Below are 57365 nucleotides of genomic sequence, written 5' to 3' on the forward strand. Positions count from 1 at the left end.
AGATGCCCGCGAACCTCGCCAGTTCCACAGGAGGAACGTCGTCTGAGACAGCTTGACTGTTCAGATAACGCGCCGAGATGAACGCGGCCTTCTGCTGCGCCTCGCTCGGCATCGTGCCGACGGTGCGCCATGCCGATTATCTCGGCTCCTGGCTCGAGGTGCTACGCGAAGACAACCACGCCATCGTGCGGGCCGCCAGCCAGGCGAGCAAGGCTGCCGACTGGCTGCTTGCCCTCGTTCCGGAAACCGACGCCATGGTCGAGGCCGGCCAGCCCGAGATCGACAGGAGGGCCGCATGATCCTCCTCACCGAGGACCTGCGCGAGCGCCTGCTCGCCAATGGCCGTTAGCGCAACGCCGATCACATACCGGTCGTGAAGTTCTTCAGTCCGCTCGGCGAAGGAGTATGGCTCGCGACCGAGTTGGATGCCGATGGCGACGCCATGTTCGGTCTCGCCGATCTCGGCTATCCCGGGTTGGGCAGTTTCTCACTCCTCGAGATGACGTCGGTCCGTCTGCCCTTCGGCATGGGCCTTGAGCGCGACATTCTCTTTGCCACCGACCTGCCGATTTCGGCCTGGGCGGAAGTTGCCCGCCGGGCCGGAAGCATTCGCGACGCGGAAAGCGTCCTCTACCACGTCGCCCAATCTGGCCGGAACGACGCGTGAGATCTCAGCTTGAAATCCGTAAAGCCGCAGACGCGCAAAGTCGTGTCTGCGGCCCTGTGCCCGCCGGATCTTCGATCTGCGGCGCAGTCCTCAGAGTGAGAGGGCTGCGCCTTCCTTTGTGACGGGTTTGGAGGTCGAGAGAGTCTCGGCCGCCCGTCGCGGAGATAGTCCACATGGTTACGCCCAAGCAGAAGATCACCCTCAACGCCTCGCGCGACATCCCCTTCAACAAGCTGATGCTGAGCCAGTCCAATGTCCGGCGTATCAAGCGCGGGGAAACGATCGAGGACCTCGCCGCCTCGATCGCACGGCGCGGCCTGCTCCAGAGCCTCAACGTCCGGCCAGTGTTGGATGGCGAGGGCAACGAGACCGGCATGTTCGAGGTGCCGGCTGGCGGGCGCCGCTATCGCGCGCTGGAACTGCTGGTCAAGCAGAAGCGCATGATCAAGACCGAGCCCGTTCCCTGCGTCGTCAGCGACGCCCACAGCGCGATCCCGATCGAGGAGGATTCGCTTGCCGAGAATTTTCAGCGCGAAGATTTACATCCGCTCGACATGTTTCGCGCCTTCCAGACCCTGCACGACCAAGGCGCCAGCCATGAGGAGATCGCGGCACGCTTCTTCGTGTCGCCTACCTTCGTGCAGCAGCGTCTGCGCCTCGCCAAGGTCTCGCCCAGACTGCACGATATCTACGAGCAGGAGGGCATGAAACTCGAGCAACTGATGGCCTTCACGGTGTCGGACGATCACGCCCGTCAGGAACAGGTCTGGGAGGCGCTCGAAAACTCCTGGTCGAAGGAGCCGCAGCAGATCCGGCGCCTGCTGACGGAGACCGCTGTGCGGGCAAGCGATCGCCGGGCGCTGTTCGTCGGTGTCGACGCGTATGTCGCTGCTGGCGGCGTGGTTCTGCGCGACCTGTTCGAGGCCGACAATGGTGGCTGGCTGCAGGACGCCGCGCTGCTCGACCGCCTGGTCAGGGACAAGCTGAAGTCGATCGCCGACGAGATCGCGGCGGAGGGCTGGAAGTGGATCGTGGTCGATATCGATCTGCCTTATGGCCACAATCACGGCCTGCTGGCACTCGCCGGCTCCGCAGCCGATCTGACCGACGAGGAGCGGGCGGAACGCGAAGCGCTGCGCGCTGAGTACGATCGGCTGGAAGCCGAGTGTGCCGAAGCCGACGAACTCCCCGACGAGGTCGATCAGCGCCTCGGCGAGATCGAGTCCGCGCTGGAGGCGTTCGAGAGCCGGCCGATGAACTACGATCGGGCCGAGATCGCCCGCGCCGGTGTGTTCATCAGCATCGATCGTGATGGCGATCTTGTCGTCGATCGGGGCCATGTGCGCCCCGAGGACGAAGCGACGCAGGCAGTCAACGGCAACTCCGCCGAGCCCGGCGATGCGACGTAGAACGGGGATAGTATGGACGATCCTTCGGTTCGCCGCGCCACCATCACCATCGGCGCGCTGGCAGCCGAGCCGGAGGAGGAGGATGGCGACGCCATCAAGCCGCTGCCCGAGCGCCTGGTGATCGAACTCACCGCGCATCGCACGCTGGCGCTGCGCAATGCCGTGGCCGAGAACCAGCATGTGGCCATCACGGCGCTGCTGCATCGGCTCGTCCTCGACACCTTCGGTCATCGTTCCGCGACCGGCTGCGTCGAGGCCTTCATCCGGCATGTCCACCTGCCGGCGCAGGACGCCGACCTCAAAGACAGCCCCGCGGCCAAGGCGGTCAACGAGCGCCATGAATCGTGGAAGGGCGACATCCCGCTCGGTGACGACCAGACTCTGTGGGCCTGGCTCGACAGCCTCGATGAAGCCAGTCGGCAGACGCTGCTGGCGCATTGCGTCAGCTATGGGATCAACGCCCTGTTCGAACGGCCCAACCCCTACGGCAGTGGCGTTTCCCAGCACGGGTTGGATCAGCGCTTGCGTGAAGCCGATCGGTTGTCCCGTGCCACCGGGCTTGACATGGTGGATGCGGGCTGGCGGCCGACGGTCGATAATTATCTCGGCCGGGTCACCAAGTCCCGCATCCTCGAAGCCGTGCGCGAAGGTGCCGGAGAGCAGGCGGCTCAGCTCATCGACCATCTCAAGAAGGGCGACATGGCCAAAGAGGCCGAGCGCCTCCTTGCCGATAGTGGCTGGCTGCCTGAACCGCTCCGTCTGATCGATCAGGACGCACCGGCCGCGCAGACGGACGAGGGCGAGGAAGCTGATCTGCCCGAATTCCTCGCCGGCGATGATGAACACGACTCTGCGGCAGCCGATGAGGTCACCGCTCACGCGGTCGCTGCCGAATAGCACCCATCGACGGGGCGGCTCCAGTCGCCCTGTTCCCCTTGACCTCACTCTCATGGCCCGACGCCCTGTCGGGCCTTTTCGTTTCAGGAGACATCCATGTCCGCCCACATCGTCTATGACAACGCCCCGCTCGGCTCGCTGATCCGGTACTCGGACGGCACCCCCAAACCGCCCGCGCGCTTTACCCGCAAGCTCGCCGACTGGGGCCATCGCAACGGCTTCGGCCGTCTGGTCCGCAAGGCATCGCCGCGCGATCTTCCGACCTACAGCGCACCGGCTTCGATCACGCTCAACGAAGGGAACTTCTCCTCCGGCGGCGTCATCCTCGTGACGGTCATGCGAACCTACTCGGTCGACAGCGACCTCAGCTTCAAGATCGTCGAGCAGCCCGGCATCGGCATGGTCCGGGTCCTGCAGCAGATCGGCGACGACGACGAGTTGTTGCACCTCGCCGAGAGCCGGGAGGCGGCCGCACTCTGGTTGGCCAAGACCGGATGCCGCAACGCGCGTCTTGAAGACGTCACCGCCGACGAGGTCGGCGCGGATGTCGTCGAGTGGCGGGCGGCAGCGTGAGCCGCGTAGCGGCACACCCCCCGCGCATAGAACATTAACCCTCAAACCACCATGGCCCGGGGCTCGCAGACGAGCGACGGGCCGCTTGCTTTTCAGGAGCAGCACGATGCCGCAATTCACTGTCGAGACAACCTATCACCTGCCGGTCTTCCAGCACTCCATCTATTCGGCCGGCACGCCTGAGGCCGCCTGCCGTCTCGCCATCGAGGACAATGACTGGTCTGGTCAGAGGGACGACTATGAGTCCTCCGGCGAATCCCACGTCACCGGCATCTGGGAGGGTGCCGGCGCCGCTTATCGTGGACAGGCCATTCCGGTTCCTGCACATTTCGGGGAAGCGGTGCAGCGCAAGGCCGCACAATTCGAACTCATGCTGGGCTTACTCAAGATCATCGTCGGCGATGCTAAGGCCCGCCGACCGACGCCGCCGGAATGGCTTGGCAAGGCCGAATGGGCGATCGCGCGCGGCGAAGCGATCCTCGCGGGCGCCCGCGATCCAGTTGAACCCGGGGATGCGCCATGAGCATTCCAGACCATGCCCGCAGCAACTTCCAGACGCTGCTTCGTGCCGCCGGCGACGGCAACCTCGCGCTGATGGAATGCGCCGACGCGGCGACCGGGCAGCGGCGTTATGTAATCTGCGCGGTCGGGCGGCAGGGCGCGGACTACGTGTTCACGCCGTTCGGTCATCTTGCCGACGGCAATCCCTATGATGCCTACCTGCCGCCCGATCCCAACGACGCCAATAGTTTCCTACAGAAGTCGGAGCCTAACGGCGGAACATGATCGAGATCGGTTGATACCGGCGAGCGCTCCACCTCATGGCGGGGCGTTTGTTTCATTTTAGCTTCGGCGGGTTCCTGAGAGGGAGAGGCGGGCCGGGATGGGTTTGAATCCGTGCGGTCCAGAGAGAGCGCCGCGCGGCTCGATCCTGTCCCCGCTCTCCCGAGGTTCACACCATGTACATGATCTCGCCCGCTGCGACGGTTCCCGCTGCCGCGCCGCTCCTGCTCGCCCAAACCCGTGCAGCCGGCGCTATCTTCGCCGCCGCCGGCCTGCTGCTTCCCCATCTCGAACGCGGCGAGTGCATCGACGCGCCAAAGCTGCGCTCGGCGATGGAAGCCGCATTCGGCGCCTCCGACGCCGCCGGCGCCTGGGACTGGAAGCAGGCCTACGATGCCTGCGAGGCCGCGACAGTCCTTTTCCTGCGCAAGTACGGACAGGCGTTGTTCCGCAAAGCCCCGTCTCCGACTCTCCGGCTTTCCGCATTGTCGAAGATCGCCGGGCTCATGCCGACGCATACCCGCCGATCCGAAGAGGCGCAGACCTTCCAGCAGTTCTCGACGCCGATTCCGCTCGGCCTTGTCGCGGCAACGGCCGCCGCCATCACGCCCGCCGACCGCGTGCTGGAGCCTTCCGCCGGCACCGGGCTGCTCGCCATCCTGGCGGAGATAGCCGGCGCCTCGCTCGTCCTCAACGAGCTCGCCGAGACGCGCGCGGCACTTCTCTCCTCCCTCTTTCCGGCCGTTCCTGTCACCCGCTTCGATGCCGCCCAGATCGACGACCATCTCGATGTCAGCGCCGTACCAAGCGTGGTGCTGATGAACCCGCCCTTTTCGGTCATGGCCAATGTTGAGGGCCGCATGGCCGACGCGGCCTGGCGGCACATCGCCTCGGCGCTGGCGCGCCTTACGCCCGGCGGGCGGCTGGTGACGATCACCGGTGCGAACTTCGCACCCGACCATCCGGCCTGGACCGCCGCCTTCACTCGCCTGCAGGAACGTGGCCGCGTCGTCTTCTCCGCCGCCATCGACGGGTCGGCCTACGCCAAGCATGGCACGACCTTTCCGACACGCCTCACCGTCATCGACAAGCTCCCGGCGGACGATCCCACCATCTTCGTGGATGCTCCCGACATTGCTCCGGATGCGGCGACGCTCCTCGCGTGGATTGAGGAGCGCCTTCCCGCGCGGCCGACGGTCGTGATGGCCGCCGTTTCCAGCGCGGCATCGGGGGTCGCCGCGCCCCGCGCCGTGCATGGCTATCTCACACGCTCGGCGAGAACCACGCCACGCATGTCGATCGCCGAACCGGAAGCCATCGACCTCGCCTATGAGGCTGTCGACTGGCAGGCGGCCGAGGGGGACCAGATCAGCGACGCCATCTATGAGGCCTACGGGCTTCAGGCGATCCGCATCCCCGGCTCTCGGGCTCATCCCACCCAGCTCGTCCAATCGGCGGCCATGGCCTCGGTGGCGCCACCCAAGCCGAGCTACCGGCCGCGCCTGCCGAAGAACGTCCTTGACCTGCTCTCGGATGCGCAACTCGAGACCGTCATCTATGCCGGCGAGGCCCACACCGAATATCTCGCCGGCACCTGGACCCTCGACGACACCTTCGACGTGGTTAGCGCCGCGGCCGACGACGCTGCAGGTGCCGTTCGCTTCCGACAAGGCTTCATGATTGGCGACGGCACTGGGGTGGGCAAAGGCCGGGAATCCGCAGCCGTCATTCTCGACAACTGGATGCAGGGCCGGCGCAAGGCGGTCTGGATCAGCAAGTCCGACAAGCTGATCGAGGATGCGCAACGGGACTGGTCGGCGCTCGGCATGGAGCGCCTGTTGATCACCCCGCTCTCCCGCTTCCCGCAGGGCAAGCCGGTCACGCTCGCGGAAGGCATCCTATTCACCACCTACGCCACGCTGCGGTCCGAAGATCGCGGCGAGAGGGTTTCGCGGGTTAAGCAGATCGTCGAATGGTTGGGTGAGGATTTCGATGGAGTGATCATCTTCGACGAGGCCCACGCCATGCAAAACGCCATCGGCGGCAAGGGCGAACGGGGCGATGCCGCGCCCTCGCAGCAGGGCCGCGCCGGCCTCAGGCTCCAGCACGCCCTGCCGCAAGCTCGCATCGTCTATGTGTCAGCCACCGGCGCCACTACGGTCCACAACCTAGCCTATGCCCAACGGCTCGGCCTCTGGGGCGGCGAGCATTTTCCATTCTCGACCCGCGCCGATTTCGTCGAGGCGATCGAAGCCGGCGGCGTGGCGGCGATGGAAGTGCTGGCACGCGACCTCAGGGCACTCGGCCTCTATACGGCCCGCTCGCTCTCTTTCAACGGCGTCGAATACGAACTGCTCGAGCATGAGCTGACGCCCGAACAGGTCCGCATCTATGACGCGTACGCTGGGGCCTTCGGCGTCATCCATAACAATCTCGATGCGGCGATGCAGGCGGCCAAAATCACCGGCAGCACCGGCACGCTCAATGCCCAGGCCAAGTCGGCCGCGCGCAGCGCCTTTGAAAGCGCCAAGCAGCGCTTCTTCGGTCATTTGTTGACCAGCATGAAGACGCCGACCCTGATCCGCTCCATCACCCGCGATCTGGAGGAGGGCCATTCCGCCGTTGTCCAGATCGTCTCGACGGGCGAGGCGCTCATGGAACGGCGGCTGGCCGAGCTGCCGACTGAGGAATGGAACGACGTCCGAGTCGACATCACGCCGCGCGAATACGTCCTCGACTATCTCGCCCATTCCTTCCCGGTGCAGCTCTACGAGCCCTTCACCGACTCCGAAGGCAATCTGTCGTCGCGCCCGGTCTACCGCGATGGCCAGCCCGTCGAGAGCCGCGAGGCGGTCGCCCGGCGCGACGAGCTGATCGCCAAACTCGCCAGCTTGACGCCTGTCCCCGGCGCGCTCGACCAGATCGTCCAGCATTTCGGAGTGGACATCATGGCCGAGGTCACCGGTCGCTCGCGCCGCATTGTCCGCAAGGGCGAGCGCCTTGTCGTTGAAAACCGTGCCGGGTCAGCTAACCTCGCCGAGACGCAGGCCTTCATGGATGACCAGAAACGCGTTCTGGTTTTTTCGGACGCTGGCGGAACGGGGAGGAGCTACCACGCCGAACTGTCGGCTCGGAACACGCGGCTGCGTGTGCATTATCTGCTCGAAGCCGGCTGGAAGGCTGACGCCGCCATTCAGGGCCTGGGCCGCACGCATCGCACCAATCAGGCGCAGCCGCCACTCTTCCGGCCGATTTCGACCAATGTGAAGGCGGAAAAGCGCTTCCTCTCGACGATCGCCCGCCGTCTCGACACGTTGGGCGCGATCACCCGTGGCCAGCGCCAGACCGGCGGCCAGGGCCTGTTCCGGCCAGAGGACAATCTGGAAAGCCACTATGCCCGCGATGCGCTACGGCAACTCTATCTGCTGATCGTACGCGGCAAGGTCGAGGGCTGCTCGCTCGAGCGTTTCGAGGCGGCGACGGGTCTCAAGCTGATGGATGCCAATGGCATCAAGGACGAGTTGCCGCCGATCACCACCTTCCTCAATCGCCTGCTCGCATTGACCATTGCGCTGCAGGGCGTGCTGTTCGGTGCCTTCGAGCAACTGCTGGCGGCGCGCATCGAGGGCGCGATCGCGTCAGGCACCTACGACGCCGGGCTGGAGACGCTGCAGGCCGAAAACTTCGTCGTCACCGATCGGCAGGTGATCTACACCCATCCGCGCACCGGCGCCGAAAGCCGCCTGCTCACGATCACCGAACGCAAGCGCAATCGGCCCGTCACGCTCAATGCGGCGCTCGATCATCTCCGCGATCCGCGTGCCTTACTGCTCATCAACGAGCAATCGGGCCGCGCCGCCGTACAGATCCCGACCCCCAGCGTCATGCTCGACGATGGCGAGGTCGAGCGCCGTGTCCGCCTGATCCGGCCGATGGAAGGCCAGAACATGCCGCTCAAGGCCATGGGCGAAACACGCTGGGTCGAGGCCGACCGCGAGGCGTTCATAACTGCCTGGACGGCCGAAATCGCCGGGGTGCCGGAGTTTTCGGACTCGGTCTTGCACATGGTCACCGGCCTGCTGCTGCCGATCTGGAAGCGCCTGCCCAACGAGTCGACCCGCGTTTATCGACTTCAGACCGACGAGGGCGAGCGCCTCATCGGCCGCCGCGTCTCGCCGGCATGGGCCGCCAACGCCTCTGCGACGAACGCGGTTGCGCTATCGCCGGACCAGGCGTTTGCGGCTCTGATGGACGGCCGGACCATCCTCGATCTTGCCGAGGATCTCCAGCTTCGCCGCAGCCGCGTCATGGGTGCATGGCGCATCGAATTGTCCGGCTTCACCGACACGATGCGTGAGCGCCTCACCGCCTACGGTCTCTTCCACGAGATCATTTCGTGGAAGCTCAGGATGTTCGTGCCGATCGACGCCAACGGGCTCGCCGTGCTGGAGCGCGTGCTCGACCGTTTCCCAATCGATCGGGTCAGTGAGCGGGAGGCTGCATGATTCCGCGTCACGCTGCATCCGATCTCGCACACCGCCTCGGCGAACATGCCGAGGCGGTGTGCCGCCACTACCTCTCCAATGGCCGTCGCCAGGGCAACTATTGGACCGTCGGCGACGTCCGCAATGCGCCGGGCCGCTCGATGTTCGTGCGTCTGCAGCCATCCCCGAAGGGACCGCCGGGCAAATGGACCGACGCCGCTACCGGCGAGCATGGCGACCTGCTCGATGTCATCCGCGAATCCCTCGGACTGGTCAACTTCCGGGACGTCGCCGACGAGGCGCGCGTGTTTCTCGCTATGCCAGATGCCATGCCACCCCGACCGGCCGAGCCGATCACCCAGGTCCCCATCGGATCTCCGGAAGCGGCTCGCCGACTGGTCGCCATGTCGAGGCCCATTATCGGCACCCTCGTGGAAACGTATTTGCGTGGACGTGGCATTACGACTTTGCACGGAACCGCAGCCTTGCAGTTCCATCCACACTGCTACTACCGGCCAGACGATCATGGACCGACCAAGACCTTGCCGGCGATGATCGCCGCTGTCACCGACCTCGATGGACATCTGACCGGCGCGCACCGCACCTGGCTCGCACCGGACGGCTCCGGCAAGGCACTCGTCGGCACACCGCGTCGGGCAATGGGTGACCTTCTCGGTCAAGCCGTGCGCTTCGGCGTACCCGGCAGCGTCATGGCGGCAGGCGAAGGCATCGAGACGACGCTATCGCTCAGATGCGCCTTGCCCGACATGGCGATGGCGGCGGCACTCTCGGCCGCCCATCTTGCCGCCATCCTGTTCCCACCGAACCTGCGGCGGCTCTATGTCATCCGCGACAACGATCCGGCCGGTGACGCTGCCCGAGACAGCCTGCTCGAGCGCGCGACCGACGCCGGAATCGAGGCAATCGTGCTGTCGCCGGAGACGGAGGACTTCAACGAAGACCTCCGCCATTTCGGACTTGCCGCCTTCCAGGCCTCGATTGCGGACCAGCTCATGCGCAAAGATCGCATCCGCTATCTGACACCGGCGGCATGAGCCGTGAGGGGAAGCGCACGACGCACGGTGCCGGTGTGCCGCATGGATGAGTGGCCCGCCGGCAGAGAACCGCGACCCGGCCTTCGAGAGGGCGATCGGCCCACAAGCGAGCCGGCCAGCCAATGGCGGCGGCCGACTATTTTCCGGCGGCGCACGACTACTCGCGAATGGCAGCGATCGGGCGCGACGCCTTTCCATCGCGAGGCAAAATAGCCGGCCGCCGCCATCCTCCGCTGCGCTCCGGCCCTCCGCTTCGCTGCGGGTGTCGGACCGTCCCGCCCGTGGGCTCTCGTCGCCATGAAGGCCGCGAGGGTCGCGGTCAAACCGACGGGAGCATCCCCATGAGCGAGCACGACGACACCGAACCGCATCACGCCGCTTCTCCGACCGATCACATCCTCACCGAACTCCAGCTCTATGGCTGGCGCCCATTTGCGGACGAGCCCGATCCGCGACCGCTCCCCAGTGGCGACCACGTGGCCGGAGCCGTGGCCGACATCTTTGACGCCCTCATCGCCACCCTGGCCGACACGCGCCTCGAGCCCGACCTCGATGACGTGCTCTGGTCCGTCACCAATGTCTTCCACCGGTCTGTACAACGGATCGAGCGGCAACTGGACGACAACGAGCAGGTCCAGCGCCGCCTGCAGCGCGAACAAGACGGCAGCGAGATCAAGGCGGTTGAACTCGAGAACCTCACCGTCCAGGGCCAGACCATGATCGAACGGCGCGACGCCTTCGAGCTCATGCGAGACCAGGCCGCCGACCACTACGATCAGTACACCGGCTCGGCCTGGCGACCGCGCACGGGGTCGATGGTCAACCATCACCATCTCACCGCCGCAATGATCGATAGCCGCGACTTCCTCGCCGCCAGGCGGCGCGCGGAAACCGAGGTCATGTTACCCGCCGGCCCCAAGATCGCCTTCTCCGGCGGCGATACCGCCGATCACGAGCTGATCTGGGCAAAGCTCGACCAAATCCGCGCCAAGCACCCCGACATGGTGCTGATGCACGGCGGATCACCGAAAGGCGCCGAAAAGATCGCCGCCCGCTGGGCCGATCATCGCAAAGTGCCGCAGGTCGCTTTCAAGCCCGACTGGAGCAAACATGCCAAGGCCGCTCCCTTCAAGCGCAACGACCAGATGTTGGCGGTCATGCCGATCGGCGTCATCATCTTTCCGGGCACCGGCATTCAGGAGAACCTCGCGGACAAGGCCCGCAAGCTCGGCATCCCGGTCTATCGGCTCGGAAACGGCGGCGCGTAAGCGCCGTCGGAGCCTACGCCCTCCTATAAATAGCCGGGGAGGCACGGCATTCTTCAAGCCATGTCGCTCGTATCCTTTCCCGAAAGCTTCACGCCGGACATCGCGCTCGCCGACACCTTCTTGCGCAATGCCGCCGTGTGCCTCGATGGCGCTGACTGGGCGGCGGATCGAGGCAGGAACAATGCGGCCCTTCACGCCATCGCCATCGCAATTGAATTGCTCCTGAAGTCGCATCTTCTCAGAGTCGCGACTGATGATCGCTGGAACCGCCGCCATATCGGGCACGATCTCGACAAGGCGGCTCGTTACGCCGAGAGAGCTGGATTAGGCCTGCCACCGCAACTGCGCAGCGTCATCGCCCAGCTTCATCCTCATTTTCAGCGGGGCGGCTTCCAACGGGATACATCGCGATCATGGCCGTCAGGTTTCTCGCTCGACGCCCGCCACATCGCGCGGCAGCTCGCTCAGACGCTCCTGGAACAAGAGCGTCGCGTCAACAACGCCCGCTGCTCCTGACTTGAAGATGACCGCACCCCGCGATCCATTGCGCTGATCCTTGGTCCAGCCGATGGCCTAAAGCCATCAACCCGCAAGGGGTCGGACTACGCGAAGCGTGCCGCCGCTCCGGCTTCGCCTTCGCGGTGATCGCGGCCATCGGCCGAACACGTCGGGCGCCTGTCAGCGGGGGAGGGTCCTCCGCTTCAAACAGGAGCCGGATCGATGTCCTTCGCCAACGCACATGCCTTCGCCTTCAGCCTCGCCGCCACTCTTATGGTCACCATCATCATCTTTCGTGCCGGCGACGGCACTCTCTCGGTCGTGCCGGCGAACGAGTATGACGGCGACGACACCGCCATCATCGGCGAAATCGACCCGTTCGCCCCATGACGGGGCGGACATCGCGCCTGGCGATGCAAAGAACACCGGCGGGTTTCGCCCGCGCTTCTCCTTTGCTATGCTGTGCACTGCGCCAGGTGGTGGTGGAAGGCGCAATCGCCAGAGCTATTCTCTCGGAGACACCACCATGATCATCCTCGGCATTCTCCTTTGCATCGCGGCCATCGGCATCTTGTGCTGGTTGCTCTTCACGCTTGCTATCGTCGCACTCCCGTTGTTCGTCGGCGTCAGCGCAAGTACATGGGCATTCAACACCGGTGCCGGCTGGCTTGGCGCGATCCTTGTCGGCATCCTCGCAGCCGGGCTGACGCTCGGCGTCGGCCAAATCCTCCTCGGCGTTATCAGCTCCACCCGGGCGAAGCTGGCGATCGCGCTGGTCTTCGTCGCTCCCGCGATCCTTGCCGGCTACCATGCCACCCATGGCATCGCGAAACACATGATGCCTTCGGAAACCTGGCAGATCGTCTTTTCCGTCATTGGCGCGATCGCCGTCGGCGTCACGGCATATCTGCGGGTCGCGGGCATGGCCGCCGCCGACCAATCCGGTAGGGACATGGTTCAAGCTTAAACCCGCGCGAGCGAGGCAGGTGGACCAGACCGACGAAGGCCTAGCCTCCTCATCATCGGTGGTTGGAGCAATCGGGCTGCATGCCAAGGATCGAGCAACGGCCACGCCGGCGCGGCCTCGTTTGTGGACTTGAACTTTCTTCGGTCGATGCCGCATGGCAGGCCGACCAGTTGGTGGCAGGACGGCAGCGCGACCGGTGGCTGCGTCATTGCAGGTGCACGGGATCGGATGCCTGGAATGTGCACGCGATGCCAGTGAAACTCGTAGCGATCTGCTGGCGGCGAGTTGGACGCCAACGTCTCCGTTGCCAATCCATCCCAAGAGCGCTCCAAACGGCCTCTTCAATGGGCTGATCTGGCCGAAGGACGGCTGAAGCCTCGACCGCCTGAGCCGCAACGGCGCGTCTCGACTTTCTTCCCCTGCCGGCTCCCACCCCATGCCGCAAGTGCATGGGGACCCCGAGCGCCGCCATTCCTCGCGAGACAAGAAAGTCGTTCCTGCGCCGTCCTCCGCGTTGCTCCGGTCGCAAGCGATGCGTCGTCGGTCGCCTCCGGCCAAGTGATCGCCATCGAGGCCGCATGGTGCGGGCTCGGGAACAGAAAACGGAGACTTACAATGGCTACCATCGGCACCTTCAAGAAGACCGCCTCGAACGAGTACACCGGCGAAATCGTCACCCTCAGCGTCCAGGCCAAGAACGTGCGCATCATCCCAGACACCCGCGCCACTGGCGAGAATGCTCCCAGCCACCGGGTGCTGGTCGGCCGCGCCGAGATCGGCGCCGCCTGGTCCAAGCGCTCCAACGAGGGCCGCGAGTACCTGGGTCTCAAGCTCGACGATCCGAGCTTCAACGCCCCGATCTACGCCAACCTCTTCGACGACGAGGAAGGTGAGGGTTTCTCGCTCATCTGGTCCCGCCCCAACGCGCGGCGGGGTGACTAAGGACCCGCGAAGGCCCCGGCCGGAAGGCCGGGGCCTTCTTCCGCGGACGTCCGGATCGGTTCACTCAAACCGAGAGCGATGCCGAAACCGCATCGCCTGATGCTTATCAACTATCCTCCGTCTGCGCAGTTGTTTCTATAAAATGCAGGCTTTCACTCTGTGAAGACGAGGCAAGCGATGATCGAGCCGTTTGACGAAACCGCGCCGACCAGTGACGAACTCACCGAATACGATCGGGAGCACATCAAGCTCTATGTACGCCTGCTTGACGCCGCCGACGACGGCGCGGACTGGCGCGAGGTGGTCGAAATTCTCTTCGGCATTGATCTGACGAGGGAGCCACAACGCGCCCGGCGCATCCATGACAGCCATCTGGCGCGAGCGCGCTGGATGGCGCGTGCTGGCTACCGCCATCTCTTGCGTCAACCCGGCAGCTAGCACCACCGCTCCTGTCGTTCCCGGGTGATGCCGAAACGGCATCACCCGATGCCCGGCGAGGGTCTTCCGCCAATCGCTACAACCCGGAATTGTTTTGAGGCGGGGTCTACGCGTTTCTTGCGAGGAGCTCTTGGATGAGGCCGGATACGTCGCATTGGCGAGACAATGCCAGCTATGATTATTTCGATACATTACCCATCGAAGGGCTCGCCTGGGAGTGTCTGCGGCGTCACGAACCCTATCAACGGCACTACCAAGCGCTCCTGACCACAAGAGCCGACAAAGAACCCTTCCACCTTGAGGCACAGCGGCAGTGGGGGTTGCGATTTCCCGGCCACGCCGGATTTGTCCGCCTTGGCGCAAGACGTTTTCTGGTCGCCTGACGTCGATCCAGCTGTGGTTTCTCTCGTGCCGACGCCGGAATTCCTGTCGTCCTTGCGATCGGCGCCGTTGACCGGCGTGGGTGTGAGCCGCGACAGCGTGGAAGGACGCCACACTGTCCATAGTGCAGGTGTCGCCACCCAACTTCTGCTTTTGCCCGGTAGTGAGCCCCACGGCCTTTTGGCGGCGTTGATCCCTTTGGATGCAGAAACGTTGGGACGGATCGAAGCACTCACCCGTTTCTGGCGGGCCTGGCAAGGGCGCCCCACACCTTCGGACACGCGGATGACCCCGCAGCAACGCCGCCGCTTTCGACTGATGATACAGGCCGCTGACGGCCACTCGAATGGCGCGAGCTACCGCGACATTGCGATCGCCCTTTACGGGTTTAAGCGCGTCGCCGCCGATCCTTGGAAGACCTCCGCGCTGCGCGATGCGGTGATCGGTCTTGTCGAAGGCGCCACCGCCATGATCGGCGGCGGCTATTTGCAAATCCTGCGTCATCGCCGTCGATCCTAGCGGGTCTGGCCGCGCAAAAGGGGTGGAGTTTTAGCCCCCCTCAACTTCCCCATCCCTCACGAAGCTTACTCTCCGCCACCGTGGTCTCCGTCCACCGCTGAACGCCAGCGGCCGTCCAAAACCCCACGGAGGCCCGATCCATGCGACCCGATATCGCCGTCCTGCCGCCACGCTTCCTGCGCACCAAGGAAGCTGCGGATTTCCTAAGCCTTTCCGCCCGCACGCTCGAAAAGCACCGCACCTATGGCACCGGTCCTGGCTACCGAAAGCTCGGCGGCCGTGTCGTCTATGCCGTCGACGATCTTCAGGCTTGGGCCGAACGCGGCGCCGTCACCTCTACATCTGATCCGCGTGGGTCGGTCCTGCCGGCCAAGCGTCACTCGCCAGCGCCGCCGGCGCATGGCGGACGATACGCACGCTGACCGCGTGCTGGTTTCAAATGGTGGCGCGAAACCAATCCCTTTCGGAGCGCGGGCAGCTCGACCTGTTCCGGGCGCTGCCTGGCGACTTCGCCCCACGAGACGCGCAGGATCTCATGGCCTATCCGTTCTTCTCCCTTTCCAAGACCCATCGCGTCACCCCGATCGACTTTGCCGCGGGCAACGTCACGATTCGGGTCGAAGCCGTACCCGATCATGGGATGGCCACCATCTGGGACGCCGACATCCTGATCTGGGCCGCGAGCCAGATCGTCGAGGCGCGCGACACCGGGCTTCGCACTTCGCGCCTGATGGCCGCCACGCCCTATGAGATTCTCACCTTCGTCGGCCGTGGCAAGAGCCTGCGCGACTATCAGCGCCTGAAGGCTGGGCTTGATCGGCTCCAGTCGACCACCGTCTCGACAACGATCCGTCAGCCCGCCGAAGGCCGGCGTCACCGCTTCTCATGGATCAACGAGTGGCAGGAGCGCATCGATCGCCATGGCAAACCCGCGGGGATCGAGTTGATCGTCCCCGACTGGTTCTACCAGGCAATCCTCGATGACGCGCTCGTGCTGACGATCGATCGCGCCTATTTCGACCTGACCGGCGGGCTGGAGCGCTGGCTCTATCGGCTGGTGCGCAAGCATGGCGGACGCCAGCGCGACGGCTGGCGCTTCGACTTCCGTCACCTTCACCAGAAATCCGGCAGCCTGTCGCCCTACAAGCGCTTTGCCTTCGAGCTGCGCGACATCATCCGCCGCCAACCGCTGCCCGGCTACACACTTGCGCTCGAAGTAGAGATTGGCGGCCGGGTGCTGCTCGCCTTCGAGCGGATCGCCCCCTGTGGAAAGCCTGTGGACGGCATCGTGCTATCGGGAACCGGCACTATCGTGCCATCGGGAACCGCGGGCTCGTGCTATCAGGAACCAAAACGGGGTCTAACCCTAGGAAAGCAAAGCCGAAATCGCGCCCTTAACTTAGAATCTAACCCAGAGTCTAACCTTGAAGCGCGCGCGCGTGGTGTGCAAGGGCTCATCCGGCGAACCAGCGACGCACGCAGCATAGACACAGACAAGACCTCGAATGCGCCATCGGTATCTGACGGCAGCAGCACGGCAACCAGCGTCTCCGAAGCCCCGAATCCGCCTCTTGATGCGCGCTCGGGAGCCACCCGATGATCGCCGCCACGCACCACGCTCGCGACGAACTCGTCCATGTCGAACTGACCTGGGTCGAGAAGAAAATTGAGAACTGGATACGCTTCGGCACCCACGCCCAGGAACAGATCGTTGATCGTCGCCGACGCATCCTTTCCTATCGCCCCGGCGCGGTCTTCGCCTTCGTGCGCTGGGCCGCCAACGACTTCGGAACGATTATCTCACGCATCGACATCGTGCGCACGGTCGCACGCGGCGAAGCCTATCAGACACTGCCCTTTGTGCGCCCCGGCGGCGACATCCTTCTGAAGGTCGAGAGCTGGCCCAAGGTCGAACGCGTTCTGCAGGCGATCGACGCCATCCAGCGCCTCGACATTGACCCTGAGTTGGTGTCGCCCGATCATTGGCGGCACATCCACAACCGGATAACCGCCGGCCACGCGCCGCGCAGCTACACACTCGACCAACATCGCGCGTTCCTGCTGCGCAAGAGGACCGAGCCGTGACGCGCGCCGGGATCATCCTCGCTAGCGTTCTCGCAACCATGGGCGTCGGTTATCCCGGCCTCACTTCGATGCCCACGAAGCTCATCTGGAATGCGTCAGCCAGCGCACCGATCGGCTTCTACACGATCGACTTCGACGGACCGTTCGAGGTCACGGATCTTGTCGCCGTCGACGCGCCTGAGCCACTCGCGGCGTTCCTCGCTGATCGCGGCTATCTGCCGAGGGGCGTGCCACTCCTGAAGCGCATCCTTGGCGTTTCCGGACAACGTGTCTGTCGCTCGAACCTCACCATCACCGTCGATGGCGTCGAGGCGGGCGTGGCGCTCGAGCGTGATCGGGCCGGCCGTGACCTGCCTGTCTGGCAGGGCTGCCGCCGCATCCCGACCGGCGAAGTCTTCCTGATGAACTGGCTGGTCCGCGACAGCCTCGACGGCCGTTACTTCGGCCTCATCTCCACGGCCCGGATCATCGGCCGCGCCGTCCCGTTGTGGACCGACGAGGACGGGAACGGCCGCTTCGAATGGCGCGCGCCAACGCGGTGAGCGCGCGACCGGCGGCGCGCGTCGTGCCGCCAGCCTTCATCACCGCACCACTGAAACCAGGAGCCTGACATGCAACAGATCGGGGAATTCACGCACCAGAAGACTGGCTATAGCGGGCGCATCCACACGCTCAGCCTCAACCTGGATATCGCCATTGTGGCGGCAGAGGCGAGCGAAACGGAGAATGCGCCTGACTACCGCGTTCACGCCGGAAGCGAGGACGGCCCCGAGATTGGCGCCGGCTGGAAACGCTCCAGCGAAAAGGCCGGTGACTATGTCTCGATCCAGCTCGATGACCCGACCCTCGCGCAGCCGATACGCGCGAACCTCTTTCGCAATGGCGACGACAAGACGTCCTGGTCGCTGCACTGGGCGCGCCCGCGCGACCGCAGCGAGAAGGATTGAACGATGCGCGCTCGCCGTCCGTCGACGAGCCATCGCGGTGCGCCCGGGCCGCTTCGCGCTGCCCGGCGCATGGCTCTGCTCCTCCTTTGCGGCCTGTCCCTCGCGACCGTCATGCCGGCGGCGACCTTGGCGCAGGAAACACCTCCCACACGATCGTCGCAGCGCGATCCGTTCGGCGCGCACATCAGCGAGGCCTCGCACCGCTTCGGCGTTCCGACCGCGTTGATACGCGCCATCATGCGCAACGAGAGTGCGGGTGATGTGCGCGCCATCTCCAGCGCAGGCGCCCGCGGCTTGATGCAGATCATGCCCGGCACATGGGATTATCTACGCGCCCGCTGGTCGCTTGGCCGCGATCCGTTCGATCCCCGGGACAACATTCTGGCAGGAACCGCGTATCTGCGCGAACTGCACGATCGCTTCGGCTCGCCGGGGTTTCTGGCCGCCTACAACGCGGGTCCCGCACGCTACGAAGCCTACCTCGCCGGGCGGCCGTTACCGGCCGAGACCCGCGCCTATGTCGCGACGCTCGCCCCCCTGATCGGTGAAAGCGAAGGTATGCGCCCTTTCGCAGTCACGTCTGTCGAGGCCATTCCCTGGAAGCACGGCTCGCTCTTCGTAGGTCAGCCGGATCGCAAACAAGCTGTCGCTCTCGTGCCGACCAAGCGACCACCAAATGACGCGAGCTCTGCACCCATCGTGCGCGATATCTCCACCATCGTGCCGCTGTCCGAGGGCCTCTTCGTGCCGCGAGCGGGCGAAGGGATCCAGCCATGAGCGCGTTTGGGCGTTTTCGCGCAACCGCAAGCTCCAGCGCACCGTGGCGTGGATGGAGGCGGAAGGTGGGCAGAACAACCGGAAGATGGCGAGATAAAAGGCCGCGAGGTGCGGCGTTGATCGGTTGTGTTGTTTCAATAGGTTATGCCGCATTTCCGCGAGGTGCCAACATCTGGCGCGCCGCGCCAGAATACCGATTTGCCCGTGATTTCCGTGCCTTGGCACGATGTGCGGATCTCTTTAGATGACTGGCGAGGACGATCTTCGAATCCGCCCCGGCCGCATCCGCTCGTCTGGCGCCCAGCGCGCCAGGCCCTTCATCGCGCAGGCCCTTGCCGCCGCCCAGAAGGCCGGCGCTCATATCTCTCGCTCCGGCCGGATCAGTCCGGGCAATCGCTCGACCTTCGGGCGTGGCCGCACGGCGAGCGTGCGCGCCAATCGTCTCCTCACCGGCCGTTCGCGAGCCGTGATCATCAAGACGCGGCTGGTGCGTCATCACGCGCGCGCAGCGCCGCTTGCCGCCCATCTCACCTATCTTCGCCGCGAGGGCGTCACCCGTGACGGGGAGAAGGCAAGGCTGTTCGGGCCGGAAGTCGGGGAGGTGGATGGCGGTCCTTTCGCCGCGCGATGTGGCGATGATCGGCACCACTTCCGCTTCATCATCTCGCCCGAAGATGCCGTCGACATGGCGGACCTCAAATCCTTCGCCCGCGATCTGATGGGGCAGATGGAAAAGGACCTCGGCACGAAGCTCGATTGGGCCGGCGTCGATCACTGGAACACCGACAACCCGCACCTTCACATCATCCTGCGCGGCCGCGCTGATGACGGGCAGGATCTCGTGATCTCCCGCGATTACATCAAGGAGGGGATGCGCGCCCGCGCGGCCGACCTCGTTACCCAGGAACTCGGCCCGCGCACCGATCTCGACATTCGCCGCAATCTGGAGCGCCAGGTCGGAGCCGAACGCTGGACCCAGCTTGACCGGCAACTTGTTCGCGATGGCCGCGACACAGGCGTTGTCGATCTTGCGTTCCCGGCGAACGCTCAGCCCGACGAGTATCACGTGCTGAAGGTCGGGCGGGTGCGCAAGCTCGAAGCCCTTGGCCTTGCCGAACAGGTCGGCCCTGGCCAATGGATGATCGACGACAAGGCCGAGGCGACGCTGCGCGAGCTTGGCGAGCGCGCTGACATCATCAAGCGGATGCACCGCGCTCTGACAGAACAGGGCATCGAGCGCGGCTCGGCGACCTATGTGCTTGCGGCGGAGCGCCTCGAGACGCCGATCGTGGGTCGGCTGGTCGACCGTGGTCTCGATGATGAGCTGAAGGGCAGCGCCTACGCCGTGGTCGATGGCACCGACGGCCGCACACATCACATCAAGCTTTCCGATCTCGTCGCCGCAGGCGACAGCGCTCCGGGTTCGATCGTCGAACTGCGCAAGTTCAATGATACGCAGGGGCATCCACGCGCGGCGCTCGCTGTCCGTTCCGATCTCGATATTGAGCGGCAGGTTACCGCCGCCGGCGCGACCTGGCTTGACCGCCAGAATATCGCCCGCGAACCGATTGCGTTGTCGGAAGGCGGCTTCGGCGCCGAGGTACGGCAGGCGATGCAGCGCCGCGCCGACCATCTCGTCGAACAGGGCCTCGGCGAGCGGCATGGCCAACGCACAACCTTCACCCGCAACCTGATCGACACGCTGCGTCGCCGCGAACTGGAGGCGCTCGGCGAAAAGCTCTCGGCCGAAACCGGCCAGCCCTTCAACCGCGCCCGCGGCGGCGAGTTCGTCGCCGGTTCCTACCGGCAACGTTTCCTGCTCGCCTCCGGCCGCTTCGCCATGATCGACGACGGCCTCGGTTTCCAACTGGTGCCTTGGACGCCGTCCCTGGAAAAACATCTTGGCCGCCACGTCTCTGGCGTCGCTCGCAATGACGACGGCATCGACTGGAGTTTTGGCCGCAAGCAAGGCCTCGGCCTCTAACCTCATGTTGAAGAAAGGACCGCTTCTATGTCCGCCACCAAGATTCTCTGGGGCCAGATCCTCGCCGTGTTGGCGATCGTACTTTTCACGACCTGGGGCGCGACGGAGTGGGTGGCCTGGCGCCTGGCATTCCAGCCCGAGCTCGGCAGGCCATGGTTCCATGTCCTGGGCTTTCCGTTTTACCTTCCGCCGTCCTTCTTCTGGTGGTGGTATGGCTTCGATGCCTACGCGCCGTCGATCTTCGTGGAGGGAGCCTTTATCTCGGCATCCGGCGGTTTCGCCTGCGTCGCCGTCGCCATCGGCATGTCGGTCTGGCGGGCTCGCGAGGCCAAGAAGGTCGAGACCTACGGCTCTGCCCGCTGGGCCGACAAGCAGGAGATCAAGGCGACTGGCCTTCTCGGATCCGATGGCGTGGTGCTTGGGCGGTTTGACGGCGCCTATCTGCGCCACGACGGGCCGGAGCATGTGCTGTGCTTCGCGCCCACACGTTCGGGCAAGGGTGTCGGCCTCGTCGTCCCGTCACTGCTGACCTGGCCAAGCTCCGCGGTCGTCCACGACATCAAGGGCGAGAACTGGCAGCTCACCGCGGGTTTTCGCGCCAGGCATGGCAGGGTCCTGCTGTTTGATCCAACCAATCCGAAATCCTCGTCATACAACCCGCTGCTCGAGGTGCGCCGCGGCGAATGGGAAGTCCGCGACGTTCAGAACATCGCTGACATTCTGGTCGATCCCGAAGGCTCGCTCGAAAGGCGAAACCATTGGGAGAAAACCAGCCATGCGCTGCTGGTTGGCGCGATCCTGCATGTCCTCTACGCCGAGCAAGACAAGACGCTCGCCGGCGTCGCCGGCTTCCTCTCCGATCCAAGGCGTCCGATCGAATCGACGCTCGCCGCGATGATGAAAACGGCGCATCTGGGTGAGGGCGGTCCGCACCCGGTCATCGCCAGCGCCGCGCGGGAGCTCTTGAACAAATCCGACAACGAGCGCTCTGGCGTGCTGTCCACCGCCATGTCGTTCCTTGGCCTCTATCGCGATCCCGTCGTGGCCGAGGTCACGCGCCGCTGCGACTGGCGCATCACCGATCTTGTCGACGACAAGCATCCTACGACACTCTACCTCGTCGTGCCGCCGTCCGACATCAATCGGACCAAGCCGCTCATTCGCCTGATCCTCAATCAGATCGGTCGCCGCTTGACCGAAGATCTGCAGGTGAGGGCGCAAGGGGACCGGCTGCTCCTGATGCTCGACGAGTTCCCGGCGCTCGGCCGTCTCGACTTCTTCGAGTCGGCGCTCGCCTTCATGGCCGGCTACGGGCTGAAAAGCTTCCTGATCGCTCAATCCCTCAATCAGATCGAGCGGGCGTACGGCGCCAACAACTCAATCCTCGACAACTGCCATGTCCGGGTGAGCTTTGCCACCAACGATGAGCGCACCGCCAAGCGGGTGTCCGACGCGCTGGGAACAGCGACCGAGATGAGGGCCATGAGGAACTATGCCGGCCACCGGCTGTCGCCGTGGCTCGGTCATCTCATGGTCTCCCGCTCCGAGACGGCTCGCCCGCTGCTCACGCCGGGTGAAGTAATGCAGCTGCCGGCCACCGACGAGATTGTCATGGTCTCGGGTGCGCCGCCGATCCGCGCGAAAAAAGCGCGCTATCATGAGGATGCTCGCTTCCGGGAACGTATCTTGCCGCCTCCGGCCATGGCGGCGGCAGTGGAGGGGAGACATGACGACTGGACCAGCCTGCCTCTGCCCTCTCGTCCCAGGATTGCCGAAGCCACTTCGGCGCCGTCGGCCGCGGATGAGGACCAAACTGATTCCGAACGTCGTAGGCAACCTGAGCTCAGTCGCGTCGAGTTGGTCGTGACACCTTCGACCGAGAACGAATTCGAGATCGATCACCATGACGACCTGGAAGACGATGTTGCCCGCAACCGTCGACTGACACGCCTCATGCAAGGCATTGCGCGGCAGGCGTCGCTCGACCCCGGCGACGGTGTGGATATGTGAGGCTCCGATGGCAAAGGCACTCCGCAAACAACGCCTGTCCGTCTATCTCGATCCGAAGGCGATGAGCAGGCTGGTCGAACATGCGGCGCGCCGGGATCTTTCACGGTCGCTCGTCGCCGAGGCAGCCATCGAGTCGTTCCTCTCACCCGATGCCGCCGAGCGACAGGAAGCGGCGATCACCAAGCGGCTCGATCAACTCGATCGCCGCATGATACGCCAGGAGCGCGATGTCGCAATTGCAGTGGAGACCCTCGCCGTTTTCGTCCGCTTCTGGCTGGCGACAACACCAGCGTTGCCCGAGCCCGCGGCGCAGGCTGCCCACGCCAAGGCTGGCGAGCGCTATGATGCCTTCGTCACCGCACTCGGCCGGCGCCTGGCGAAAGGTCCAAAGCTTCGACAGGAAATCTCCGAGGACATCGATGGCGGCCTGGACACACCGCAGCCCCGCAGGCCCGTGGGCTAAATGGACGGGCGGACTGAGATTTTGCAAGCATCGATATGTCAAAACATATCAAAGCGTTGGAATGATATGTTGTCATGGATCACGCTTTGCCAACCTGTCGAGTTTGGCGGAAGAGAACTAGACAGAAGCAGGGTTGGGTCGCTTATACGGGAACCATGGTGGGCGCGAAATCCGCAATTTAAGATCCGTGATTGCATGAGGGGCCACGCCTTCATGAGCTTCTATGATCACTTGGAAAAAACAGCCGTCTGAGCCGAATCAGTTATTTTCAGTGGCTAGGCGGTGTCAGGATTTTTCGTTGAAAATTATAGTCTGTATGCTATAAGGCAAGTGAGAATGAAAAACCAAAAGCCCGCAGTATGGATGGGGTCGTCAAAGGGCGATCTGCGCGAGTTTCCGGTCGATGTTCGCCGATTGATGGGTGTCGCAATCAACGACGCCCAGAATGGTGAGGAGCACCCGGCTGTCAAAGCCCTGAAAGGCTTTGGGGGTCGCAGCATCCTCGAGGTGGTCGATGACTTCGACGGAGATACTTATCGGGCCGTCTATGCGGTGCGCTTTGCCGGGGTGATCTACGTGCTTCATTGCTTCCAGAAGAAGTCGAAGAAGGGCAGGGAGACACCCAAGCACGAAATCGATGTCGTGACAGTGCGATTGAAGGCGGCCGAGGCGCACTACCGCGAAAACTATGGGAAAGGAACAAAGTCATGACAGAAGACATCACCGCCGAAGTGAGCAGCGGCAACGTGTTTGCCGACCTAGGCTTTGACAATCCCGAAGAGGAATTGCTCAAGGCCAAGCTGGCCCGCGAGATCCGCGCCATTATCAAGCGCCGGCGCCTGACCCAAGCGAAGTCGGCTGAACTGCTCGGAATGAAACAGCCCGACGTCTCCGCGATCGCCACCGGGCGCACGGGTAAGTTTTCAATAGACAGGCTGGTTCGCTGTCTGGACCGGCTCGACTACAAGGTCGACGTGGTGGTTCGCCACAAGCCTCGACGGTCAACTCGTGCTGAAGCCGCTTGATCAAACGGCTTTGCCAGCACAATCGACGGCGAGCGCCGCCCTTGCCTGAAGATCGTCAGCCTTGATTACAGGTCGGCACCGCCAATCTCCTGTATTTGCACGCTACGCCACTACGCCTCGATATAGGTGTTGAAACCACTCGAGATGTGGCTCTCTTAATCATCCCCGTCCAGGGGTCGCCCATGTCCCCCGGATCGAAACGGGGACAGGATGGCAGCTTCCCATCACAATTCAGAAGGTCTGGCGCGCGGCGCACGTATGTTGCGCACAGCGCTCGGACCTGCGATCGCGAGCTATCTCGACGACGCGGGTGTCGTTGAAGTGATGCTCAACCCCGATGGCCGCTTGTGGATCGACCGGTTGTCCGAGGGGCTGTCCGACACAGGAGAGCGTCTGTCGGCGGCGGACGGCGAGCGCATCGTTCGCCTCGTCGCTCATCATGTCGGTGCCGAAGTCCATGCCGGCGCCCCACGCGTCTCGGCCGAGCTGCCCGAGACGGGCGAGCGCTTCGAGGGGCTTCTTCCTCCCGTCGTCGCGGCGCCCGCCTTCGCGATCCGCAAGCCCGCCGTCGCCATCTTCACCCTCGAAGATTATGTCGCGGCCGGGATCATGTCGGTGCGCCAGGCAGACGCATTGCGCCAGGGCGTTGCCAGCCGCGCGAACATCCTCGTTGCAGGCGGCACCTCCACGGGCAAGACCACGCTGATCAACGCACTGTTGGCTGAAGTTGCCAAGACCGTCGATCGCGTCGTCATCATCGAGGATACGCGCGAGCTGCAATGCGCCGCGCCGAATCTCGTGGCGATGCGCACGAAAGACGGCGTCGCGTCGCTCTCCGATCTCGTTCGTTCGTCGCTGCGCCTGCGCCCCGACCGCATTCCGGTCGGCGAGGTGCGCGGGGCCGAGGCGCTCGAACTGCTCAAGGCCTGGGGCACCGGCCACCCCGGTGGCCTCGGCACGATCCACGCCGGCAGCGCCATTGGCGCGCTCCGCCGCATGGAACAGCTCATCCAGGAAGCCGTCGTCACGGTTCCACGCGCTCTGATCGCCGAAACGATCGACCTGGTTGCCGTCCTTTCCGGCCGCGGCTCCGCGCGCCGGCTGTCCGAACTCGCCCGTGTCGATGGCCTTCGTCCGGACGGTGATTACCGGGTCGCGCCAGCCGTCCTCGAGAGCGACGACAGCCCGACAACCTTGCTCATCCAAAGCCCTGAAGGAGAAAATCCGTGATCCAACGCCTGCGCCTCGCGCGCCATCGTCTCGCCATGACAGTTTCGGTTCCCACGCTCATCCTGGTGATGGCCGCGCCCGCTTATGCCTCAGGCTCGTCGATGCCGTGGGAACAACCGCTGCAACAGATACTCCAGTCGATCGAAGGCCCAGTCGCCAAGATCATGGCGGTGATCATTATCATCGTCACCGGCCTGACGCTCGCCTTCGGCGATACGTCGGGCGGCTTCCGCCGGCTCATCCAGATCGTGTTCGGCCTGTCCATCGCTTTCGCGGCGTCGAGCTTCTTCCTGTCGTTCTTCTCGTTCGGCGGCGGAGCGCTGATCTGATGGCGGGTTCGGTCGAACAGGGCGGGTCAATGCCGGACTACGCAGTGCCGGGTTATGCGGTCCTCGTGCACCGGGCGCTGACCGAGCCGATCCTGCTCGGCGGCGCCCCGCGCGCCATTGCCATCATGAACGGGACGCTCGCCGGCGCCGTGGGGCTGGGGCTGCGTCTCTGGCTCGTCGGCATCGCGATCTGGGCGATCGGTCATGTAGCCGCTGTCTGGGCCGCCAAGCGCGATCCGCTGTTCGTCGACGTCGTTCGCCGGCATCTGCGCATCCCGGCGCATTTCACGGTCTGAGAGAGGTCGCGCCGATGATGAACCTTGCCGAATATCGTAACCGTAGCAGCCGGCTCGCCGACTTCCTGCCCTGGGTGGCATTGGTCGGCGCCGGCATCGTCCTCAACAAGGACGGCAGCTTCCAGCGCACCGCGCGCTTTCGCGGACCCGATCTCGACAGCGCCGTGCCGGCCGAACTAGTCGCCGTCGCCGGCCGGCTCAACAATGCCTTCCGCCGTCTCGGCTCCGGCTGGGCGATCTTCGTGGAGGCGCAGCGCCATGCCTCGACCCGCTATCCCGACAGCAGCTTTCCGGATGCGGCCTCCACACTGGTCGATGCGGAACGAAAGGCGGGCTTCGAGGAGGCCGGCGCGCATTTCGAGTCCAGCTACTTTCTGACGCTCACCTATCTTGCGCCCGCCGAAGACACCGCGCGCGCGGAAAGCTGGCTCTACGAAGGGCGCGTGAAGAAAGGCCTTGACCCCAATGAGGTGCTGACCGGCTTCGCCGATCGCAGCGACCGCGTCCTGCGCCTTGTCGAAGCTTTCATGCCGGAGTGCCGCTGGCTCGATGACGCCGAGACGCTGACCTATCTGCATGGCTGCGTCTCGACCAATCGCCACCGTGTCCGCGTTCCCGAAACGCCGATGTATCTCGATGCCTTGCTGGCCGACCAGCCGTTGACCGGCGGGCTTGAGCCGCGGCTTGGCGCGTCGCATCTGCGCATTCTCACGGTCACGGGATTCCCGACCGCGACCACGCCGGGTCTGCTCGACGAGTTGAACCGGCTGGCCTTCCCGTATCGCTGGTCGACACGCGCGATCCTCCTCGACAAGACCGATGCGACCAGGCTGCTTACAAAGATCCGGCGTCAGTGGTTCGCCAAGCGCAAATCGGTCGCCGCGATCCTCAAGGAGGTGATGACCAACGAGGCGTCCGTCCTCGTGGACACCGACGCGGCAAACAAGGCCGCCGATGCCGACATGGCGCTGCAGGAGCTCGGCGCCGACTATGCGGGCATGGCCTATGTCACCGCGACGGTGACGGTGTGGGACGATGATCCCGGCATCGCCGACGAAAAACTACGCCTGGTCGAAAAGGTCATCCAGGGCCGCGATTTCACGGCGATCATCGAAACCATCAACGCCGTCGACGCCTGGCTCGGCAGCCTGCCGGGTCATGTCTACGCCAACGTCCGTCAACCTCCCATCTCCACCCTCAATCTCGCCCACATCATCCCGCTTTCCGCGGTGTGGGCGGGGCCGGAACGGGACGAGCATTTTGCAGCGCCCCCTCTGCTCTTCGGCAAGACCGAAGGCTCGACCCCGTTCCGGCTTTCGCTTCACGTCGGTGACGTCGGCCATACGCTGATCGTAGGCCCGACCGGCGCGGGCAAGTCCGTGCTGCTGGCACTGATGGCGCTGCAGTTCCGCCGCTATGCTGGCTCGCAGGTTTTCGCCTTCGATTTCGGCGGCTCGATCCGCGCGGCCGCACTCGCCATGGGCGGCGACTGGCATGATCTCGGCGGTGATCTCAGTGATGGGGCGATCGACAGCGTCAGCCTTCAGCCGTTCGCCCGCATTCATGATGTCCCCGAGCGCGCCTGGGCCGCCGACTGGATCGTGGCGATCCTGACGCGCGAGAATGTGATGATCACCCCTGAGGTCAAGGAGCATATCTGGACTGCGTTGAGCTCTCTGGCCTCCGCGCCTGTCAACGAGCGCACCATCACCGGTCTGGTCGTGCTGCTGCAATCAAATGATCTCAAGCAGGCATTGCGCCCCTATTGCGTTGGGGGTCCCTACGGCCGGTTGCTCGATGCCGAGCGCGAACATCTCGGATCTGCATCGGTCCAGGCTTTCGAAACCGAAGGACTGATCGGAACAGGTGCGGCGCCCGCCGTCCTGTCCTATCTCTTCCATCGCATCGAGGACCGGCTCGATGGCTCGCCGACCCTCCTCATCATCGACGAAGGCTGGCTTGCACTGGACGATGAGGGTTTTGCCGGCCAGCTCCGCGAATGGCTGAAGACGCTGCGCAAAAAGAACGCCAGCGTCATCTTCGCCACGCAGTCGCTCAGCGACATCGATGGTTCGGCAATCGCGCCCGCGATTATCGAGAGCTGCCAGACCCGTCTTCTGCTGCCGAACGAGCGCGCCATCGAGCCGCAGATCACTGCGATCTATCGCCGCTTCGGCCTCAACGATCGGCAGATCGAGATCATCGCCCGGGCGATGCCGAAGCGCGATTATTACTGCCAGTCCCGGCGCGGCAACCGGCTGTTCGAGCTCGGTCTGTCGGATGTGGCGCTCGCGCTCTGCGCTGTATCCGCGAAGACCGACCAGGCAGCGATCTCCCGCATCGTCACCGAGCACGGCCGTGACGGTTTCCTCGCTGCCTGGCTCAGCCACCGTGGCGTCGGCTGGGCCGCTGAACTCGTTCCCGTCCTAACCAGCCCCGCCCTCACCAACAAGGAGAAGTCCCCATGAAACTGCGCCATTCCCTTGGCATGCGGCTCGCTGCCGCCCTGCTTGTCGCTCCGGTCACCCTGGCGCCAATGCTTTCGACGCCGGCCCACGCCTTCATTGTGTTCGATCCCTCGAACTATTCGCAGAACGTGCTGACGGCCGCGCGCTCGCTACAGCAGATCACCAACCAGATCACCTCGCTTCAGAACCAGGCGCAGATGCTCATCAATCAGGCCCGCAATCTCACAAGCCTGCCATTCTCCTCGCTGCAGCAGCTCCAGCAGTCCGTGCAACGCACGCAGCAATTGCTCGGTCAAGCGCAGAACGTTGCCTATGACGTCCAGCAGATCGATCAAGCCTTCCAGCAGAAATACGGCAACGTCTCGCTGTCGGCTTCGGATCAGCAACTCGTCGCCGACGCGCGTTCGCGCTGGGGCAACACGGTTGGTGGCCTTCAGGATGCCATGCGTGTGCAGGCGGGCGTCGTCGGCAACATCGACACCAATCGCACGCAGATGTCGGCGCTGGTCGGCCAGAGCCAGGGTGCCACCGGCGCGCTTCAGGCAACACAGGCCGGCAACCAGCTCCTCGCGCTTCAGGCGCAGCAACTCGCCGATCTCACCGCGGTCGTCGCTGCGAACGGTCGGGCGCAGGCTTTGCAATCGGCCGAGCAGGCCACCGCCGCCGAACAGGGCAGGGAGCAGCGCCGCCGCTTCCTGACGGAGGGCGCGGGCTACCAGCCTGGCAGCGCGCAGATGTTCTATGGCAAAAACTGAGGCCCGCGCGATGGATGGCAAGATCTTCGCTCGCATCGGCGCAGTCGTCTTCATCGCGGTCGCTTTGACAGTGACCGCGATCGAGATGAGCAGCAAGGACGATGAGCCTGACGCCCTTGCGAGGCGGGACCTTTCCACCGCGTCACAAGACCCGCTCGCGTCCGAATTGCGCCGCTGTTCCGGGATCGGCGAGGCCGGGCCTCGCGATCCCGGCTGTCTGAAAGCGTGGGCAGACAGCCGGCGCCGGTTTCTCGGTCAGCGTGACTCGGCATCCGCGCCTGCTGCCGTTGCCCCGACAACGCTGTTTCCGAATGTAGCTTCGCCAGCCGACCGGAAAGAAGGGGAGCGGACGGATGTGACCGCTCCTGAGATGCAAGTCGAGCCGCCCCGGCCGGAGATTCGCTGACATGGGCGGCATGGGCGTCATCGACCATTTCCTCGAAGTCTTCACGCGCTACATCGACGGCGGCTTTGGCCTGCTCGGCGGCGAGGTCGGCTTCATCGCCACGACCCTGATCGTCATCGACGTGACGTTGGCGGCGCTCTTCTGGTCCTGGGGCGCTGACGACGATATCATGGCGCGCCTCGTCAAGAAGACGCTGTTCGTCGGCGTTTTCGCCTATCTCATCTCCAACTGGAACAATCTCGCCCGCATCGTCTTCGAAAGCTTCGCTGGGCTTGGCCTGAAGGCCTCGGGTACGGGTTTCACCGTCAACGATCTCATGCGCCCGGGCAAGGTGGCGCAGACCGGGCTCGACGCCGGCCGGCCGTTGCTGGACTCGATCTCGAACCTGATGGGCTATTGGTCCTTCTTCGAGAACTTCATCCAGATAGCCTGCATGTTCTTCGCCTGGGCGCTGGTGCTGCTGGCCTTCTTCATCCTGGCGATCCAGCTCTTCGTCACCCTGATCGAGTTCAAGCTGACGACGCTCGCCGGTTTCGTGCTGATCCCCTTCGGTCTGTTCGGCAAATCCGCCTTCATGGCCGAGCGCGTACTCGGCAACGTCATCTCGTCCGGCATCAAGGTGCTCGTGCTCGCCGTCATCATCGGCATCGGCTCAACGCTCTTCTCCGAGTTCACCGCAGGCTTCAGCGGCAACACGCCGTCGATCGACGACGCCATGGCGATCGTGCTGGCCGCGCTGTCGCTGCTTGGCCTTGGCATATTTGGACCGGGCATTGCCAACGGTCTCGTCTCCGGCGGCCCGCAACTCGGGGCAGGTGCGGCAGTCGGCACGGGGCTTGCCGCCGGCAGCATGGCAGCAGTGGGCGCAGCTGCCGCCGGTGCCGTCATGTCCGGGGGTGCAGCTGTCAGCGGCGGTGCTGCAGCGGCGGCTCGTGGCGGTGCCGCGACCGCGGGCAGGGCATCCACAGCCTACAATCTCGGGGCGGCCGGAGAGTCAGGCTTTTCCGGCGTCGCATCCGGGCTCGGCGGTGTCATCAGCGCCGGTGTCCAGGGTGCCATCTCACCGCTCAAGCGCTCGGCCAATCATGCGGCAGGCAGCATGAAGCACAGCTTCCAGTCCGGCGCTCGCGCTGCCTTCGAGACGACAGGCGGATCCTCCACCGCCGGCACAATCGGCGCGAACGCTGGCGAAGCCGGCTCCGCTCCCGCCGCGTCCTCCGCCACCGAGAGTCAGCCCGCCTGGGCGAAGCGCATGAAGCGCTCGCAACAGATGACCCATGGCGTCCAGGCCGCCGCTCACGCCGTTCGCAGTGGCGACAGCCATGGCGGCGGCTCCTCGATCAACCTCTCTGAAAGAGACTGAGCATGTTCAAACGACCGTCCACGCACTACGGCAAATATCCACAACCCGAGACGCCCTACCAGCGCGCTGCCCAGGTCTGGGACGAGCGCATTGGTTCCGCTCGCGTGCAGGCGCGCAACTGGCGTTACATGGCCTTCGGTTCCCTGGCGCTCGCCGCCGGCTTCTCCGCCGCACTCGTGTGGCAATCCGCCAACGGCTCGATCGTGCCTTGGGTGGTGCAGGTCGATCGTCTCGGCCAAGCGCAGGCTGTCGCCCCAGCGGTCGGCGACTATCAGCCGAACGATCCGCAGATCGCCTTCTACCTGGCGCACTTCATCGAACAGGTGAGGTCGATCCCCGCCGATCCGATCATCGTGCGGCAGAACTGGCTGCGCGCCTACGACTTCACGACGCAAGGCGGGGCGCTGGCTCTCAACGACTATGCGCGCGCCAATGACCCGTTCACCAAGGTCGGAAAGCAGCAGGTCGCCGTCGACGTGTCGTCTGTCATCCGCGCATCGCCCGTGAGCTTCCGAATCGCCTGGGTCGAACGCCGCTATCAGGACGGCTCACTCGCTTCCACGGAGCGCTGGTCCGCCATTCTCACCATTGTCGTGCAGCCCCCGCGCGACGCCGACGCGCTGAGGAAGAACCCGCTCGGCATCTACATCAACGCCATCAACTGGTCGAAGGAGCTTGGACAATGACGCCCGCACTCTTCAAAGCCGCCCCCTGGAGGTGTCCAGCTTTCCTCATCCACGCAGTGCCGGCGTTCCGTAAGACAGCCTTTCCAGCACTTCTGCTTTTGACATCGGCGCTTGCGGGCTGTGCCTCCAGGCAGAAGCCGCCGGAGATATCGTATGACGATCCGATCCCGGCCGTGCAGGCGGTCGATCCGCCCCGGCCCGTCAAGGTGGTGGAGCTGTCTAAGCCGCTGCCGCTTCCCGGCCAGTTGAAGCCGGTCGGCAAGGACGCAAAGCCCGAGCCGGAACCGATCGATCCGACCGCGCGCGTGAACCTGGCCAACGCAGCAGCGCGCGTCCAGCCTGTCCGCAACGGCTTCATCAACTCGATGCAGGTCTATCCGTTTGTCGACGGCGCCCTCTATCAGGTCTATGCCTCGCCGGGGCAGATCACCGACATCGCGCTCCAGCCCGGCGAGCAGCTCGTCGGCTCCGGTCCCGTCGCCGCCGGCGACACCGTGCGCTGGATCATCGGCGATACGGAGAGCGGTACGGGCGGGGCCAAGCAAGTCCACATCCTCGTCAAGCCGACGCGCGCCGACCTTCTCACCAATCTCGTCATCAATACCGATCGGCGCACCTATCACATGGAACTGCGCTCGACACCGTCGACCTATATGGCATCGGTTTCCTGGCAATACCCGCAGGACCAGCTCATCGCCTTGCGCCGCCAGAACCAACAGGCTGAAGCTGCGCAGCCGGTGTCGACGGGCATCGATCTTTCTCGCGTCAATTTCCGCTACGACGTGACGGGCGATCGCGCACCGTGGCGGCCGTTGCGAGCCTTCGACGATGGCAAGCAGGTGTTCATCGAGTTCCCGCGGGGCATCGGCCATGGCGAGATGCCGCCACTCTTCGTGGTCGGGCCGGAAGGCGACACGTCCGAGCTGGTGAACTATCGCGTCCGCGGCAACTACATGATCGTCGACCGGCTATTTGCCGCCGCCGAGTTGCGCTTCGGCGCCGGCAAGAACCAGCAGCGCATCCGCATCTATCGCACCGATGGGGTGAAGAGCAGTCCATTCTCATGGATGCGGGGCCCTGGTGAGGCTTCGCAAGCGACGAACGTCCGAAGAGACAGTGGAGGGCCGGCATCGTGAGCAACACATTCGATCCCGGGAAGGAAGAAGGACGGGGGCCGGTGAATGACGCCCTTCCGGAGACACCGGCCGAGGATGACGCCCGGCCGTTGACAGGCGAGCCGGCCTTTGCCATGCGGCTGCGCGCCGAGCCGCCACGCGTGACGCGTCTGTCCCGCAAGGCGCTGGCCGGGCTGGGGCTCGCCGCAAGCCTCGCTGTTGGCGGGGCGCTGATTTATGCGTTGCAGAACCGTCAGCAAGGCCAGGGTCAGGAGCTGTATTCGACCGACAATCGCTCGACCCCCGATGGGCTCGCCGGCCTGCCAAAGGACTATGCCGGCGTTCCGAAGCTTGGCCCACCGCTTCCCGGCGATCTCGGCCGCCCGATCCTCGCCGCACAGAATGGCGGCCCCGCGCCATCGACCGGCCCCATTGGACCGGACGCGGAGGTGCAGCGCCGGGAGCAGGAACTGGAAGCGGCGAGGACCGCGCGCCTGTTCGCGTCCACGCAAACGCGGCCGGCGGGTGAGGCGACTGCCGCTCAGTCTACAACAGGCACCGCGCCACAGCCCGACCTCGCCAGCCTAGGCCTCGCACCGCAGCCAGCGACGCCCTCGGCGCAGGACCGCCAGCGCGCATTCCTCGATCAGCCACCGGACAAACGCACCGTCTCGTCGGATCGTGTCGCGGCGCCGGCGTCGAAGAACGTCCTGCAGGCGGGCGCGGTCATCGCAGCCGCCCTCATCACCGGCATTCGTTCCGACCTGCCGGGCCAGATTACCGCGCAGGTGACGGAGAATGTCTATGACAGCCCCACCGGACAAATCCGTCTCATTCCTCAGGGGACGCGCCTCATCGGCCAGTATGACAATGGTGTCGGCTTTGGCCAGCGTCGCGTATTGCTGGTATGGACCAGACTGATTTTTCCAGACGGCCGCTCCATCGTTCTGGAACGTGAGCCTGGCGCGGACGCCGAGGGTTATGCTGGCCTCGAGGACGGCGTCGACTATCACTGGGGCGAGTTGTTCAAGGCTGCAGCACTTTCCACGGTTCTGAGCATCGGGGCGCAGGCAGGCTCATCGGGCCAGGAGAGCGACATCATGCGCGCTCTTCGCCAGGGTGCTTCCGACAGCATCAGCCAGACAGGCCAGCAGATCGTCCAGCGGCAGCTCAACATAGCGCCGACGCTCACCATCAGACCGGGATTCCCGGTACGCGTCATCGTCACACGCGATCTCGTGCTTGAACCTTACGGAGGCTGAAAATGGCCAAGCTTAAACTGGGGCCAATAGCCGACGACAAACCCGTCAAGGTCATGGTGGAACTCCCCGCGGCACTGCACCGCGATCTGGCCGCTTATGCCGAAATCCTCGGCCGCGAAGCGGGGCAACGGCCCGCCGAGTCGCCGCGCCTCATCGTTGCGATGTTGGAGCGGTTCATTGCGACGGATCGGGGATTTGCCAGGGCAAAGCGCTCGGAGGGTGTTTGAAGGCCGGACGACTGAAGTCGAACCGGGTCAGTCCCGCCTCCCGTTCATGGAGTGATTTCAGAAATTGAGCCGCGGCGTTCCGTACTTCCTGCATTGACCGGGGGTAGGGCCGGGTTGCGTTGCAGTCACCATGTTTCTTGCAGTCCCAACCAGTCGCAAAAGCGCGCGCTTTGGGTTCGATTCCAGCCACACTGCCTTGATCGAACTGATGCTGCTCTGGCCACTGATCGGTTTCCACACCGTGGCGTCGATGGCGACTGTCCTGGCAAAACCCTCGCCCGCCAGGGTCACGCCTTGACCGAGTTGCACCTTGAGGATGACCGTTGCTTCGCTGGCGCGACATATCTGGACAGTGGGGCCACCATTCGCGGCGATATGCTCCAGCAAACGCAGATTCCGGGGGGATCCGGCTGAGACCAGCAGACACGTATCTGCAAGATCTGCCCATGTGACCGCAAGCCTTTCAGCAAGCGGATGGCAACAGGGCAGGAGAACGAACAGGCGCTCGTGCGCAAATATCTCACTACGGCATAGGGCGGCGTTCTCAAGCCCATGCGTGAAGACGATGTCGAGGCGCCGGCGGCGTATAGCCGCCAGGCACTGTTCGACTGGAACGTCTTCGATCGCGACGCACACGTCCGGATGCAAACGGCCAAAACGATCGATGAGACGTGCCACGAACGTGCGCCCCATCTGGGCGCATAATCCTATCCTGACCGTTTTGGCATCCTCGTGACCGCGGCTTCCTCCGGCCAGGGCATCGTGCAAGCCTTCATAGTGAGCGCGGACAAGATCGACCCAGTCCCGACCCGCCTCGGTCAGCCGAACGCCATGGACGTCGCGGTCAAACAACTGCATGTCCAGCAATTGCTCGAGAGCAACGATGTTGCGGCTGACACAGGATTCCCTCACTCTGAGAACTCTTGCAGCCTGCCTGAGACTGCCATGATCGACAGCTGCGAAGACATGGTCCAAACGGCGGAGCGTGTTGTTGAGCTGTCCCAAGGCTCAGAAGCCTATTCCTGCGCGGCGGCCAGGCTCACCGGCACGGTCGGATACAAGCTGGTTTCGTAGACGTACTCGTGCGGAATGGCTGGCGTGGCCATCTGGGAGAGGTATCGGTTCAGGTTTTCCTCGCTATTGCTCGCCGCGAGGCTACAGAAATTACCGCTGTTCCACGTCAGGGCACAGTGCCTGAAGTGCACGCGTATCGCGTCAGCCATCTGCGCCAAAGTCACCTCATTGCCGAACATCGTATCCAGAACGAGGGTTTGCTTCTTCTCGATTTCGTCTGGGGGAAAATAGCGCGCCTTGAAGCCGAAATCCTTCTGGTATTCGCGACGCCTATAGTCCGGCTCCTCGGTTGCCCGGAACTTCTCGACGAAGACGAAGAGTCCGTCCTTCTTGAGGTGCTGGGTCACGAACTCGATCTGGCTTGCTCTGTTCGGCGAGTACATCTGGAAGGTCGTATCTTCCAGAATAATATCGAATCCGTTAGCGAAATTTGCCAGTCGCGGATCTGAACGCAGGACGTCCTTCGTCAAATGATGGAAGGGGCCGACGAAGAAGTCGGCGTGCGGCGGTTCGCCATAAGCCATGAAGCATTTGTAATTCTCCGCGTTCGGGCTGCACGACAGCGTGCGTATCTGTCCCTCCGACAGTTCGGACAGTGTTCTTGCCATCGTGCCTTCCGCTGTTCCAAGGCTGTATAGCGAAAGCGGAGCGCCACGGTGCCGTGCATATTTCAGAACTGCGTAGGCCATCCGGCACTCCTCTTCCAATCTGTAGGGAATGCTGCCGTGATAGTGCTGGTCAAAAAAGCCTTGGCGGGTCGCGTGCAGGGCAATCAGACCGCGTAGGAGTTCATCGCTCGGCAGAAGGCGGACGTCGGCCACGGGCTTCCGGATCGGCATTCCGCTCTTGCCAGCGGCGGTCGCCGCGAAAAAGCCGGCTAGTCCGTTGATCCGTGGGCCGTGGTCGCACTCAGCCAGAAAGTCGTCGAGTCCACGCATCGCAGTATGCCTCCAGCACCGTTTCATTGGTGAGATGCCGATACGTCGATGGGGGAAATTCCACTAAGATAAGAGTGGTCTAATATTTCACCTTGCTCAAGTATTGGCTAGGCCAACTGGTAGGCCTGCCGGATACAGGCGGCTTTCACTCGCTTGCCATTTTTTCGCTAAAGTCACATCTTCTACCAATCCAGAGTTATTTGCGTGTTGTTCAGCAACCGGTGGTTCGCCACATCACGCAACGACTGGCCACTCGCCAGTAAGGAGACTGTGGATACGTGAATAATCTTGCCCTCGACCCGACCAAGAATCGCCGTTCACAGCACCAATCGCTTGCCCACAAGTATGAGAATTGGGGGAGCGTGCGGGCGGACGTAGTCAAAAGAACCGGGCTTGAGCGCCAGGAGACAAGAATCCTTCAGCCAAACCATGTGTTCTTGATGAACCTGAAGGGCACGGCGAGCCGCGGAGAAGACATTGTGGACGGGCGCCGGATTGCCTTCTTGCCGCGCCGGGCCGGTTCGATAATCTTCATGCCCGCCGGCAGTGATTGGAATGGGTGGGACGAGGGGGACGCGACCGCTTCCTACCTCCTGGTCTCGATTGAAAAAGGATTCGCCGACGACGTGTTTGCGGGAATGGCTCGCAATCGCGCGGCGGTGCTGCCGCCTTCGATCGGATTTCGGGACACCACTGTAGAGTTGGCGTTGCAGAGGATTGTCTTGGAGCTCAAGCAGCCTGACCCCATCAGCGCAACGATGGTGGAGTGCCAGGCCACGCAATTGCTCGGGCAAATGTTCAGGTTGAACGGCGTCCATCAGGAACCGGCAAAAGGCGGTTTGTCATCGTTCGATCTCAAGCGAGCAGTGGGAATGATTGAGGCCTTGTCGGGCGGCAGACCTACGCTCGCCGATTTGGCAAAAGAGGTTGGGGTTAGCCGATTCCATTTCTGGAGGGCCTTCAAGCAGTCGACAGGCATGACACCGCACGCATTCATTGCGCAGCGCCGATTGGAGCACTCCGCGGATATGCTGCGATCGACCAATTTGTCGGCGACGGAGATCGCGATGGAATGTGGTTTCGGCAGTTCGAGCCATTTCACGACCGCCTTTAAGCGGGCCTTCGGCGCGGCCCCCACGGAATTTCGTCGTAAGTGCAGAATCTAGGCCGCCGCTTGTCGGTTCTCAGCAAGTATCGGAAAACCCCAACATCACAGTAAAGCAGGCTTGGCGGAAGAAGGTATCCATCGGCGGTCAGCCCGGATACGCCGCTCATGTCAAACCTGGTTCGAATTCATCATGCCAAAGGACGGGCCGACCGGCCCAATTCCCGCTTCGGATTCCTGGCCAGCACGCTGTCGGCGGCTGTCGCCCGAAACGGCTACTACATCGCATCCGCCTGGATTCTCGTCGAACGAGGGTACGGAACTGCCGGCGTGGCGACGTTCCTTGCGATCGCAAGCATTGTCGAATTCATCGCAAGCCCTCTAGCCGGCGTAGCGGCGGATCGATTTGACAGGCGACGCTTGAACGTTGCGGCAGACCTCGGCCGCTTCGTCGTTATGCTGGCTACCGCTTGCGCGCTCCTCTACATGGACGTGTTTCTGATTATCTGCCTGTCAGCGGCCCTCTTTTCGTTTTGCGACCGTGTCGCTCTAACGAGCTCTCAATCAATGATCCCCGTGATAGCTGACGGCCGCGATCTTGTAGCCTCGAATTCCGCCGTCTTCTTCGTCATGCAGTTCGGCAACCTCTGCGCAGCTCTGCTTGCAGGGCCTTTGCTGCATGAGCGCTCCCCAGTCCTGCCATTCACCATTCTTGCTGCCTTCTTCCTGTTTTCAGCGGGCTGCCTAGCCTTGATGCGGCTGGAACCGGTCTCGCGCGATGTCCGCATCGCCAAAATCTCGGCAGCACAATTCGATCTGAGCCTGCGTCGTCTCATTGTCGTCTACGCGCTTCTCTATACAGGCGCGGTGCTTGTCAGCGTCATGGGATCTAGCTTCGTCTTCCAGGAGCAGAAGGGTACTGCCGTGGATTTCGGCTACCTTGAGGCTGCATGGTCGGCGGGCTCACTGATCGGCGCGGTATCTCTATTTCGAATTGAAAGAGCGATGAGTACCCATGCGCGGCACCTCATGCTTTTGGGCTTAACGGCGCTGGCACTCATTGCGCTGACATCTCTGCGCACGCCCTGGACAGTGATCCTTTTTGCCGCGCTCGGATTTCTATACAATCTTGGACGCGTCAGCGTTGAAGTCACATTGCAGTCGCGTGTATCCGTTTATCTACTGGGCCGGGTAAAAGGCACTATGCACAGTGTGGCCGTGGTGCTCGGGTTACTCGTCTTCGGCATCGCCGCCGCTGTAGGAGATCGAGCATTTCCTTCGACGATTTTCTTCAGCTTTGGAGTGGTGCTCCTCATCAGTATTTCGTGCTTGAGCGTCGGTGCCGGTCAGCCGGAAGAAAAGGGTGAATCGTGAGGTGGAAGAGCTAACAGCAGGCGTAGATGCGAAACAGGCAGTCCTGGGGTCGCTGGAGGCACTCTACCCCTGGATGAAACCTTATCATTCCCGGCCGATCCGCGATTATGCGTTTCGCCTGTTTACGGCGCCGGCTTCGGGTCCCGTGCCCGAAATCCGGCTTCGAGCCTTCACCAAACTACTCGACATCATCAGGAAGGCAGCGACACGAAACGGGTTGTCGACCGACACCGCCTCGGAAATCTGCAGGGATTTCGAAAGGCGCCGCGTGTTGCAGACAGGCCCTCATTTGTTTCTCCTCATGGAGCCGGAAGCGTACTACACGCATATCTTCAGCCTCCTTGGTCTCTCGGCGCATGGCTGTTCGACCTATGTTTCCTACGCCGTTTCGACGGTGAATCTCGTTGAAAAGCCGCGCAAGGGACCAGGCTGGCTCACCGTTGACGGGAAGCCGGTCAACGTCTTTGGCCTGAGCCGAAGCCGGATGATCGGATACAGCCTGCTGGCCGGGCCGGGACCCTATAGGTTCGAGTTGTTACCGACGGAGCCAAGCACTGGCGGAGACGCGCTCACGCTGCTCCGTAGCCTTCTGCCCCAGACGCAATTCAAGCGGCCGGCGCACGCCATCAAGGCAGCCAATCTCATCCTTTGGCCAAAAATGTTCGGAGGCCGCTTTGCCTTCCTGCAGATCGACGACGAGGATATCGCCGACCTAGTGGCGGACCATCTGTCGGACGAAAATTCCTGGTTACGCATGAGACTGCTGGAAGACCCGAAGTTCGCCTCCAATATCCTTGCCGGCCTCGACCGGCTCGCGTCCGGCCCCTGGAGTGGCTGGCTCGCGCGCGGTACTGATTTCTTCTGGTTCTATGAAAATGGCAAGCGCCTTCCGCTGCGTCTGGTCGCCGGAGAACTCATCGATCCTGCGACCGGTATGAAGGTGGCGTGCTTCACGGCCGCCGACATCCTCGAGCGGCTCGCAAACCGCAGCCTTGTCCCGAATCTCCTGCTGATGTTTCTGGTTTTGTCGATCCTGCCCGGCGTGCGCGCGCTTGGAGGCAGCTATCAACCGATCTACTACCCCCTGATGCGCTATGTCGTCTGCCGGGCGCTTGAGGCCGCAGGCGTGGATAAAGATCTTCGGCAGGCTCTCGCAACCGACGACGTACCGGGTGCTTGGGGACATCGGGTAATTGAGTGCGATGATGATCCGTTCGAGCTATTCCTAAATGGCAGGGACGGCGGGATGGGTGATCTTATCGACCGTTTGAGCGACATTTCCTTCGCCGAGGCATGTGGAAGCATGAAAGGCTTCGTGACTGACCCGTCGTGGCATGAACTTCACAGCCGGCTGCGGCAGGGGTTGGTCACGCCGGCCGATGAGGAATGGGCCTTTTCCTGAAATGTTTTATGCGCTTCCAGCAATTGGCATATGTACGCAGGATTGCGAATGGCTGCTTCGCGCCTCAAAGCGGACACTGACCCTAACATCAGACCGCGACTGACACAGTATCTTGAACGTCATAGATATTTTCCGAGAGCCGCGACACAAGCCTGTGATCTAGAAGCGCCTGGAAGATTTCCCGGCAATGCTCGGCCGTAGCAATTATCCGACCATTCTTGTCGAATGCGAAAGTGAAACCCATCTCGTCGCGCCGTGCGCGAAGGTTGTTCATGAATGCATTGTCGGAATAATAGGCTTTCTGGCGGATCGCCGACGCCCGCCGGAGTTGGATCTTGTTGTCCCCAACAAAAGTCACGATTGGGGTCACGTCCGCTAGGATGGCGACGAAAGCAGGCTCGGCCGTCAATGCTGTGAAATCGTCACGGTGAGCCGCTTTGTATTGCATAACTGACTCAAACCTGCCTTTGTCCGAAACCAAGAGGGTGTCGCCGACGATGAAGAAATCGATGCTCTTGGCGATGTCGAAGCTCGGCGATTCTTCAATGCCCATTACGTCATCTACAAATATGGCGGAGACCGCATTCTGGACTCTACGAGTGTGCCACGACGCGTCGGTCTTCTTGACGCCGTACAGCACGATCTCGCCATGCACGAGCTTGATCGCATAGAAGCCCGAGTTACGAATGTCCTTCAGGTTCCGGACGCGGTTATCTGCCGAATCGTCCTCAGCGGCTTCGACGATCCACGACGCATGCGTTTCGTCTGTGTCGAGCCTAAGGGCGCTTGCCTCATTGTTCTGGGCGAGCAATCCATACTCGATAACCTCCTCGATGCGTGCGCGTTCGGATTTGACGGCGTCGCGCAATGCGCTGTCCAACGCGTCGGACGTCTCAACCCATCTACCCTTGAAGCCGAACGCGCCACCGGCCCGCGACGTCTTAAACGTCCACAACGTGATCTCAGCAACGTCAACGTTGAAATTCCGTAAGTCATCCAGTGCTGTCACGGCGCGCCCTCGGTCAGTTTCGGCTTGATGATGAACACATCCTGTACTTCAGCAAATTTCTCCGAGCGTTCCGCTGTCAGAATGCCCTTTGCCAAGGTTTGCTTCGTATGGATGTTGTCCGACCCGGCATGACGGTATCTCACATTGTAAAGACGCCATCCGAAAGCAATAAGCAGTGGATTGAGGATGATCAGGCCGGAGCGATAAGTAAGCCAGAACATCCACCCAAGAAATATAAGCAGGCCTAAAAATTTTCCATTGTCACGATAGTCTATGCTCATGAACGAAACCACGTATGGCAACGTATAGTTCATAAGATCGGCAGCCACGTACTCCGCCTCGACGATTGTAATGCTGCGCTTGGCCGGGAGCAACCAAAGGGCACACAGCGTGGTCAGGAAGCACAGCAGGCAGCCGACAAAGATGCCGATCGAGTATACGGGGTTCTGAAATGGGAGCGAGCAATCGTGTGCCCAGTGTGCCCATCCCCAGCAAATCGGCATGCCGATCATGGTGAAGTTATAGTCCTGAGCCATCAAAATCAGGCTCAGGGGCAAGTAGCTGCCCACGAAGATGATAGCAGCGACAAGAAGCCTGAGTTGCACCGCTTTGCGTTCCGTCCGCTTGCAAATACCAGATCGTTACACCAATCCTGCATCGCCTAGGGCACGTCAATAGGCGGGCCGATCTATCAACTGCATAATCGAAATGTTGGCCTCGATAGCAATCCTCAAATCCAGGCTATACTTGACATCGTCCTAGCTAAGGCGCTTGGCTCAAAATCACCTCTGATTCGCGATACTTTATTTCTACGGCCGACGAGACCGATGAGTCATCTGATCATTGCCATCGAAGGTCCTAGCGGGATCGGAAAGTCGGAGTTGTTGCGACGACTCATGCCCTCGCTGGCAAAGAGAACTCGCCCATTCCAGACAGCCAGCAATGTCGAGACGACGGGACTTCAGCCTCTGATCCGGGAGCTTGCCCAAAGTGAAAAACCTGGAATCGCGCTCTGTCTCGCATTGGCCACGGCGAGGGCATTGCTGCTTGAGAGGACTACCGGCAATCTACTGATCGATAGGTACGTCTTGTCCAGCCTTGTCTACCAGACGTTTTCTGGAATTGACCGGAATTACATCTATGAGGTCAATGCGCCGGTTCTCGCAGGTGTTGTCACGATCGCCCTCGAGGCAGAAGCTCAGGTTATTACCGGTAGACGGGAGGCCCGGCCGTCAAGCCGATCTGATTTCTTCAAGCAAAGACTAGCGATTAATGATGAGATTGCCCTTTACTGCGAAGGAATTGCGTTCCTGCGGTCGCGAGGTCATCCGGTTATCTCAATTGACGCCAGCGAGGGCGCTGCGGCGACCGCAGTTAAGGTGGCGGACGCCATTGAATGCCTGGACATTCAATCATGAAGGATCCCAAAATTCTCGGCGCGGACAGTGCTCTTGATCTGTTGCTAGTAAACTCGCCGCTGAAAGACTATGGGCGCGAGCAGCGCCTCAATGACTTCACATTGCCTACCCTCGGTCTCGGCTACATTGCGACCGTAGCGACAGCAAACGGATTCGCGGTCGGCTTGCTTGACAGCGAGGCACTTGGGGTCGGGATTGACGAGACAGCAAGGATCATCAACGAATCCGCCCCTCGCTGGATCGGCTTAAACCTTCTCGCGCCAACTTACCGCCATAGCCAAGCTGTTCTCGCCAAAATCGATCCGTCGATACAGATCATGCTAGGAGGACACCAAGCAAAAGCCATGCCGGCTGAAATACTTGCAGATTCAGCCCTTCCCCGGATTGACGCGCTGGTCGTCGGCGAGGCGGAGATGCGCGTACCACTGTTGCTTGCAGATACCCGGGCTCGCGAGGCCATGCCTCTGGTCGGGTGGCGCGACCGCGATAGAGCGGTGCTTCCCCAGCTACAAGGCGATAGGGCTTTGCTCGCGCCAAATATCGACGCGCTCCCCTTTCTGGACCGTTCATTCCTTCCGCAAGATCCGTATGTTGACGAGGACCAGCTTGAGTCCGCGATGGTTGCATCTCGCGGCTGTCCCTTTGACTGTTCCTTCTGCGGGGCCGCTGTCAGCGCCAATCCCGACGTCAGCATCAGAATTCGCGCACCTGATAACATCATCGCCGAAATGAGGGAGCTGCGAGACCGGGACGGCGTGACCAGGGTCCGCTTTGTTGATGACCTGTTCCTGGCCAGTCCCAAGGCAATTGTAAAGACGCTTAGCGCGTTTTCCGACGCCGCGCTTGGCTTGAGGTGGGACGCGACTGGGCGCATCAATGTTCTCGACAAACTACCGGAGATGACCCTCGATCTGATGATCGGTTCGGGGTGCCGCGAGGTTGCTCTCGGCATCGAAACCGGGAGCGACCGGCTTCTCCATCACATCGACAAGAAAATCACGGTCGCGCAGGTGGTACGCGTTGTAACCCGGCTATGCAGTGCAGGCATCTCGGTCAAAGGCTATTTCATCCTGGGGTTGCCCACTGAAACCCACGAGGAGCATCAGGCAACGTTGCGGCTGATTGAGACCCTGTGGGATCTAACCGCTGGGATGCCAGGCAAATTCCGATGCAGTGCGTTCGAGTACCGTCCTTATCCCGGCACACCGGACTGGAACCGACTGCTGCGCTCCGGCTATTCGGCTTACGAGATGCTTGCCTACGGCTCGCCTGAGTCCTATGGAACCGGCATTTCAGTTGGCCGCGACGAATTCAATTTTTCGACCGGGCTGCAGTTTGGAGAGGTTCCCGTCGACCAGGTTAGAAAGAACTTATACACTCTTATGACGCTACAACATGGGAGATGACCGATAAAACCATCCTGTTACTCGGCCTATGTGCCAAGAAAAACGCCAAGGGCGGGCTTCATGCGCCCCTTGCGCCGACCTCCCGGTCGGGCCGCTTCCTTTCTTCTCTCCTCGCTGATCTGCCCCTAAACCGTGTCTCCATCACGCGGGATAATATCATCCCTGGCTCGGTGGAAGGACCTGACGGAGAAGAGCGGAATCCTACTTGGTCAGAACTTCTGCCCTGGTTGCGCGAGCATCGCCTCTGGCACAATGCTTCCTTGGCGGCGATCGTGGTGTTCGGCGGCGAGGCCAAGCGCGCCTTCCAGGTACTGCAGGCTGAACGTTCGACCCAGACGCCGGTGCACTTTTTTCACCACCCATCCTACGCGCTGCGCCAGCCCGCAAGCCGGCGCGAGGTCTATGCTCGCGAGTTTTCGCGAGCGGTTTCCATGACTTAGCGCATCGATCGTGCCTTTCCACCCATGAAGCCGAGGAACGGCTGTCGGCGGCCGAACCGCTTCAATCGTCATCATCTTCGCCGGCCTCCGACTCTCGGACGGAAGTGGCGAAGATGCTCGGAACCGATCTTGCGGGCGCAACTAGCACGGGCCACCAGAACGGCGCACCGCGCCAGCCGTCCTCCTCGCTGCCTTCCTGTTGCAACAAGGCCAGTATGGGTAATGACCCTGGCAGCGAGCGGAACGCAGTGCGCTCTTGGTAGGATAGCGGAGAGTCTGAAAATCTGCCTCCCGTACGCTTGCGGCTCATTGTGCGGCCCGTGACGGCATAGAGCCAGCATCCACCGCGAGACGCAGGCGGTGACGCGATCTTCGAATAATACTCAATCGCCGCTCGTGCTGCTTCCCAATCGAAATTGTAGCCGCCCTCGAACGTCACTGAGGGTTCTATCGCGCTTAGGAGTGCGACAGCTTCCTCGCATGTGACCTTCACAGGATCACCCGACTCCAGGGCCGCTGTAGGGATCAGTTTCGATAGATTTGCGCCGATACGGCTAAGCTCTGTGCGTGACTTCGTTTGAAAGCCGAAGGGCACCAGCGCCGCGTTGGGCCTCAACGATACTATATTGGAAACAAGTATCTTGCTCGGCGCGCACGGTACGACACGGTTGCTTTCATCCTTCATCACAAACGCCACCCCTCGGTCATGTGCGCCCGTTAGGAACGCATGGCGCAGCGCTGAGTCAAACTCATGAATGCGCTTTAAGGTACCGTAGTTAGACGGGGTCGTGTAGAAACGGCTTACAGCCAAATCGGCCCTCGGCCTCGCGCCGTACATCCGCGCGTGTTGCAACACCGTATCCTGCTGCATCTTCTTCGGGGAACGTCCGTAGAAGAAGGCGAGCAAATTTGGAACCGTTATGCCGCGATCAAGAATCTGGCCACCAATAAAAACATTGAACGGCGTTCGCAAACGAAGCTCCGCGTTTTCGTCAAGCAGTGCTTGAACGTCGTTATCCGAGTTAACGCGTTCGGTGACAACACCGCCCTTCACAAAGGCTTCGCGAACTTCCCGCAACAGCTGAGCACGGTCCGGCATGTTCCATCCGCCCGCCATTACCGATCGCGCCAAGTCGTCGATCGACCTTTCGACAAGTTGGTCGAAAATTACGTCGTTCGCCCGTGCTGCGGCGGCCATGCCGTCGATAATTTCCTTTGCCACGGTATGCTGCCAAGCGTGCGATGCTCGTGCCGTTTCTACATGGACGATCATCGAATAGCGCTTAGGCGGGGCGCCTTCCATTTTCTGTTGCAGGCGTCGGAGCGCAGCGGCAGTCACGAACGTCACCAGAGCATGCCGCAATGCCTCGGTGCGCGGCGATGAGAGCGCTTCGTCGGTGCGAACGCGGCGGCGATCTTCCTTCTTGAGCGCAGTCAGCTCGTCTTCCGACACAGGATGCCAAAGATAGTACTCGGGCGCCTCCTCGTCGTGTTCGCCGAAATACTCATCGCCGCCGACGTAGCCCCCGTGGATCGGCACAATCTGTGTAAAGACCGGCCGCTTCGGCTCGAACGTGAAGTTCTCACCTTCAGGCCGCTCATACTCGTCGGGCTGTAAGTAAAGCGAGTACGGCGTTGCCGTCACCTGTAACACCGCTGGATTACTCAGCTCGCGCCGCAATTCGTCAATTCGGTCGGCAATGCGACCTTGTTCAATGTCGTCAGAACCCTTCTTCTTGGTGAAGCGAATTGACGCAAAATCGGCCTCGTCATCGACGATCAGAACGCGTTTGGCCCGCAGCCGCGGATGCGTCTCGGCAAACAGCTTAACTAGCCGCCGCATATTGTTCGCTTCCTTCTTCGCGACGAAGATCAACTTGTGGCCGTCGATTTCCCAATCGGTCAGGTTGGGTACGTTCATGATGTCGAACACCGCGAGTTCCTCGGCATCGCGGAATACGCTGTACTCTCTGGAAATGCGGTTGACGGTTTGCTGGGCGAGCGTCTTCGTGCCCTTAGTCAGGACGACTGCAACATCGAAACCGTTGTCAAATGCGGACGCGATTATGCCGAGGAACGCGCGCGTCTTGCCCGATTGGATTTTGCCAAGCAACATTCCGGGACGTCGCGCGTCGGTCTCGGATGACAGCAGCGCCTCGACGGTAGCTTCGACGCAGGCCTCCAGTTCTGCTCCTTCCGCCGAACCGCCTTCTGCTCGATATGCTTTAAGCCGGTCGTAAAATCCCCCCAGTATCATACCTAACCCCTTGGTTTTGCGACGCTATAGACCTTCATCACCTCGTCACCGTAGTGATTGATAACCTTCACTGCAATCTTGCCCGTTGAAGGCGCTGGGAAGGGCCGTGAGACGGTGCTGTTCAGCACGCGCCAGGCATCCTCATCGAGCTCGGCCTTAAGCGCGGCCTTGAGCTTTTCGTATGGATCTTTGCCGCCAAGAAAATAGGCCTGCCTGACAAAGAAGCTGGTCTCGTCGTAATCGTCGTCGACGAACCAACAGGCCACGTCATCCTCGACCTTGCCCGACGATTTCTGCTCACCGGTGTTGGGGTTGAAGATGTCGACCCCTTTGATCTCAACCTCGTATTCCCCATCCGACCGGGCTCGGAAATTCACGTCGGGTTCGCCGAAGACGACGAACAGATTGCCCTGGTCGGCAGTCTTAAGTCGGTCGCCCATCCGCAGATCCTGGTTCATGTTGACCTTGAGCATGGTCAGCCGGCCGAGCGTCATCGTCTCGGGCGACGCGTGCGCCTCGAACGCGAAGCCGCAGACGATCAGCGTGTCGAACGTATCCACCGCCTCGCGCGCGGCCGCGACGATCATGGCGCGGGTTACCGTGTCATATTCGGGACCGATAAAGATTGCGGCTCGACGCTCTGGCGCGCCGTCACTTTCTCCTTCGGTGTAGCGGCCCTCGGCGTTGACATAGTGACCCGCAAAGGGACGGATCGTGGCGAAACGCAGCCGTTCGCCCTTCTTGGTATTGCCGACGCCGGCAACCTTGAGGTTGTCGAGCACGACACGCATAAAATCGTCGCTGGTCTCGCCCGAACTCGCGCGTATAGCGAGGCGGTTGGGTGTTGGACCATCCTCCTCTAGCGACGCGAGCAACATCGGATCGTCTTCGTCGGCGGGAAGAACTCGGTGCGGGGAGAGGCTGTCAACGGTGAATGGCCCCGCCACGCGCACAGTGCCTTTCAGCTCCACGGGTTTGTCTACAAGATACTCTGTCTCGGCGTTGGCAACGATCGAGGCGTCGATTTCCTTCTGGCGGCCGATTCGGGCTTCCCACCAATCTACGTGCCGAGTGAGGGCCGTGGTAGGAAGCGGATAGCCAGCATGTTCAGGTAGATTGTCGATCGTGAAACTGCGGCCGAGAACTTTGTTCAGATCGCCGATCACCTTGCCGATTTTCTTGTCCTGCTTGGCTATGTCGGTTTCATCGAACTCGTCGGCTCCGCGATCCCAATTGCTCCGCATCCGCTCGCGTTCCAGGAGCAACGCTTTCACCTTGGCGTGTGCCTTTGACGCCTGTTCGTTCCAAGGGTATATTGGTGCGCGAGGAACCTGCCATTCCTCCCACGCGGTATTGGCAGCGTTGTTCAGGTCTGCGAGCAGCTGTTCGAGTTTTTCTTGCCATTGATCCCATATAACGTCTATCGCCTTATTGCTGGCGATCGATTTTAACGTGATGTGGGGCACACGGTGTAGGACAAGACCGTGAGCGATGTCGTTGGTAAAGGGCCCACCGCTACGCGCTTCAGCTGCTTCAGCTTCAGTTGGCTTGCGTCCCAGCCGGAACGCCAAATCCTGCACCGCACCAGCCTCGCTGTCCTTGAGGACGTACCAAGGATAACGAGCGCCCATTAGTCGGGTCCGCGCAAGCGTCAGCGCGACACGGCTAGTGTCGATCGTGATCCAGCGTCGGCCCCATTGCTCAGCTACATACGCCGTAGTGCCGGAGCCACAGGTTGGATCGAGCACTAAATCACCGGGGTCGGTAGCCATTAAAATGCAGCGTTCAACTATTTTGGTAGAAGTCTGAACAACGTAACTCTTATCGGTCGCGCCAGACATGTCGGACCATATATTCGTAATAACTGCTACCGGAAAATCGCTAAGGCGACGTGCATATCGAATGGTTGATTTTAGTGGGATTAGCCGAGTTGCAGCTTTGAGGCGAGCCATACCGATCTCGTTGGTCTTCCACCGAGAAGTCTGGGTTGGGGTAAACGTCCGTCCAGCAAGAGATACCGAGAACCAGCTCGCCGCTCCTTCGCCCTTTTCCCGGCCAATCGATGCGGATTGAAGAGGATCAGGCGCCACCGGATCACTGCTTTGCGGCTCGGCAAATTCCTCTGACCCGACTCGACCGTCTTCGCGTAAGGAGAGCGTGAATCGTCCACGCTCGTCGTCACTAAGAGCGCGGTCTAGAAGGATCGATCGGTATTTGAGATTAGAGCGATCTTTGGCGAACCAGATGATGAAATCGGAAACGCCTCCCAAATATTCCGACGCGATGCTGCCCGCTTTCTGCACGGTGATTTCGCTGACAATATTTTCAGCGCCAAACACCTCATCCATGACTGCGCGAACGCGGTGAACATTCTCGTCGCCGATCTGAACGAAAATCGAGCCGCTTTCGGTTAGCAGGTCACGCATCATCATCAAACGGTCACGGAGATAGCTAAGGTAAGAGTGAATGCCGTCTGCCCAAGTATCGCGGAACGCCTTTACTTGTTCCGGTTCGCGGCTTCGATCATTGGCCTTTCCATCCTGAACGTCGCGCGAGCGCGTCGAAATTTGCCAGTTGGAGTTGAACTTGATCCCATACGGCGGGTCAAAATAGATACATTGGACCTTGCCTCGGAGGTCTTCCTTTTGCGCCAGACTCGCCATCACCTGAAGGCTGTCGCCAAGGATCAGGCGATTGGTCCATTTCAGCGTATGTTGATAAAAGTCGAGCCGGTCCTCTTCATCGATCCCATTAAAGTCAGCAAACAGGTCGGGCGCATCTACGTCGGGGGTGCCCGCTGCGGCTTGGCGGCGTATATCGTCAATGATCGCTTTCGGGTGTATCTTCTCTGCCGTGTAGATCGGCACCGCGTCCACGCTCAGCGGTTCTGCATCCTGCTCGTCCTTGCCCCGCCACGCCAATTGCACTTTCCCCTGTCCGTCTTCGCTATCGGCCCACACCAGTTGCGGGTCGAGAGCTTTATTCCTGTCGTAAAGCTCCGGTTGCGCCGCGGGGCTGTATGTTCGCGCCAGCGAGACTCGTTCGGGCGCGGCCTCCTCGTCCGTGAGGAAGCTTTGCAGCTCCATCGTGGGGTTGTTGCGTCGCCGCTCGCGTCGGTGCTGTACTGTAGCGACCGCCAGCGGCTTCTTGGGTTCCTGCGCCACCCGCTAAGCCGCCATCGCCGGCGTGGCCGGCAAGGCCGCCTCGAACGCGTTCACGATCGTCTCCAATGCCTGAGCCATATCGAACGGCCTAATAATTTCGATCGGCGGTCCCCAGCGCCCAAAGCGCCCGTCATTGTTTACCGCCTCAAGCCAATAGGAGCGTAGGGTATCTGCCTTTGCCTCATCCTCGGTCTCACGCCGCCCTTTGATCTCGACGACTAGTTGCAGCGGATCCGGCTGGCCATCATCCCAATGGACAATGAAGTCGGGCCGGTAGCTCCGCTCCGTGCCCATGAAAAGATAGGGCACCTCGAAGCCTAGCCCGTGGTTCTTCACGTATCCTCGCACTCTTGGAATGCGCTCCAATCTTTCAGCAAACGCGGCTTCCCAGTCGCTGTCATAAACAACATAGTTGACTTGGCATTTCACCGGATCGGTCGCGAGCAAAGTTGTCTTCGCCGTGTGAAGATCCACGAAGCGGCTCGACCCCTCTGGTTCGAACGGCTGCATGACGGGCAAGATTTCCTCCTTGCCCGCGCGGTCGAGCGCCTTGGCGCATGCGCGCACGATACGATCGACCGCTTCATCGCGATAGCCGGCAAGGCTCAGCCAACCCGCCGTGCGACCATCGGCCAACTGCAGGCATTCGCTCAGCCAGCGTCGAGCGACACGCAGGAATTGTGGGAACAGAAACAAGGGCTCTCCACCCATATTTTCGGCCATCAATGCCCAGCGCTCCAACGCGCGTTTCGCTAGCATATAAGCCACGGTTTGCGGTCGGATTGCATCAAGCTCGCCCAGGTCGAGCTTGATGCCTGCACCGACAAGCGGGTCGATCTCGGTTTCCTTAGGGATCGGCGTGTCCGCGCCAAGCCGCATTCGGCTATCCTCGATAAACGTGGCGTTTAGCCGACCCTTCGGGAATTGTACGCGATAGCCGAGCACGCGGGGGAACCGGATTTCCGGTGCTGCGCGGCTCTCGTCAGCGAACACTCGTGTTCGTGGCTTGGGCGGCGAAAAGTCTTTTGCCGAATTGGCGGGCATGAAGTCAAACGGCACCCCGAGCACTTCGGCATATTCCGGCCGGAACATGCCGTGGTCATCGGGTTCGTAGGATACGCGACGTAGCGCGCGGCCGACGACCTGCTCGCACAGCAGACGTGTTCCGAACGCGCGGCAGCCCAGAATGTGGGTGACGGTGTTCGCATCCCAGCCTTCTGTCAACATTGACACCGAAACGACGCAGCGCACCGGCGCCCCAAGCTTGCCCTTCTGCCCCACGGTATTCATCACTTCGCGCAGCAGGTCGGCATCAGTCATTGCATCAGCGTCGCGTCCGGGAGTGCGACGTAGCTCGCGCCGGAACGCTTCAATTTCGTCCGCCGCGACTTCTTTAAAGGCTTCCGAAATGGCGTCACCGCTGTCTAGCTCGTGGCTGTCGATCAGGATTGTGCGTCGGCGATTGAGCTGCTTTCCATCCTCGACATTGTTGAACAGGGCCAGATTGCCGGCGCGCCAGCGGCGCTTGGTTATGTCCTCTTCATCTGGATTCTCGCACCAGCCGGCGATCCAATCGTGGATTAGCTTAGATGTGGAAGTGTTATTAGCGACGACGATGAAAACCGGCGGCGTCTCGGCTCCTTTCGTGGTCCATTCATCATATCGCGCGGCATAATCACGATAGAGCGCCTTCAATGCCGCTTCGAGCTGTGCCGGCAACTCGTCAGGCGAATTGGCCTTAGATTTACGACGGCCCTTTCTTGGCAAGCTGTCGCGGACGTGTTTGTAAACGTGGCGGAAAATTGGCTCGTCCCGCTTTACCACGTCGTCGTGTGTCGGTACCCGTGGCACTTTTACGATCCCGGCCTCTATCGCGTCCATCAGCGAGAAGTCGGACGCGACCCAAGGAAAGAGCTTGCCTTCCTCCTGTCCCGAGCCACGCAGGAAAAACGGAGTGGCCGAAAGATCGTAAACCGTTTTCACGCCGATCACGCGATCAATAGCGCGAATGCCGTTGATCCAGACGCGGGCTTCCTTTCGCGCCTGTTCGGCTTCCGCGTCGGCCTCAGCCTGACTTTCTTCCTCCGAGCGCGCAACTGGCCCCGAGGCGCTCGCTGGAGGCGCTTCGTAGCAATGGTGCGCTTCGTCGTTTATCACGATGATGCCACGCCTGGCCATAAGCGGGGCCATGACGCGTTTTACCATGTCCGATTCGGTTTCCCGAAAGCGGGCCTCGAACGCATCTGGGTCTTCGCGTGCGCGAAGTACTTCAAGAGTGCCCTTGCTGATCTCGGTCTTTACCTTGAGCTGGAAGGCGTGGAAGTTGGTGACCACAATCCGAGCCTTCTTCAAATCGTCCATCATGTCGCGCGGAACGATCGACAGGCGCTCGTAGATTGAATTGGTCGTCTCAGGCATCAGCACACGCAGGCGATCCTTGATGGTGATACCGGGCGCAACGAGAAGAAAGGCATCGGTAAACGTCTTCGACTGCGGTCGGCGGGCTTTGTTGATGGCCTGCCAAGCGATCAACATCGCCATGACAGTTGTCTTGCCAGCACCGGTCGCCAGTTTCATCGCAAGCCGGAATAGCCCGGGATTGGCGGCTTCGCTTACGCCGCGAAAATATTCCACGTGCTTTGTTTGTACGGGATTGCGGGGGGCAACCTCGGTCAACCAAATGATCGTTTCCGCCGCCTCGGTCTGGCAGAAAAATAGCGGGCGTTCTCGATCGGTTGCGCGCCAATGTTTGAGCATCCGCGCGGTCTCGTAGGTGACGCCCCAACTGGCCTCAGGTGATTTTCGCCACTCATCAACCGCAGCGCGAATAGCGTTAATGCGGTCGTTTGCTTGCCTCTCGGTTGTTGCTTCCTCTCGGAAGACCAGTTCTTCCTGCCCGCCGCGCTTGCGTCTGGGCGTTGCGACCGCGACGATGTATTCCGAACGTCGCCGCTCCCCAGCGGTCTCGCCAGTCGGCTTGCCGGTATCGTCCAGCAGCCAGTGCTTTGCAGGCGCAGCGAAGGGAGAATTGAGGATCGGATTGTCGAGAACGGCCATGCCCATAGCTTGTGCACAAGAAGCGCGGCACCGACAATAGCGAAGAACCTAAGTGTAGAGAACTATTTCGGTTGGCCAGACAGTCTTTTCGAAGCGCGGAGTATTCGGCCCATCCCTGCATGCGTCGGTTATGCGTGCCACGTTCCAGCGGCGTCTCTCGTTTCGCGCGCGCTGAGGGCATACCTCCAGCGATTCTCTGGCCCAAAACGGCAGGTGCGGGGTCCAACATTGAATGGCAGCTAGGCGGCTTTTCAATCCTAAAGCCGCCGGTCGGTAACCGGCCCCAAGCCGGACGTTGGTGCCTGCGAACGCAAATGTATCCTCTTGGCGCGCAAGCGCCTGGAAGCCTGTGTCTGGAACGGGTCGCCTAACACCTTTGCAAGCCGAAGCATTTGTCTCGAATTCTCATACCAGGACGGCTTCATATTTGGATGATCGCTCGAAGGTGTGCGTTAGGCGCCGCTAGCGCCGTTTGGCCAGGCGCACGCCAGCTCCGCCGCCGTTCTCCGGAATAAATTCTATACCGGCAGCTTCGAGCGCTTCACGAATGGCACCGAGGTTGTTGCGATGTGGGACGCGCAATCCTCGTTCGAAATCCACAACCGTAGCGCGCGAAACACTTGCAGATTCTGCCAGTTCGGCTTGGCTCCAGCCTAGCATCGCCCTGGCGCCTCGGCATTGCTCCACGGAAATTTGGCTCATCAGTTAAAATCAGTCTTTTTGGTTGACTTTGGAGCGGATGTCAGCTTAAATGACGAACGTTAGACAAATTGCAATCAAGTTGACGGGCGGATGGTGCAGCGACTGCCCACGCTGACCACAACCAAGCTTCAGCGAGCTCGGATCATGGCTGATTCCCGACAATACCACGACTTTGCCTCTCGTCACCCGCAGGAGGGTACTTGTGGCAATTGCATTGCGAGACCCTGTCTTTCCGCCAACTGGACATTCAAGCATGAGGATCTAAGAGCCGTACACCTTCACCCTTTTGGCCAGCGGACAAGAATTCGACACCCCCTTTTGTTAGGGCCGCTTCAATGGCCTGCAAAGTGCTGATCCGGGAATCTACCCTGCCATTTTCCAACCGGGCCAGCGCATTCAGCGACACAATTGCCTTGTCAGCGAGCTCCTGCTGCGACCAACCAAGCAAAGCCCGTGCGGCTCGAATCTGTCGTGGACTGACCATGAGTCCACAATCGGCAGGCAGATTTTCTTTGCCACCTATAGGGTCATTTTGCACCCTATAAGGTATATTTAATGGCGATTCGACTGCAGATAACTTCGACGCGAAGAACCCGGCGCGTAGCGACAGACTCTCTGTCCGGCTGACTAGTGGAGCATCGAAAGGCCTTGTTGAAACCGCAACGCTCCGTCCTCCTTCGGACTGGGCCGAAGCCAAAGATCGACAGCGACCCGCATCCAGCCGACCAGCATGTCGGCAGGCAGATTGCGACCGTTCGCGTCCAGTCCGACGTATCGCAAGCCCAGCTTGCCCGATCCATAGGCATCAGTTTCCAGCAGCTCCAGAAATACGAGAACGCGCGGAATCGCGTGAGCGCGTCGATGCTCTACGAGATCGCCAGCTCGCTCGGCGTTCCTGTCGGCCGCTTCTTCGAAGGCCTGCCGGGAAACGATGCGACCCGCGTCGAGGCGCGGCCCCTGCCGGTCGATGAGCGCCTGGATTTCATTGCCAGCGCGGAGGGTCGGCGCCTGATTGAGGGGCTAGTGAATCTTCCGCCGCGTGTGCGCGGTCGCGTCTCGTCCCTGATCGCAGCCTTGGGAGAAGAACTGGCCCTGCTAGACACAAAGGCAGATAGCGAGACGGCCGGCGAATCCGCGCCGGCCGAATGCAAGACCGTCTGACGGCCGGTCGGGCCTGTCAGCCGAATTTTCGTGCAGCGGGCAGGGCGATGCGGCCGCAAGCCGAGGACACTTCGATTTCGACGCCGAAAGCCCGCGAGCGGGTCGCGAATCCCTCAAGGATGTCTCGCGCTGCGCTTCCCGTGACAGCGACGGGCACCAGTCTGCCCGTTGCTGATCCGCGAGACTGAGCTTCCGCGCCGATCGCGACGGGCAGAAGATCTATCCCCGCTAGGGTTCCGCCCGCATCATAGCGGCATGCGGCGACGATGCTTTGCCAGACTTCCGGTGGATCCCATTCGTTTTCGTCGGGGTGCACGTGGAAGAGGAAGTTTCCGAGGCCGTAGAAGATCGGCGAGCCATTGTAGATTTCTACCGCCTGCAGCACCGGAGCGCCGTGGCTGACGAAGAGGTTCGCGCCGGCGTCGATGCACATCCTGGCAAAGGTCTGCACCCAGCGCGGCACGTCCTGCCAACCTGGTTCCCAATGATGGTGGTGCAGATAGGCAATGACGAAATCGCCTTGTGCCGCCGCGTGCCGAATGGCGGACAGATGGACACTCGCGCTCAGCTGATCGACTTCGATCAAACGGCCGAAGTCGGCGGCTTGCGTGAACACGGTTCCGTAGAAATTGATCTCGTTGCCGGCCGACACCTCTACCGGGTCCTCCGGTTGCGCATAGTTGGCCAGTTCAAAGGGGGAGCTTTGCAAATGAGCGCCCAGCCTTGCCAGTCTGCGGAAATGTCCGTCCGGCACCCCCATCTTGCGAACGGTGTTCAGGCGATTGACGCCGGGCCGAGCCGGCCGGAAGGCCGTGCGGTCTTCGGCATACATGTTGGCCGGGCCGGGGCCTGCATCCATCGCAAGAAGCGCGACTTCGCGCGCGCCCAATCGGCGGCGACCCGGTTTTCTGGCCTCCGTCTCGTCGGCTCCAATGCCGGCATGCAGGAGGCCGCGCGCTTCCACTTCCTCCAGCGTCGAGAGGATACCGCCGGCGCCGAGATCGAAGGCGTGGTTGTTCGCGAGCGCAAGCGCGTTGAAACCGATGGCCTGCAATGCGTCGAGCACTTCAGCCCTGGAATATCCGAAGTATTTGCCCTTGGTCGGCCACCCGCCGTGCTTGCCGAAGATCGTCGACTCGAAGTTGGTGAAGACGACGTCGCCTTGGCGCAGGAAGTCCGTAACCGCGATGAAGCGTTCGTCTTTGACGCCACGAATGTCGTGCTTGATCAGGGATTGGCCGGTAACGACCGCGCAGAACTGGTCTTTCATGGGGCTCGCCTTGAAGGAGGGGAGGGCGCCGGCGTTCCGGCCAGCGCCACGTCAATGTCGAAGTCGGTTGCCGCCTATTGCGAGACGGCCGGTGAGATATCGCTCTTGAACCATTTCAGGCTCAAGGCCTTGATCGTCCCATCCTTGGTGGCCGCGTCGATGGCCGCGTTGAACTTGGTGAGCAACTCGCCGTCGTCCTTGCGCATGCCGGCGCCGACGCCCGGCCCCCAGAGCCCGCCTTTCAGTTCAGGGCCGAAAAACACCACATCCGAACCGGAAGGCGTCTCCAGAAAATCCCGCCAGGTGAAATAGTCGGCCAGACCGCCGTCGATGCGACCTGCGGCAAGATCGAGCTTCATGTTGTCCTGGCTGTCATAACTGCGAATGGTCACGACATCGCCCAGCATTTCCTTCACGACTGCTTCCGAATTCGACGAGCGCAGGGCCCCGATCGCCCTGCCGGCGAGTGTCGATCTGAGGCGTTCGATGGTCGCCTTTTCCTTGTCCCCGATGCTCGAGAGGTTGACCTTCTGCTTGATGTCGCCAGGATCGAGACCCAGGTCCTTGCGCACAACGAACTGGTTGAAGCCGGTGGCGTAGGGAACTGAGAACGCGATCTTCTGCTTGCGTTTTTCCGTGATCGCCATGCCAGACATGATCACGTCGAACTTGCCGACAAGCAGTGCCGGGATGATCCCGTCCCAATCCTGCGGCACAAAGGTACATTTGATCTCGATGCGACGGCACAGCTCCTGTCCAACATCGATATCGTAACCGTAGAGTTGACCGTTCGCGTCGGTGCTGTCCCAGGGCGGCGAAGCACCTTCGGAGGCGATCGTTATGACGCGCTCGCTTTGCGCGCCGGCCGGAAATGCCGACATCAGGGATGCGATAGAAACAGCAATAGCTAGGGGTATGCGCATGATGCACCTCTTCGTTGGTTAAGATGGAAAGGACTGCCGAAAAAACCCCCGGGTCAGGGCAGGGGCGTCGTCCTGATCTCGGGGTCAGGCAAGGGCGGACGCAATCGGGCTTGGCGTCGATGCACACGATTGCCGTCGGTCGAAAGCCATCCCTCCAGCAAGTGGATCGCTTTCACCGCAATCGACGTCAGCGATAGGTAGATCGCTCCGGCGACGATGAAGATCTCGTACGGCGCGAACGTCGTCGACACCATCTGTCTCGCCGTGCCCGTGATCTCGAGCAGCGTTACGGTGCTCGCCAGGGACGAACCCTTGATCATCCCCACGACCTCGTTGCCGTAGGCCGGAAGCGATAT

General features: G+C 62.0%; 54 protein-coding genes and 3 pseudogenes (1 of these 57 running past the window's edge). 45 read left to right on the forward strand and 12 right to left on the reverse strand.

From position 1 onward, the window contains the following. Positions 1–71: 71 nt before the first annotated feature. From AC07SZ_RS27100 to AC07SZ_RS27285, 38 genes and pseudogenes are all read left to right on the forward strand, one after another. Positions 72–299 (forward strand): annotated as a pseudogene (locus tag AC07SZ_RS27100) (zincin-like metallopeptidase domain-containing protein); the annotation flags it as partial. Continuing rightward, positions 296–667, forward strand: a pseudogene (locus AC07SZ_RS27105) (DUF2958 domain-containing protein). The pseudogenes AC07SZ_RS27100 and AC07SZ_RS27105, both read left to right, overlap by 4 nt. A 173-nt stretch (positions 668–840) precedes the next feature. Next, a pseudogene (locus AC07SZ_RS27110) lies at positions 841–2973 on the forward strand (ParB/RepB/Spo0J family partition protein). Between the two features lie 96 nt (positions 2974–3069). Next, the gene (locus AC07SZ_RS27115) at positions 3070–3546 is read left to right on the forward strand and encodes a UCP036055 family protein (protein WP_494916633.1); all 477 of its coding nucleotides are present in this window, start codon (positions 3070–3072) and stop codon (positions 3544–3546) included. Positions 3547–3652: 106 nt separating this feature from the next. Next, positions 3653–4069, forward strand: a complete 417-nt coding sequence (locus AC07SZ_RS27120) for a hypothetical protein (RefSeq protein ID WP_494916635.1) — start codon at positions 3653–3655, stop codon at positions 4067–4069. Continuing rightward, positions 4066–4332, forward strand: a complete 267-nt coding sequence (locus AC07SZ_RS27125; protein ID WP_494916637.1) for a DUF6117 family protein — start codon at positions 4066–4068, stop codon at positions 4330–4332. Before AC07SZ_RS27120 ends, AC07SZ_RS27125 begins: the two co-directional genes overlap by 4 nt. Before the next feature lie 173 nt (positions 4333–4505). After that, positions 4506–8834, forward strand: coding sequence for a strawberry notch-like NTP hydrolase domain-containing protein (locus tag AC07SZ_RS27130; protein WP_494916638.1), 4329 nt, complete (start codon positions 4506–4508; stop codon positions 8832–8834). Beyond that, positions 8831–9868, forward strand: a complete 1038-nt coding sequence (locus AC07SZ_RS27135) for a DUF7146 domain-containing protein (protein ID WP_494916639.1) — start codon at positions 8831–8833, stop codon at positions 9866–9868. The genes AC07SZ_RS27130 and AC07SZ_RS27135 overlap by 4 nt, the downstream gene beginning before the upstream one ends. 341 nt (positions 9869–10209) lie before the next feature. Beyond that, complete coding sequence (locus AC07SZ_RS27140; protein ID WP_494916831.1) at positions 10210–11136, forward strand: DUF2493 domain-containing protein; 927 nt, start codon at positions 10210–10212, stop codon at positions 11134–11136. Between the two features lie 60 nt (positions 11137–11196). Then, positions 11197–11652 (forward strand): hypothetical protein, encoded by a 456-nt coding sequence (locus AC07SZ_RS27145; protein WP_494916640.1) that lies wholly within the window; start codon positions 11197–11199, stop codon positions 11650–11652. A 204-nt stretch (positions 11653–11856) separates the two neighbouring features. Further along, positions 11857–12024 (forward strand): hypothetical protein, encoded by a 168-nt coding sequence (locus AC07SZ_RS27150; protein WP_494916641.1) that lies wholly within the window; start codon positions 11857–11859, stop codon positions 12022–12024. Positions 12025–12160: 136 nt separating this feature from the next. Next, complete coding sequence (locus tag AC07SZ_RS27155) at positions 12161–12601, forward strand: hypothetical protein (RefSeq protein ID WP_494916643.1); 441 nt, start codon at positions 12161–12163, stop codon at positions 12599–12601. Positions 12602–13216: 615 nt separating this feature from the next. Continuing rightward, positions 13217–13543, forward strand: coding sequence for a DUF736 domain-containing protein (locus AC07SZ_RS27160; protein WP_494916644.1), 327 nt, complete (start codon positions 13217–13219; stop codon positions 13541–13543). Between the two features lie 177 nt (positions 13544–13720). Further along, entirely contained in the window at positions 13721–13981 is a 261-nt protein-coding gene (locus AC07SZ_RS27165; protein WP_494916645.1) for a DNA -binding domain-containing protein, read from the forward strand. Between the two features lie 134 nt (positions 13982–14115). Continuing rightward, entirely contained in the window at positions 14116–14364 is a 249-nt protein-coding gene (locus AC07SZ_RS27170) for a transcriptional regulator domain-containing protein (RefSeq protein ID WP_494916646.1), read from the forward strand. Then, the gene (locus AC07SZ_RS27175) at positions 14336–14881 is read left to right on the forward strand and encodes a DUF2285 domain-containing protein (protein WP_494916647.1); all 546 of its coding nucleotides are present in this window, start codon (positions 14336–14338) and stop codon (positions 14879–14881) included. The genes AC07SZ_RS27170 and AC07SZ_RS27175 overlap by 29 nt, the downstream gene beginning before the upstream one ends. A gap of 140 nt (positions 14882–15021) precedes the next feature. Then, positions 15022–15303 carry a helix-turn-helix transcriptional regulator gene (locus AC07SZ_RS27180; RefSeq protein ID WP_494916649.1) on the forward strand — a complete coding sequence of 94 codons (282 nt, stop codon included), beginning with the start codon at positions 15022–15024 and terminating at the stop codon, positions 15301–15303. 17 nt (positions 15304–15320) lie between these two features. After that, positions 15321–16481: a replication initiator protein A gene (locus tag AC07SZ_RS27185; protein ID WP_494916650.1), complete on the forward strand. Its 1161-nt coding sequence runs from the start codon at positions 15321–15323 to the stop codon at positions 16479–16481. Beyond that, positions 16478–16966: a DUF2840 domain-containing protein gene (locus AC07SZ_RS27190; protein WP_494916652.1), complete on the forward strand. Its 489-nt coding sequence runs from the start codon at positions 16478–16480 to the stop codon at positions 16964–16966. The genes AC07SZ_RS27185 and AC07SZ_RS27190 overlap by 4 nt, the downstream gene beginning before the upstream one ends. Beyond that, positions 16963–17508, forward strand: a complete 546-nt coding sequence (locus AC07SZ_RS27195) for a S26 family signal peptidase (protein WP_494916654.1) — start codon at positions 16963–16965, stop codon at positions 17506–17508. Before AC07SZ_RS27190 ends, AC07SZ_RS27195 begins: the two co-directional genes overlap by 4 nt. A gap of 69 nt (positions 17509–17577) precedes the next feature. Beyond that, positions 17578–17913 carry a DUF736 domain-containing protein gene (locus AC07SZ_RS27200; protein ID WP_494916656.1) on the forward strand — a complete coding sequence of 112 codons (336 nt, stop codon included), beginning with the start codon at positions 17578–17580 and terminating at the stop codon, positions 17911–17913. Between the two features lie 3 nt (positions 17914–17916). Then, positions 17917–18690 carry a lytic transglycosylase domain-containing protein gene (locus AC07SZ_RS27205; protein WP_494916658.1) on the forward strand — a complete coding sequence of 258 codons (774 nt, stop codon included), beginning with the start codon at positions 17917–17919 and terminating at the stop codon, positions 18688–18690. 244 nt (positions 18691–18934) lie between these two features. Then, complete coding sequence (locus tag AC07SZ_RS27210; protein ID WP_494916660.1) at positions 18935–20674, forward strand: relaxase/mobilization nuclease domain-containing protein; 1740 nt, start codon at positions 18935–18937, stop codon at positions 20672–20674. Between the two features lie 27 nt (positions 20675–20701). Then, entirely contained in the window at positions 20702–22684 is a 1983-nt protein-coding gene (locus AC07SZ_RS27215) for a conjugal transfer protein TraG (RefSeq protein ID WP_494916661.1), read from the forward strand. A 7-nt stretch (positions 22685–22691) separates the two neighbouring features. Further along, the gene (locus AC07SZ_RS27220) at positions 22692–23147 is read left to right on the forward strand and encodes a CopG family transcriptional regulator (protein WP_494916662.1); all 456 of its coding nucleotides are present in this window, start codon (positions 22692–22694) and stop codon (positions 23145–23147) included. Between the two features lie 363 nt (positions 23148–23510). Beyond that, a complete protein-coding gene (locus AC07SZ_RS27225; protein WP_136616198.1) occupies positions 23511–23858 on the forward strand; it encodes a type II toxin-antitoxin system RelE/ParE family toxin in 348 nt (115 codons plus the stop codon). After that, entirely contained in the window at positions 23855–24172 is a 318-nt protein-coding gene (locus tag AC07SZ_RS27230) for a helix-turn-helix domain-containing protein (RefSeq protein ID WP_006338687.1), read from the forward strand. Before AC07SZ_RS27225 ends, AC07SZ_RS27230 begins: the two co-directional genes overlap by 4 nt. Before the next feature lie 210 nt (positions 24173–24382). Next, positions 24383–25402, forward strand: a complete 1020-nt coding sequence (trbB, locus tag AC07SZ_RS27235; RefSeq protein WP_494916663.1) for a P-type conjugative transfer ATPase TrbB — start codon at positions 24383–24385, stop codon at positions 25400–25402. A gap of 35 nt (positions 25403–25437) precedes the next feature. Then, positions 25438–25731 (forward strand): TrbC/VirB2 family type IV secretion system protein, encoded by a 294-nt coding sequence (locus AC07SZ_RS27240; protein ID WP_494916833.1) that lies wholly within the window; start codon positions 25438–25440, stop codon positions 25729–25731. A 29-nt stretch (positions 25732–25760) separates the two neighbouring features. After that, the gene (locus AC07SZ_RS27245) at positions 25761–26027 is read left to right on the forward strand and encodes a VirB3 family type IV secretion system protein (protein ID WP_494916664.1); all 267 of its coding nucleotides are present in this window, start codon (positions 25761–25763) and stop codon (positions 26025–26027) included. Between the two features lie 14 nt (positions 26028–26041). Beyond that, positions 26042–28495, forward strand: a complete 2454-nt coding sequence (gene trbE / locus AC07SZ_RS27250) for a conjugal transfer protein TrbE (RefSeq protein WP_494916665.1) — start codon at positions 26042–26044, stop codon at positions 28493–28495. Next, positions 28492–29250 (forward strand): P-type conjugative transfer protein TrbJ, encoded by a 759-nt coding sequence (gene trbJ, locus AC07SZ_RS27255; protein ID WP_494916666.1) that lies wholly within the window; start codon positions 28492–28494, stop codon positions 29248–29250. The genes trbE and trbJ overlap by 4 nt, the downstream gene beginning before the upstream one ends. Positions 29251–29260: 10 nt before the next feature. Continuing rightward, entirely contained in the window at positions 29261–29656 is a 396-nt protein-coding gene (trbK-alt, locus tag AC07SZ_RS27260; protein WP_494916667.1) for a putative entry exclusion protein TrbK-alt, read from the forward strand. 1 nt (position 29657) lies between these two features. Continuing rightward, positions 29658–31019, forward strand: a complete 1362-nt coding sequence (gene trbL / locus AC07SZ_RS27265) for a P-type conjugative transfer protein TrbL (protein WP_494916668.1) — start codon at positions 29658–29660, stop codon at positions 31017–31019. 2 nt (positions 31020–31021) lie between these two features. Further along, positions 31022–31705: a conjugal transfer protein TrbF gene (gene trbF / locus AC07SZ_RS27270; protein WP_494916669.1), complete on the forward strand. Its 684-nt coding sequence runs from the start codon at positions 31022–31024 to the stop codon at positions 31703–31705. Beyond that, entirely contained in the window at positions 31702–32841 is a 1140-nt protein-coding gene (trbG, locus tag AC07SZ_RS27275) for a P-type conjugative transfer protein TrbG (RefSeq protein WP_494916670.1), read from the forward strand. The genes trbF and trbG overlap by 4 nt, the downstream gene beginning before the upstream one ends. Beyond that, positions 32838–34082, forward strand: coding sequence for a TraB/TrbI/VirB10 family type IV secretion system protein (locus AC07SZ_RS27280; RefSeq protein WP_494916671.1), 1245 nt, complete (start codon positions 32838–32840; stop codon positions 34080–34082). Before trbG ends, AC07SZ_RS27280 begins: the two co-directional genes overlap by 4 nt. Positions 34083–34084: 2 nt before the next feature. Further along, positions 34085–34309, forward strand: coding sequence for a DUF2274 domain-containing protein (locus AC07SZ_RS27285; RefSeq protein ID WP_494916672.1), 225 nt, complete (start codon positions 34085–34087; stop codon positions 34307–34309). A 57-nt stretch (positions 34310–34366) separates the two neighbouring features. Here AC07SZ_RS27285 and AC07SZ_RS27290 read toward each other — a convergent pair whose 3' ends face one another. Both AC07SZ_RS27290 and AC07SZ_RS27295 read right to left on the reverse strand, forming a co-directional pair. Continuing rightward, entirely contained in the window at positions 34367–35314 is a 948-nt protein-coding gene (locus AC07SZ_RS27290; RefSeq protein WP_494916673.1) for a LysR family transcriptional regulator, read from the reverse strand. Between the two features lie 11 nt (positions 35315–35325). After that, on the reverse strand, positions 35326–36321 hold the full coding sequence (locus tag AC07SZ_RS27295; protein WP_494916674.1) for a class I SAM-dependent methyltransferase: 996 nt from the start codon (positions 36319–36321) through the stop codon (positions 35326–35328). Positions 36322–36599: 278 nt separating this feature from the next. On the opposite strand from AC07SZ_RS27295, the gene AC07SZ_RS27300 reads away from it, so the two are divergent. The 3 genes from AC07SZ_RS27300 (at position 36600) to AC07SZ_RS27310 (ending at position 40202) form a co-directional block, all read left to right on the forward strand. After that, a complete protein-coding gene (locus tag AC07SZ_RS27300; protein WP_494916675.1) occupies positions 36600–37487 on the forward strand; it encodes a helix-turn-helix transcriptional regulator in 888 nt (295 codons plus the stop codon). Between the two features lie 107 nt (positions 37488–37594). Further along, on the forward strand, positions 37595–38800 hold the full coding sequence (locus AC07SZ_RS27305) for an MFS transporter (RefSeq protein WP_494916677.1): 1206 nt from the start codon (positions 37595–37597) through the stop codon (positions 38798–38800). After that, the gene (locus AC07SZ_RS27310) at positions 38790–40202 is read left to right on the forward strand and encodes a hypothetical protein (protein WP_494916679.1); all 1413 of its coding nucleotides are present in this window, start codon (positions 38790–38792) and stop codon (positions 40200–40202) included. The genes AC07SZ_RS27305 and AC07SZ_RS27310 overlap by 11 nt, the downstream gene beginning before the upstream one ends. 88 nt (positions 40203–40290) lie before the next feature. Here the strand turns inward: AC07SZ_RS27310 and AC07SZ_RS27315 are convergent, their stop codons facing one another. Together AC07SZ_RS27315 and AC07SZ_RS27320 are read right to left on the reverse strand one after the other, a co-directional pair. Continuing rightward, positions 40291–41211, reverse strand: coding sequence for a Kiwa anti-phage protein KwaB-like domain-containing protein (locus tag AC07SZ_RS27315; RefSeq protein WP_494916681.1), 921 nt, complete (start codon positions 41209–41211; stop codon positions 40291–40293). After that, on the reverse strand, positions 41208–41816 hold the full coding sequence (locus tag AC07SZ_RS27320; RefSeq protein ID WP_494916683.1) for a KwaA family protein: 609 nt from the start codon (positions 41814–41816) through the stop codon (positions 41208–41210). Before AC07SZ_RS27320 ends, AC07SZ_RS27315 begins: the two co-directional genes overlap by 4 nt. Positions 41817–42038: 222 nt before the next feature. Here AC07SZ_RS27320 and AC07SZ_RS27325 point away from each other — a divergent pair, with 222 nt between their 5' ends. The 3 genes from AC07SZ_RS27325 to AC07SZ_RS27335 are packed head-to-tail and all read left to right on the forward strand — an operon-like array spanning position 42039 to position 44475. Next, positions 42039–42629, forward strand: coding sequence for a nucleoside/nucleotide kinase family protein (locus AC07SZ_RS27325; RefSeq protein ID WP_494916685.1), 591 nt, complete (start codon positions 42039–42041; stop codon positions 42627–42629). Beyond that, complete coding sequence (locus AC07SZ_RS27330; RefSeq protein ID WP_494916687.1) at positions 42626–44035, forward strand: B12-binding domain-containing radical SAM protein; 1410 nt, start codon at positions 42626–42628, stop codon at positions 44033–44035. The genes AC07SZ_RS27325 and AC07SZ_RS27330 overlap by 4 nt, the downstream gene beginning before the upstream one ends. Continuing rightward, positions 44032–44475 carry a uracil-DNA glycosylase family protein gene (locus AC07SZ_RS27335; RefSeq protein ID WP_494916689.1) on the forward strand — a complete coding sequence of 148 codons (444 nt, stop codon included), beginning with the start codon at positions 44032–44034 and terminating at the stop codon, positions 44473–44475. The genes AC07SZ_RS27330 and AC07SZ_RS27335 overlap by 4 nt, the downstream gene beginning before the upstream one ends. Before the next feature lie 61 nt (positions 44476–44536). On the opposite strand, the gene AC07SZ_RS27340 is transcribed toward AC07SZ_RS27335, so the two are convergent. From AC07SZ_RS27340 to AC07SZ_RS27360, 5 genes are all read right to left on the reverse strand, one after another. Next, positions 44537–46732, reverse strand: a complete 2196-nt coding sequence (locus AC07SZ_RS27340) for a Z1 domain-containing protein (RefSeq protein ID WP_494916691.1) — start codon at positions 46730–46732, stop codon at positions 44537–44539. A 2-nt stretch (positions 46733–46734) separates the two neighbouring features. Next, on the reverse strand, positions 46735–49896 hold the full coding sequence (locus AC07SZ_RS27345) for a site-specific DNA-methyltransferase (RefSeq protein ID WP_494916693.1): 3162 nt from the start codon (positions 49894–49896) through the stop codon (positions 46735–46737). 3 nt (positions 49897–49899) lie between these two features. Then, positions 49900–52953 (reverse strand): BPTD_3080 family restriction endonuclease, encoded by a 3054-nt coding sequence (locus tag AC07SZ_RS27350; RefSeq protein WP_494916695.1) that lies wholly within the window; start codon positions 52951–52953, stop codon positions 49900–49902. A gap of 462 nt (positions 52954–53415) precedes the next feature. Then, positions 53416–53655, reverse strand: a complete 240-nt coding sequence (locus AC07SZ_RS27355) for a helix-turn-helix domain-containing protein (RefSeq protein WP_245265603.1) — start codon at positions 53653–53655, stop codon at positions 53416–53418. Positions 53656–53902: 247 nt separating this feature from the next. After that, a complete protein-coding gene (locus AC07SZ_RS27360) occupies positions 53903–54139 on the reverse strand; it encodes a helix-turn-helix domain-containing protein (protein WP_494916697.1) in 237 nt (78 codons plus the stop codon). Positions 54140–54285: 146 nt separating this feature from the next. Here AC07SZ_RS27360 and AC07SZ_RS27365 point away from each other — a divergent pair, with 146 nt between their 5' ends. After that, positions 54286–54816 (forward strand): helix-turn-helix domain-containing protein, encoded by a 531-nt coding sequence (locus AC07SZ_RS27365; RefSeq protein WP_494916699.1) that lies wholly within the window; start codon positions 54286–54288, stop codon positions 54814–54816. Between the two features lie 16 nt (positions 54817–54832). Here the strand turns inward: AC07SZ_RS27365 and AC07SZ_RS27370 are convergent, their stop codons facing one another. From AC07SZ_RS27370 to AC07SZ_RS27380, 3 genes are all read right to left on the reverse strand, one after another. Beyond that, the gene (locus tag AC07SZ_RS27370) at positions 54833–56086 is read right to left on the reverse strand and encodes a CapA family protein (RefSeq protein ID WP_494916701.1); all 1254 of its coding nucleotides are present in this window, start codon (positions 56084–56086) and stop codon (positions 54833–54835) included. A 74-nt stretch (positions 56087–56160) separates the two neighbouring features. After that, complete coding sequence (locus tag AC07SZ_RS27375; protein WP_494916703.1) at positions 56161–57009, reverse strand: transporter substrate-binding domain-containing protein; 849 nt, start codon at positions 57007–57009, stop codon at positions 56161–56163. A gap of 53 nt (positions 57010–57062) precedes the next feature. Next, positions 57063–57365, reverse strand: the 3' portion of a protein-coding gene (locus AC07SZ_RS27380) for an ABC transporter permease (protein WP_494916705.1). Its footprint extends 450 nt past the window's final position; 303 of the gene's 753 nt are visible here — the last part of the coding sequence; the start codon falls outside the window, past its right edge; its stop codon occupies positions 57063–57065.

The organism is Mesorhizobium sp. GW821-FHT07A06, assembly GCF_059419085.1.

Coding starts and splice junctions, on each gene's coding strand:
- AC07SZ_RS27355 (WP_245265603.1), bottom strand. CDS start 53,655: ATGAGCCAAATTTCCGTGGAGCAATGCCGAGGCGCCAGGGCGATGCTA.
- AC07SZ_RS27120 (WP_494916635.1), top strand. CDS start 3,653: ATGCCGCAATTCACTGTCGAGACAACCTATCACCTGCCGGTCTTCCAG.
- AC07SZ_RS27150 (WP_494916641.1), top strand. CDS start 11,857: ATGTCCTTCGCCAACGCACATGCCTTCGCCTTCAGCCTCGCCGCCACT.
- AC07SZ_RS27350 (WP_494916695.1), bottom strand. CDS start 52,953: ATGGCCGTTCTCGACAATCCGATCCTCAATTCTCCCTTCGCTGCGCCT.
- trbE (WP_494916665.1), top strand. CDS start 26,042: ATGATGAACCTTGCCGAATATCGTAACCGTAGCAGCCGGCTCGCCGAC.
- AC07SZ_RS27245 (WP_494916664.1), top strand. CDS start 25,761: ATGCCGGACTACGCAGTGCCGGGTTATGCGGTCCTCGTGCACCGGGCG.
- AC07SZ_RS27375 (WP_494916703.1), bottom strand. CDS start 57,009: ATGCGCATACCCCTAGCTATTGCTGTTTCTATCGCATCCCTGATGTCG.
- AC07SZ_RS27185 (WP_494916650.1), top strand. CDS start 15,321: ATGGTGGCGCGAAACCAATCCCTTTCGGAGCGCGGGCAGCTCGACCTG.
- trbF (WP_494916669.1), top strand. CDS start 31,022: ATGTTCAAACGACCGTCCACGCACTACGGCAAATATCCACAACCCGAG.
- AC07SZ_RS27160 (WP_494916644.1), top strand. CDS start 13,217: ATGGCTACCATCGGCACCTTCAAGAAGACCGCCTCGAACGAGTACACC.
- AC07SZ_RS27225 (WP_136616198.1), top strand. CDS start 23,511: ATGGGGTCGTCAAAGGGCGATCTGCGCGAGTTTCCGGTCGATGTTCGC.
- AC07SZ_RS27130 (WP_494916638.1), top strand. CDS start 4,506: ATGTACATGATCTCGCCCGCTGCGACGGTTCCCGCTGCCGCGCCGCTC.
- AC07SZ_RS27295 (WP_494916674.1), bottom strand. CDS start 36,321: ATGCGTGGACTCGACGACTTTCTGGCTGAGTGCGACCACGGCCCACGG.
- trbJ (WP_494916666.1), top strand. CDS start 28,492: ATGAAACTGCGCCATTCCCTTGGCATGCGGCTCGCTGCCGCCCTGCTT.
- trbG (WP_494916670.1), top strand. CDS start 31,702: ATGACGCCCGCACTCTTCAAAGCCGCCCCCTGGAGGTGTCCAGCTTTC.
- AC07SZ_RS27125 (WP_494916637.1), top strand. CDS start 4,066: ATGAGCATTCCAGACCATGCCCGCAGCAACTTCCAGACGCTGCTTCGT.
- AC07SZ_RS27180 (WP_494916649.1), top strand. CDS start 15,022: ATGCGACCCGATATCGCCGTCCTGCCGCCACGCTTCCTGCGCACCAAG.
- AC07SZ_RS27200 (WP_494916656.1), top strand. CDS start 17,578: ATGCAACAGATCGGGGAATTCACGCACCAGAAGACTGGCTATAGCGGG.
- AC07SZ_RS27205 (WP_494916658.1), top strand. CDS start 17,917: ATGCGCGCTCGCCGTCCGTCGACGAGCCATCGCGGTGCGCCCGGGCCG.
- AC07SZ_RS27285 (WP_494916672.1), top strand. CDS start 34,085: ATGGCCAAGCTTAAACTGGGGCCAATAGCCGACGACAAACCCGTCAAG.
- AC07SZ_RS27330 (WP_494916687.1), top strand. CDS start 42,626: ATGAAGGATCCCAAAATTCTCGGCGCGGACAGTGCTCTTGATCTGTTG.
- AC07SZ_RS27215 (WP_494916661.1), top strand. CDS start 20,702: ATGTCCGCCACCAAGATTCTCTGGGGCCAGATCCTCGCCGTGTTGGCG.
- AC07SZ_RS27220 (WP_494916662.1), top strand. CDS start 22,692: ATGGCAAAGGCACTCCGCAAACAACGCCTGTCCGTCTATCTCGATCCG.
- AC07SZ_RS27165 (WP_494916645.1), top strand. CDS start 13,721: ATGATCGAGCCGTTTGACGAAACCGCGCCGACCAGTGACGAACTCACC.
- trbL (WP_494916668.1), top strand. CDS start 29,658: ATGGGCGGCATGGGCGTCATCGACCATTTCCTCGAAGTCTTCACGCGC.
- AC07SZ_RS27190 (WP_494916652.1), top strand. CDS start 16,478: ATGATCGCCGCCACGCACCACGCTCGCGACGAACTCGTCCATGTCGAA.
- AC07SZ_RS27370 (WP_494916701.1), bottom strand. CDS start 56,086: ATGAAAGACCAGTTCTGCGCGGTCGTTACCGGCCAATCCCTGATCAAG.
- AC07SZ_RS27335 (WP_494916689.1), top strand. CDS start 44,032: ATGACCGATAAAACCATCCTGTTACTCGGCCTATGTGCCAAGAAAAAC.
- AC07SZ_RS27155 (WP_494916643.1), top strand. CDS start 12,161: ATGATCATCCTCGGCATTCTCCTTTGCATCGCGGCCATCGGCATCTTG.
- AC07SZ_RS27325 (WP_494916685.1), top strand. CDS start 42,039: ATGAGTCATCTGATCATTGCCATCGAAGGTCCTAGCGGGATCGGAAAG.
- AC07SZ_RS27230 (WP_006338687.1), top strand. CDS start 23,855: ATGACAGAAGACATCACCGCCGAAGTGAGCAGCGGCAACGTGTTTGCC.
- AC07SZ_RS27210 (WP_494916660.1), top strand. CDS start 18,935: ATGACTGGCGAGGACGATCTTCGAATCCGCCCCGGCCGCATCCGCTCG.
- AC07SZ_RS27115 (WP_494916633.1), top strand. CDS start 3,070: ATGTCCGCCCACATCGTCTATGACAACGCCCCGCTCGGCTCGCTGATC.
- AC07SZ_RS27360 (WP_494916697.1), bottom strand. CDS start 54,139: ATGGTCAGTCCACGACAGATTCGAGCCGCACGGGCTTTGCTTGGTTGG.
- AC07SZ_RS27170 (WP_494916646.1), top strand. CDS start 14,116: ATGAGGCCGGATACGTCGCATTGGCGAGACAATGCCAGCTATGATTAT.
- AC07SZ_RS27140 (WP_494916831.1), top strand. CDS start 10,210: ATGAGCGAGCACGACGACACCGAACCGCATCACGCCGCTTCTCCGACC.
- AC07SZ_RS27305 (WP_494916677.1), top strand. CDS start 37,595: ATGTCAAACCTGGTTCGAATTCATCATGCCAAAGGACGGGCCGACCGG.
- AC07SZ_RS27145 (WP_494916640.1), top strand. CDS start 11,197: ATGTCGCTCGTATCCTTTCCCGAAAGCTTCACGCCGGACATCGCGCTC.
- AC07SZ_RS27135 (WP_494916639.1), top strand. CDS start 8,831: ATGATTCCGCGTCACGCTGCATCCGATCTCGCACACCGCCTCGGCGAA.
- trbK-alt (WP_494916667.1), top strand. CDS start 29,261: ATGGATGGCAAGATCTTCGCTCGCATCGGCGCAGTCGTCTTCATCGCG.
- AC07SZ_RS27240 (WP_494916833.1), top strand. CDS start 25,438: ATGACAGTTTCGGTTCCCACGCTCATCCTGGTGATGGCCGCGCCCGCT.
- AC07SZ_RS27340 (WP_494916691.1), bottom strand. CDS start 46,732: ATGATACTGGGGGGATTTTACGACCGGCTTAAAGCATATCGAGCAGAA.
- trbB (WP_494916663.1), top strand. CDS start 24,383: ATGGCAGCTTCCCATCACAATTCAGAAGGTCTGGCGCGCGGCGCACGT.